Origin of the sequence: Rhizobium leucaenae USDA 9039 (genome assembly GCF_000426285.1) — a bacterium.
Lineage (GTDB): Bacteria > Pseudomonadota > Alphaproteobacteria > Rhizobiales > Rhizobiaceae > Rhizobium > Rhizobium leucaenae.
The window spans coordinates 1-56,359 of record NZ_AUFB01000025.1 but is presented as its reverse complement, the minus strand read 5'-3'; the positions used below and the strand labels follow the sequence as shown (position 1 = coordinate 56,359).

52 protein-coding genes (1 of these 52 cut by a window edge) are annotated in these 56,359 nt (G+C 60.4%); 16 read left to right on the top strand and 36 right to left on the bottom strand.

What is annotated here, in order from left to right; translation table 11 throughout:
* Nucleotides 1-1,085 carry the 3' portion of an L-fuconate dehydratase gene (locus K290_RS0126910; RefSeq protein ID WP_028754730.1) on the top strand. 193 nt of this gene lie to the left of the window's left edge, so only the last 1,085 of its 1,278 coding nucleotides appear in the window; the start codon falls outside the window, past its left edge; the stop codon is at nucleotides 1,083-1,085.
* 98 nt (nucleotides 1,086-1,183) lie between these two features.
* On the opposite strand, the gene K290_RS0126905 is transcribed toward K290_RS0126910, so the two are convergent.
* On the bottom strand, nucleotides 1,184-2,728 hold the full coding sequence (locus K290_RS0126905; protein WP_028754729.1) for a VOC family protein: 1,545 nt from the start codon (nucleotides 2,726-2,728) through the stop codon (nucleotides 1,184-1,186).
* 144 nt (nucleotides 2,729-2,872) lie between these two features.
* Nucleotides 2,873-3,100, bottom strand: coding sequence for a hypothetical protein (locus K290_RS35080; protein WP_037136360.1), 228 nt, complete (start codon nucleotides 3,098-3,100; stop codon nucleotides 2,873-2,875).
* Nucleotides 3,101-3,611: 511 nt separating this feature from the next.
* Between K290_RS35080 and K290_RS0126895 the strand changes: the two genes are divergently transcribed.
* Entirely contained in the window at nucleotides 3,612-3,821 is a 210-nt protein-coding gene (locus K290_RS0126895) for a cold-shock protein (RefSeq protein WP_028754727.1), read from the top strand.
* Nucleotides 3,822-3,928: 107 nt separating this feature from the next.
* On the opposite strand, the gene K290_RS0126890 is transcribed toward K290_RS0126895, so the two are convergent.
* A complete protein-coding gene (locus K290_RS0126890) occupies nucleotides 3,929-5,383 on the bottom strand; it encodes an MFS transporter (RefSeq protein ID WP_028754726.1) in 1,455 nt (484 codons plus the stop codon).
* A 192-nt stretch (nucleotides 5,384-5,575) separates the two neighbouring features.
* Between K290_RS0126890 and K290_RS37465 the strand changes: the two genes are divergently transcribed.
* Entirely contained in the window at nucleotides 5,576-5,728 is a 153-nt protein-coding gene (locus K290_RS37465) for a hypothetical protein (RefSeq protein ID WP_154668673.1), read from the top strand.
* A gap of 3 nt (nucleotides 5,729-5,731) precedes the next feature.
* Here K290_RS37465 and ggt read toward each other — a convergent pair whose 3' ends face one another.
* The gene (ggt, locus tag K290_RS0126880; RefSeq protein ID WP_028754725.1) at nucleotides 5,732-7,477 is read right to left on the bottom strand and encodes a gamma-glutamyltransferase; all 1,746 of its coding nucleotides are present in this window, start codon (nucleotides 7,475-7,477) and stop codon (nucleotides 5,732-5,734) included.
* A gap of 337 nt (nucleotides 7,478-7,814) precedes the next feature.
* Between ggt and K290_RS0126870 the strand changes: the two genes are divergently transcribed.
* On the top strand, nucleotides 7,815-8,009 hold the full coding sequence (locus K290_RS0126870) for a hypothetical protein (protein WP_245276685.1): 195 nt from the start codon (nucleotides 7,815-7,817) through the stop codon (nucleotides 8,007-8,009).
* Between the two features lie 19 nt (nucleotides 8,010-8,028).
* On the opposite strand, the gene K290_RS0126865 is transcribed toward K290_RS0126870, so the two are convergent.
* Nucleotides 8,029-9,294 (bottom strand): glycerate kinase type-2 family protein, encoded by a 1,266-nt coding sequence (locus K290_RS0126865; protein WP_028754722.1) that lies wholly within the window; start codon nucleotides 9,292-9,294, stop codon nucleotides 8,029-8,031.
* A gap of 153 nt (nucleotides 9,295-9,447) precedes the next feature.
* Here K290_RS0126865 and K290_RS0126860 point away from each other — a divergent pair, with 153 nt between their 5' ends.
* Nucleotides 9,448-9,876 carry an OsmC family protein gene (locus K290_RS0126860; RefSeq protein WP_028754721.1) on the top strand — a complete coding sequence of 143 codons (429 nt, stop codon included), beginning with the start codon at nucleotides 9,448-9,450 and terminating at the stop codon, nucleotides 9,874-9,876.
* Nucleotides 9,877-10,963: 1,087 nt separating this feature from the next.
* Here the strand turns inward: K290_RS0126860 and K290_RS0126850 are convergent.
* The 3 genes from K290_RS0126850 to K290_RS0126840 all read right to left on the bottom strand — a co-directional run bounded on the left by K290_RS0126850 (nucleotide 10,964) and on the right by K290_RS0126840 (nucleotide 13,917).
* Nucleotides 10,964-11,515: a carboxymuconolactone decarboxylase family protein gene (locus tag K290_RS0126850; protein WP_028754719.1), complete on the bottom strand. Its 552-nt coding sequence runs from the start codon at nucleotides 11,513-11,515 to the stop codon at nucleotides 10,964-10,966.
* A 13-nt stretch (nucleotides 11,516-11,528) separates the two neighbouring features.
* Entirely contained in the window at nucleotides 11,529-12,875 is a 1,347-nt protein-coding gene (locus K290_RS0126845) for an LLM class flavin-dependent oxidoreductase (RefSeq protein ID WP_028754718.1), read from the bottom strand.
* A 130-nt stretch (nucleotides 12,876-13,005) separates the two neighbouring features.
* Entirely contained in the window at nucleotides 13,006-13,917 is a 912-nt protein-coding gene (locus K290_RS0126840; protein WP_028754717.1) for a LysR family transcriptional regulator, read from the bottom strand.
* Between the two features lie 125 nt (nucleotides 13,918-14,042).
* On the opposite strand from K290_RS0126840, the gene K290_RS0126835 reads away from it, so the two are divergent.
* Nucleotides 14,043-14,783 (top strand): SDR family oxidoreductase, encoded by a 741-nt coding sequence (locus K290_RS0126835; protein WP_028754716.1) that lies wholly within the window; start codon nucleotides 14,043-14,045, stop codon nucleotides 14,781-14,783.
* 174 nt (nucleotides 14,784-14,957) lie between these two features.
* Nucleotides 14,958-16,169, top strand: a complete 1,212-nt coding sequence (locus tag K290_RS0126830) for an adenylate/guanylate cyclase domain-containing protein (RefSeq protein ID WP_028754715.1) — start codon at nucleotides 14,958-14,960, stop codon at nucleotides 16,167-16,169.
* A gap of 6 nt (nucleotides 16,170-16,175) precedes the next feature.
* On the opposite strand, the gene K290_RS0126825 is transcribed toward K290_RS0126830, so the two are convergent.
* The 8 genes from K290_RS0126825 to K290_RS0126790 are packed head-to-tail and all read right to left on the bottom strand — an operon-like array spanning nucleotide 16,176 to nucleotide 25,313.
* Nucleotides 16,176-18,143, bottom strand: a complete 1,968-nt coding sequence (locus tag K290_RS0126825) for a 3-hydroxyacyl-CoA dehydrogenase NAD-binding domain-containing protein (RefSeq protein WP_028754714.1) — start codon at nucleotides 18,141-18,143, stop codon at nucleotides 16,176-16,178.
* A 12-nt stretch (nucleotides 18,144-18,155) separates the two neighbouring features.
* Entirely contained in the window at nucleotides 18,156-18,551 is a 396-nt protein-coding gene (locus tag K290_RS0126820) for a RidA family protein (protein ID WP_028754713.1), read from the bottom strand.
* Entirely contained in the window at nucleotides 18,529-18,960 is a 432-nt protein-coding gene (locus tag K290_RS0126815) for an acyl-CoA thioesterase (protein WP_028754712.1), read from the bottom strand. Before K290_RS0126815 ends, K290_RS0126820 begins: the two co-directional genes overlap by 23 nt.
* Before the next feature lie 8 nt (nucleotides 18,961-18,968).
* Nucleotides 18,969-20,150, bottom strand: a complete 1,182-nt coding sequence (locus tag K290_RS0126810; protein ID WP_028754711.1) for an acyl-CoA dehydrogenase — start codon at nucleotides 20,148-20,150, stop codon at nucleotides 18,969-18,971.
* Between the two features lie 14 nt (nucleotides 20,151-20,164).
* Nucleotides 20,165-21,346, bottom strand: a complete 1,182-nt coding sequence (locus K290_RS0126805; RefSeq protein ID WP_028754710.1) for an acyl-CoA dehydrogenase family protein — start codon at nucleotides 21,344-21,346, stop codon at nucleotides 20,165-20,167.
* 4 nt (nucleotides 21,347-21,350) lie between these two features.
* Nucleotides 21,351-22,202: an enoyl-CoA hydratase family protein gene (locus K290_RS0126800; protein WP_028754709.1), complete on the bottom strand. Its 852-nt coding sequence runs from the start codon at nucleotides 22,200-22,202 to the stop codon at nucleotides 21,351-21,353.
* Entirely contained in the window at nucleotides 22,199-22,987 is a 789-nt protein-coding gene (locus tag K290_RS0126795) for an SDR family NAD(P)-dependent oxidoreductase (RefSeq protein WP_028754708.1), read from the bottom strand. Before K290_RS0126795 ends, K290_RS0126800 begins: the two co-directional genes overlap by 4 nt.
* A gap of 7 nt (nucleotides 22,988-22,994) precedes the next feature.
* Nucleotides 22,995-25,313, bottom strand: coding sequence for a bifunctional salicylyl-CoA 5-hydroxylase/oxidoreductase (locus tag K290_RS0126790; RefSeq protein WP_028754707.1), 2,319 nt, complete (start codon nucleotides 25,311-25,313; stop codon nucleotides 22,995-22,997).
* A gap of 302 nt (nucleotides 25,314-25,615) precedes the next feature.
* On the opposite strand from K290_RS0126790, the gene K290_RS0126785 reads away from it, so the two are divergent.
* Nucleotides 25,616-27,235 carry an AMP-binding protein gene (locus K290_RS0126785; RefSeq protein WP_028754706.1) on the top strand — a complete coding sequence of 540 codons (1,620 nt, stop codon included), beginning with the start codon at nucleotides 25,616-25,618 and terminating at the stop codon, nucleotides 27,233-27,235.
* Here the strand turns inward: K290_RS0126785 and K290_RS0126780 are convergent.
* The 5 genes from K290_RS0126780 to K290_RS0126760 form a co-directional block, all read right to left on the bottom strand.
* Nucleotides 27,232-28,080 (bottom strand): ATP-binding cassette domain-containing protein, encoded by an 849-nt coding sequence (locus K290_RS0126780; RefSeq protein WP_028754705.1) that lies wholly within the window; start codon nucleotides 28,078-28,080, stop codon nucleotides 27,232-27,234. The genes K290_RS0126785 and K290_RS0126780 overlap by 4 nt on opposite strands.
* Nucleotides 28,077-28,949 (bottom strand): ABC transporter ATP-binding protein, encoded by an 873-nt coding sequence (locus K290_RS0126775; RefSeq protein ID WP_028754704.1) that lies wholly within the window; start codon nucleotides 28,947-28,949, stop codon nucleotides 28,077-28,079. Before K290_RS0126775 ends, K290_RS0126780 begins: the two co-directional genes overlap by 4 nt.
* Nucleotides 28,946-29,836 (bottom strand): ABC transporter permease, encoded by an 891-nt coding sequence (locus tag K290_RS0126770; RefSeq protein WP_028754703.1) that lies wholly within the window; start codon nucleotides 29,834-29,836, stop codon nucleotides 28,946-28,948. The genes K290_RS0126775 and K290_RS0126770 overlap by 4 nt, the downstream gene beginning before the upstream one ends.
* Nucleotides 29,829-30,836, bottom strand: a complete 1,008-nt coding sequence (locus tag K290_RS0126765; RefSeq protein ID WP_028754702.1) for an ABC transporter permease — start codon at nucleotides 30,834-30,836, stop codon at nucleotides 29,829-29,831. The genes K290_RS0126770 and K290_RS0126765 overlap by 8 nt, the downstream gene beginning before the upstream one ends.
* A 179-nt stretch (nucleotides 30,837-31,015) precedes the next feature.
* On the bottom strand, nucleotides 31,016-32,551 hold the full coding sequence (locus K290_RS0126760) for an ABC transporter substrate-binding protein (protein WP_028754701.1): 1,536 nt from the start codon (nucleotides 32,549-32,551) through the stop codon (nucleotides 31,016-31,018).
* 380 nt (nucleotides 32,552-32,931) lie between these two features.
* On the opposite strand from K290_RS0126760, the gene K290_RS0126755 reads away from it, so the two are divergent.
* Nucleotides 32,932-35,085, top strand: a complete 2,154-nt coding sequence (locus K290_RS0126755; protein WP_028754700.1) for a thiamine pyrophosphate-dependent enzyme — start codon at nucleotides 32,932-32,934, stop codon at nucleotides 35,083-35,085.
* A 9-nt stretch (nucleotides 35,086-35,094) separates the two neighbouring features.
* Nucleotides 35,095-36,654, top strand: coding sequence for an indolepyruvate oxidoreductase subunit beta family protein (locus K290_RS0126750; protein WP_028754699.1), 1,560 nt, complete (start codon nucleotides 35,095-35,097; stop codon nucleotides 36,652-36,654).
* A gap of 190 nt (nucleotides 36,655-36,844) precedes the next feature.
* Here the strand turns inward: K290_RS0126750 and K290_RS0126745 are convergent, their stop codons facing one another.
* The 3 genes from K290_RS0126745 to K290_RS0126730 form a co-directional block, all read right to left on the bottom strand.
* Nucleotides 36,845-37,351: a MarR family winged helix-turn-helix transcriptional regulator gene (locus tag K290_RS0126745; protein ID WP_028754698.1), complete on the bottom strand. Its 507-nt coding sequence runs from the start codon at nucleotides 37,349-37,351 to the stop codon at nucleotides 36,845-36,847.
* A gap of 27 nt (nucleotides 37,352-37,378) precedes the next feature.
* A complete protein-coding gene (locus K290_RS0126740; RefSeq protein ID WP_028754697.1) occupies nucleotides 37,379-38,968 on the bottom strand; it encodes a phytoene desaturase family protein in 1,590 nt (529 codons plus the stop codon).
* A gap of 183 nt (nucleotides 38,969-39,151) precedes the next feature.
* Nucleotides 39,152-39,934 carry a cyclase family protein gene (locus K290_RS0126730; protein ID WP_028754696.1) on the bottom strand — a complete coding sequence of 261 codons (783 nt, stop codon included), beginning with the start codon at nucleotides 39,932-39,934 and terminating at the stop codon, nucleotides 39,152-39,154.
* 397 nt (nucleotides 39,935-40,331) lie between these two features.
* On the opposite strand from K290_RS0126730, the gene K290_RS0126725 reads away from it, so the two are divergent.
* Together K290_RS0126725 and K290_RS0126720 are read left to right on the top strand one after the other, a co-directional pair.
* The gene (locus K290_RS0126725) at nucleotides 40,332-41,900 is read left to right on the top strand and encodes a phytoene desaturase family protein (RefSeq protein WP_028754695.1); all 1,569 of its coding nucleotides are present in this window, start codon (nucleotides 40,332-40,334) and stop codon (nucleotides 41,898-41,900) included.
* A 98-nt stretch (nucleotides 41,901-41,998) separates the two neighbouring features.
* The gene (locus K290_RS0126720; RefSeq protein ID WP_028754694.1) at nucleotides 41,999-42,514 is read left to right on the top strand and encodes a MarR family winged helix-turn-helix transcriptional regulator; all 516 of its coding nucleotides are present in this window, start codon (nucleotides 41,999-42,001) and stop codon (nucleotides 42,512-42,514) included.
* 112 nt (nucleotides 42,515-42,626) lie between these two features.
* Here K290_RS0126720 and K290_RS0126715 read toward each other — a convergent pair whose 3' ends face one another.
* The 6 genes from K290_RS0126715 to K290_RS0126690 all read right to left on the bottom strand — a co-directional run bounded on the left by K290_RS0126715 (nucleotide 42,627) and on the right by K290_RS0126690 (nucleotide 47,785).
* A complete protein-coding gene (locus K290_RS0126715; RefSeq protein WP_028754693.1) occupies nucleotides 42,627-43,301 on the bottom strand; it encodes an amino acid ABC transporter permease in 675 nt (224 codons plus the stop codon).
* Nucleotides 43,302-43,495: 194 nt separating this feature from the next.
* Nucleotides 43,496-44,293 (bottom strand): ABC transporter substrate-binding protein, encoded by a 798-nt coding sequence (locus K290_RS0126710; protein ID WP_028754692.1) that lies wholly within the window; start codon nucleotides 44,291-44,293, stop codon nucleotides 43,496-43,498.
* 78 nt (nucleotides 44,294-44,371) lie between these two features.
* On the bottom strand, nucleotides 44,372-45,577 hold the full coding sequence (locus K290_RS0126705; protein WP_065091571.1) for a pyridoxal phosphate-dependent aminotransferase: 1,206 nt from the start codon (nucleotides 45,575-45,577) through the stop codon (nucleotides 44,372-44,374).
* 210 nt (nucleotides 45,578-45,787) lie between these two features.
* Nucleotides 45,788-46,264 carry a DoxX family protein gene (locus K290_RS35075; protein WP_051264226.1) on the bottom strand — a complete coding sequence of 159 codons (477 nt, stop codon included), beginning with the start codon at nucleotides 46,262-46,264 and terminating at the stop codon, nucleotides 45,788-45,790.
* A gap of 62 nt (nucleotides 46,265-46,326) precedes the next feature.
* On the bottom strand, nucleotides 46,327-46,788 hold the full coding sequence (locus K290_RS0126695; RefSeq protein ID WP_028754690.1) for a tetratricopeptide repeat protein: 462 nt from the start codon (nucleotides 46,786-46,788) through the stop codon (nucleotides 46,327-46,329).
* Between the two features lie 19 nt (nucleotides 46,789-46,807).
* Entirely contained in the window at nucleotides 46,808-47,785 is a 978-nt protein-coding gene (locus K290_RS0126690; protein WP_028754689.1) for an MBL fold metallo-hydrolase, read from the bottom strand.
* 428 nt (nucleotides 47,786-48,213) lie between these two features.
* Here K290_RS0126690 and K290_RS35070 point away from each other — a divergent pair, with 428 nt between their 5' ends.
* The gene (locus K290_RS35070) at nucleotides 48,214-48,909 is read left to right on the top strand and encodes a sigma-70 family RNA polymerase sigma factor (protein ID WP_081670444.1); all 696 of its coding nucleotides are present in this window, start codon (nucleotides 48,214-48,216) and stop codon (nucleotides 48,907-48,909) included.
* Nucleotides 48,909-49,712 carry an anti-sigma factor family protein gene (locus tag K290_RS0126680; protein ID WP_028754688.1) on the top strand — a complete coding sequence of 268 codons (804 nt, stop codon included), beginning with the start codon at nucleotides 48,909-48,911 and terminating at the stop codon, nucleotides 49,710-49,712. Before K290_RS35070 ends, K290_RS0126680 begins: the two co-directional genes overlap by 1 nt.
* On the opposite strand, the gene K290_RS0126675 is transcribed toward K290_RS0126680, so the two are convergent.
* The 4 genes from K290_RS0126675 to K290_RS0126660 all read right to left on the bottom strand — a co-directional run bounded on the left by K290_RS0126675 (nucleotide 49,709) and on the right by K290_RS0126660 (nucleotide 53,855).
* On the bottom strand, nucleotides 49,709-50,494 hold the full coding sequence (locus tag K290_RS0126675) for an HpcH/HpaI aldolase family protein (RefSeq protein ID WP_028754687.1): 786 nt from the start codon (nucleotides 50,492-50,494) through the stop codon (nucleotides 49,709-49,711). The two genes, K290_RS0126680 and K290_RS0126675, sit on opposite strands and share 4 nt — an antisense overlap.
* Before the next feature lie 179 nt (nucleotides 50,495-50,673).
* A complete protein-coding gene (locus K290_RS0126670) occupies nucleotides 50,674-51,954 on the bottom strand; it encodes a cysteine desulfurase-like protein (RefSeq protein ID WP_028754686.1) in 1,281 nt (426 codons plus the stop codon).
* Nucleotides 51,955-52,058: 104 nt separating this feature from the next.
* The gene (locus K290_RS35065) at nucleotides 52,059-52,787 is read right to left on the bottom strand and encodes a GntR family transcriptional regulator (protein ID WP_037136350.1); all 729 of its coding nucleotides are present in this window, start codon (nucleotides 52,785-52,787) and stop codon (nucleotides 52,059-52,061) included.
* Nucleotides 52,788-52,883: 96 nt separating this feature from the next.
* On the bottom strand, nucleotides 52,884-53,855 hold the full coding sequence (locus K290_RS0126660; RefSeq protein ID WP_028754685.1) for a DMT family transporter: 972 nt from the start codon (nucleotides 53,853-53,855) through the stop codon (nucleotides 52,884-52,886).
* Between the two features lie 120 nt (nucleotides 53,856-53,975).
* Here K290_RS0126660 and K290_RS0126655 point away from each other — a divergent pair, with 120 nt between their 5' ends.
* A complete protein-coding gene (locus K290_RS0126655) occupies nucleotides 53,976-54,737 on the top strand; it encodes an AraC family transcriptional regulator (protein ID WP_028754684.1) in 762 nt (253 codons plus the stop codon).
* A 5-nt stretch (nucleotides 54,738-54,742) separates the two neighbouring features.
* On the opposite strand, the gene K290_RS0126650 is transcribed toward K290_RS0126655, so the two are convergent.
* Nucleotides 54,743-55,627, bottom strand: a complete 885-nt coding sequence (locus K290_RS0126650) for a sigma-70 family RNA polymerase sigma factor (protein WP_028754683.1) — start codon at nucleotides 55,625-55,627, stop codon at nucleotides 54,743-54,745.
* A gap of 137 nt (nucleotides 55,628-55,764) precedes the next feature.
* On the opposite strand from K290_RS0126650, the gene K290_RS35060 reads away from it, so the two are divergent.
* Complete coding sequence (locus K290_RS35060) at nucleotides 55,765-56,034, top strand: carboxymuconolactone decarboxylase family protein (RefSeq protein WP_245276683.1); 270 nt, start codon at nucleotides 55,765-55,767, stop codon at nucleotides 56,032-56,034.
* A 40-nt stretch (nucleotides 56,035-56,074) separates the two neighbouring features.
* On the opposite strand, the gene K290_RS35055 is transcribed toward K290_RS35060, so the two are convergent.
* A partial coding sequence (locus tag K290_RS35055; RefSeq protein WP_037136340.1) for an IS256 family transposase occupies nucleotides 56,075-56,359 on the bottom strand: 285 nt, incomplete at its 5' end.

Here is a 56,359-nt window from a genome sequence, read left to right as displayed (position 1 = left end):
CGATCGAGGCGATGCGCCATCTGATCGTCGGCACCGAGCTTTCCAGCGTGCTTGAAAATCCGGGGAAACATTGGCGGCATCTGACCAGCGACAGCCAACTCCGCTGGATCGGCCCGGAGAAGGGCGCGATGCATCTCGCCACCGGTGCCGTCGTCAACGCTGTCTGGGACCTGCTCGCCAAGGAAGCCGGCAAACCGGTTTGGCGGCTTGTGGCGGAGATGGATGCGGAGCGCATCGCCGATATCGTCGATTACCGCTACATGACCGACGTTTTGACCCGCGACGAAGCCATTGCCATTCTGAAAAAGGCTGAAACCGGCAAGGCGGAGCGCATCGCCACACTCGAGCGCGAAGGCTATGCCTGCTACACGACCTCCGCCGGGTGGCTTGGCTATGATGATGCAAAGCTGCGTCGCCTGTGCCAGGAGGCGATCGATGCCGGCTTCGACCATGTGAAGATGAAGGTCGGCCGCGATCTGGAAGACGATATTCGCCGTCTTACCATCGCCCGCGAGGTAATTGGCCCCGATCGTTATCTGATGATCGATGCCAACCAGGTCTGGGAAGTCAGCCAGGCCATCGATTGGGTTCAGAAGCTTGCCTTCGCGAGACCATTCTTCATCGAGGAGCCGACCAGCCCGGATGATGTTGCCGGCCATCGCAAGATCCGCCAGGCGATCGGCCCGGTAAAGGTCGCAACCGGGGAGATGTGCCACAACCGTGTCATGTTCAAGCAGTTCATCGCCGAAGGTGCGATCGACATCGTGCAGATCGATTCCTGCCGCATGGGAGGGCTGAACGAAGTGTTGTCGGTACTGCTCGTTGCCGCGAAATACGGTCTGCCCGTCTGGCCGCATGCCGGCGGCGTCGGTCTTTGCGAATATGTGCAGCACCTGTCGATGATTGACTATATCGCCGTATCAGGCACCAAAGACGGCCGCGTGATCGAATATGTCGACCACCTGCACGAACATTTCGTCGATCCCTGCGTGATCCGCGACGCCGCCTATATGCCGCCGAACCTGCCGGGCTTTTCGATCGAGATGAAGCCGGAATCGATTGCGCAATATACGTTCAAGGGCTGATCCTTCGTCTCTTAAGAATGAGATACAAAGGTCCGCGCGTGTGATGATCGCGAAAAGCCCGTTGCAACAATACCTTCTCCCCGCTGGGAGAAGGTGTTTTACCTCAGCCACGTCTGAATGGCCGGCACGTCGGCATCGTCAAGCTCGTGACCGGCGGAAACAGTCTCAAGCTCGACCTTTGCGCCGCCGTTCCGCAGGCGTTCGGCAAGGGGCTGGGCGTATGGGCCGTACATATCTTTCTCACCTGCGATAACGAGCACATCAGCGTCCGACACGTCTGCTGGCGGCGGATCGGTGAGCGCGGCCATGGATCGCAGAAGGACAGCGCGGCGGATGAGATGCGGGTGCAGCGACAGCATGGCGTTCAGCAGATTGGCGCCGTTCGAATAGCCGATATAGACGATGCGATCCGGATCGAGCCCGTAGGCATGGATCGCGCCATTGATGAAGGCGGCAAAGGCCTCGGCCTCGCTTGCAATATCGGCCTGATCGAAGATCATGGGGCCATTGCGGCGAAACCAGCGCGGCGCGCCTTCCTCAAGCGCACGGCCGCGCACCGTGAGCAATGTCGCATTGGCGTCGATCTTATGGGCGATCGGCAGCATCGTCGTTTCGTTGGCGCCGGAGCCATGCAGCAGAATGAAGATACTGCCATTCGGCTGTTCGGGCGTAAAGAACCGATGGACGAAGGGCAGATCGCGATAGATGACGCGCGGTTCGCCGGGCATCGAGAACTGCGGCAGGATCACATTCAGTTCGGCCAAAAGCGCCGGACTGTCACCGGGGGCGAAGAGGCGCGTGCCGAGCGTTGCCTCGTCCTCGTCGACCAGCATGCCCGGCGCATCCGTCGCAAGTTCGAACAGGATGCGGCCGGGCTCGCGGACATAGAGCGAGCGGAAATATTTGCGGTCATGCATCGCCGTCGGCCACGAGTTGATCGCTTGCAGCGCGGTGCGAACCGATTGCAATTCGGAATCGTCAGTGGCGCGAAAGGCGACATGATCGACCGTACCGGTCCCAGGCACGCTTGCCCAGAAACCGCGTGCATCGCGGATGTCGAGGATATCGCCAGGCTCCGAGACGAGCCGGCTGATCGCTCCGCTGGTTGCCAGCGGCCGGTAGTCGAAGTGACCGACCAGGATTGCTTGCGTCTCCTCCGGCGTCTCGCTGAAAAGCGTTGCGCCGCGGATGCGGGCAATGGCGTGCTCCTGTGGGATGGAATCGCTCGCCCATGGAGTCGTCGCCTGCAGGGCATTGGTTCCGACCAATTTGACGATGATGCCATCCGGGTCCTTCAGCCGCAGAACCGGTTCGCCGAATTCCTCGGAAGGGCCTTCCGGCTTCAGTCCGGCGCTCAAGGCGCGCGTCAGCCAGAAACCGATGCTCATCGGGTCGATAGCAAGCGAGATTTCGCCGATCTGGCCGACGCCTGGACGACCGGGAGAACCGTCCTCCCAGACAAGAAAGGTCACCAGCGAGCCCGGGGATCCGGCTGCATCGCCATAGAAGAGATGCAACTGTGTGGCGTCTTCAAAGCCGCCGGTGCGTTTGACCAGCCGCAGGCCGAGAAAGCCGGCGTAGAAATCGACATTCGCCTGCACCTTGCGGGTGATGAGCGTGATGTGGTGAATGCCGGCGACCATGATGATGCTCCAGGATGAATTGCGCAGTCGGCCGCTATTTAGGGCCGGAGCCACCGCCAATTCAATGCGCTATCCATGGAGGCTGTGTTCACAGAACGCGCGACGTCAGGCTCTGAACTGCGCCACGGATGGAGCAAACCTTGTCTATTTGGACGCCTTGGCCGTCTTTCGTTTGGGCTTTGTCTTCGGCTCCGGTGGCGGCTGCAGAGCCTCTTTCTCAAGACGCAGCTCCCGCAAGCGCGCCGTTTTGCGTTCGCGGTTCATCTGTTCGCTGGCGAGAATTTCCTTAACGGTGGAGTCGGCCTCGCCGGACTTGACCGGTGATGCCTGTTTCTTGGGTCCGAACAGATTGTTTTTGTTAGGCGGCGCCATCTTGGCCTCCATGGTTGGGCTCGGCATTAGCGTTCTTGTGGATTTCGAGCGGGTAAGCATCCGCGCCCACAAGGAGGGAAGTTCCACCCTGCATCGGGTAGCATTCGTATTGCCAGAGGTAAATCTACCTCTTTCCAGGAAATAAGGCGGAGTTGGCGCAATGAAAGCGCAAACATAAAAAGAAAAGTGCCGCTGACTCCCACATCGGGCGGCGCAAAACACTCGGAAACAGCCACGAAAAGACTATTCGAAATTGATCGTCGGCAAATAATAGTTTTGGGTCGCGCGGGCCGATTTATGCGAAGCATCTAGTCATTTTCGGCATTTCTCATGTTTCTCCTTGTGGCGCGTTCAACCATCCGTTATAAGCCATTGCATCGATATTGGTGAATGAACTTTGCCTCGACGCACTCTGCGCGACATTGACGAACTTCCCTCTCAAAATCGGTCTACTGCACCCGGGCGGTTGCCTGGATGCGATCTTTATACGAGTGATTGAAAGGTCATTGTTATGAGCACAGGTACTGTAAAGTGGTTCAATGCTGCCAAGGGTTTTGGTTTCATTCAACCTGATGATGGCGCGACGGATGTCTTCGTGCATATTTCCGCGGTTGAACGCGCTGGAATGAGCACCCTTCGCGACGGCCAGAAGATTTCCTACGAGCTTGTCAAGGACAAGCGTTCGGGCAAGATGTCGGCTGACCAGCTCGCATCCATGTAAAGCATTTGCTTCCGGTCTTTGACCACGGATATACTGGCATAGGCCGTTGAGGCGATGAAGGAAGAGGTCGGGTTAGCCCGGCCTTTTTTGTGTTTTGCTCGAGGAATTCAGTGTTCCCCGAGTGCGTCCTCGGGCGATTTCTTGCGATGGCCGCTGATCTCCGAGCCGGCGGTGCGCGAAAAGCTGGCGTTCCAGATTACCGCAAGCAGCGCAATGGCCGTAACGACGATGAAGGCGACCGAGAAGTCGATCATTTCTGCCTTCGCATAGCCGCGGAACTGCATCGAGCCGTGCAGGGCAAGCGCGGCGACGCAGATGCCAAGCGAGAGCATCAACTGCTGGAAGGTCGAATAAAAGCTGGTCGCGATGCTCATCCGGTCACGTTCGATCTCGTCATAAGCGATCGTGTTGTAGGCCGTGAATTGGAACGACATGAAGAAGCCGCAGAAGAACAGGATCACGAAGATGACAGGCAACGGCCAATCCGGCTGGAAGATGGCGCACATTCCGTAACCGAGCGTGCCAATCAGACCGAAGATGATGAGGGCGGTACGGAAGCCGAGGGTCCGAAGGATACGGATCTGCAGGGGCTTCATGGCCATGGAGCCGAGCGCGGTCGCAATGGCGATCTGGCCGGCCGTAGCGGCCGAAAGTCCGAAGCCGAGCTGCAGCATCAGCGGGATAAGGAAGGGGTGGGCGCCCTGACTGATGCGCGTCAGTGAGCCGGCGATGACCGAGGTGCGGAAAGTCGGCACCTTCATCAGCGAGAAATCCATGATCGGCGAGGGATGCTTGCGGGCATGCCGCAGATAGGCGATGCCGAACAGCAGGCCGGTGGAAATCAGGAAGACGGCCATATAGCCCTCGCCTTCGCGGCTCGACATTTCGAAGCCGAAGAGCAGAGAGCCGAGCGAGATGCCGGATAGGACGAAGCCGGAAAGGTCGAAGCGGCCATTGCGTGGGCCTTTCACCTCTTCGATGAACATCGACACCAGCACGAAGCCGATAATGCCGATCGGCACGTTGATGTAGAAAATCCAGCGCCAGTCGAGATAGGTCACGAACATGCCGCCGACCGGCGGGCCGAGAATAGGGCCGACAAGCGCCGGGATCAGCAGCCAGGACATGGCGTTGACCATGTCCTTGCGGGCGACGCTGCGCATCAGCACCAAACGGCCGACGGGTAGCATCATCGCGCCGCCGAGGCCCTGAAGGAGACGCGCTACCACGAGGAAGAACAGGTTCGGTGCCTGTGCGCACAGAAGCGAGCCGACAACGAAAACCGCGATGGCGTATCGGAAGACCGTGCGCGATCCGAAGCGGTCCGCGATGGCGCCGCTTGCCGGAATGAAGATCGCGAGGCTGAGAAGGTATGACGTCAGCGAGATACTCATCGCCGGCGCGCTGACGCCGAAATCTCTTGCCATGGTCGGCAGCGCGGTGGCGAGCACGGTCGCGTCAAGCTGCTCCATGAACATGGCGCTTGCTACGATAAGCGCGACTACACGAAAATTAGGCGCGGCCCGCCGGGTTGGGGCGGCCTGGAAAATCTGGTCCGACATTGTCGGGGATCGCTCTCGATGGCGCGGTGGGGTCCAAAGACAGAACCGCAAGTCTGGTGACGGCGCAAAGGCCGATTGGAACGGCCCCCGATATACTCCCGCTCACGCGGGATGACTATATCCGAATTTGCAAATCTTATTGATCGAAATGGAAAAAACGACGCGGGCGGGCAGGAATGTCACAGCCGATGAATGCCAGATGAACAGAGGCCGGAACCGCGCACCGAGGTGATTGAAAGCGCCAGTTCCGGCCGGATCGACTTCGAACCGGCTGGCGTCAATGAGCACGTCATTGCCGCCGCGCCTTATGAGACCGTCCTCGCTGGACTCGCGAAGATTGCCTGAAGATCAGTATCCCTCGGCAAGACCGGAGCCGGCACGGCTGTCCATCGCGCCGTTGTAACGGGCTCCGCCACCTTTTGCGATGTCGCCGAGACTCTTGCCGCCGACGAGAATGCCGGCGGCCTGACCCCAGACCGGCCAATCGCCGCCCACCTGGACATTGTAGCCCATGCCGGACAGCAGTTTGATCGTGTCGGGAGACAGCGTGTAGGGCTCTGTGTAGACCTTATCTGGCAGCCATTGATGATGGACACGTGGTGCGTCGATCGCCTGCTGGATATCCATGCCGAAATCGATGACGTTGACGATCGCTTCGAGCGTGATGGTAATGATGCGCGCGCCGCCGGGGCTGCCGATCACCATGAAGGGTTTGCCGTCCTTGGCGACGATCGTAGGGCTCATCGAGGAAAGCGGCGTCTTCTTCGGCTGGATGGCATTGGCTTCGCCCTGCACTAGACCGTAGAGATTGGGTACGCCGGGCTTGGAGGTGAAATCGTCCATTTCGTTGTTGAGCAGGATGCCGGTGTCAGGCGCCACCACGCCGGCACCGAAGGAGCCATTCAGTGTGTAGGTGACGGCAACCGCATTGCCGTCATTGTCGATGATCGAATAATGCGTAGTCTCGGTGCTCTCGCCGAGGCCCTTCGGCATCAGATCCTTGGAGACGCCGGCGCGATAGGGATCGATGCTGTCGCGGATTTTCTTCGCATAGTCCTTGTCCAGCAGCTTGCTGACGGGATTGTTGACGAAATCGGGGTCGCCCAGCGCGGAGTTACGATCGACATAGGCGTGGCGCATGGCCTCGACCATGAGATGCACTGTCTCGGCCGAGCCGTACCCGGTATAGGGAAGCGGATAGCCTTCCAGCACATTGAGAATCTCGCAGATGATCACGCCGCCGGAAGAGGGCGGCGGCGAGGAGATGATCTCATAGCCGCGGTAATTGCATTTCACCGGGTCGAGTTCGCGGACCTTATATTGCTCGAAATCCTCCTTCGCCAGGATGCCGCTTTTGTCGTGGCTGGCCTTGACGATCGCATCGGCGGCCGGCCCCTTGTAGAAGCCGTCAGGACCTTGTTCCGAAATACTCGACAGGACTGCGGCGAGATCTGGCTGGATCAGCCTATCGCCGCTGGAGAAGGGGGCGCCGTTCGGCTTCGTGAAGATCGCCGCCGTCGCCGGATCGCGCGACAGCCATTTCTTGCCCTCATTCAATTCGGCCGCGTCGGCCTGGTTCAGCGTGAAGCCCTCCTTGGCATAGCGGATCGCCGGCGCCATCAGTTCCTGTCGGGTTTTGGTGCCGTATTTCTCGCGGGCGGTCTCGAAGCCCATGACGGAGCCCGGCACGCCGACGGCAAGATAGCCATCCGTGCTCGCGCCTTTGACGACATTGCCTTTGTCGTCGAGATACATGGTCTTGGTCGAGGCAAGCGGTGCGCGCTCGCGAAAATCGAGGAAGGCGGTCTTGCCGTCCTTCGTTCGGATGGTCATGAAACCACCGCCGCCGATATTGCCGGCGGTCGGATAGACCACAGCCAAGGCGTAGCCGACCGCAACCGCGGCATCCACGGCGTTGCCGCCGCTCTTCAGCACGTCGACGCCGACATCCGTCGCTAGATGCTGGGCAGTCACCACCATTCCATGCTCGGCTTCGACCGGCTGTGGTGCTGCGGCTTGAACGGTGGTGATGGAAAAGAGCCCAAAGGCGAAGATGGTCGCTGAGGATATTGCCCGCAGACGGAAATGACGCATGATGATCCCTCCCAAAATCAGGCCTTTAGGTAAGGCAGCCTAGCGTTGTGTCTAGTGCTGAAGAATGATTTCTGCTGCTGAATTTTGTCGGCGGTTGCTGGGAGCGGCGTGCCCGGAACCTGGATCAGAAAGAAAGACACCACCCTTTCAAGATCGACAAGGTCGTCGTCCCGGTCGAGTAGGATTAATTCCAGCGTATTAAATGGAATCGCCCAATCGATCTTTCGTATTAGCATCCATTAAAATGTCGGGGATAAATGTCTGCTCGCACTCGCAATATTTCTTTCATCAGAGCAGTCTACTTTAGGTAAGGGACTTGTTGAGGCGGGAGTATCGCATGGGGGTATTGATGGCCGTTACCAAGCTTGAGCAGTGGAAAAACGAGCGCAACAACAAACCTAAGGCGTTCGTCATTGCCCAAAAGACGCATGTTGTCGAAATCGAGTGCATGCATTGCCATCGCCACTTCTTCCGGTGGTCCTCGACAGCACCGGCCTATTGGCGCTGCGAGGATTGTTCCGTCTATCAGTGATATGTTCTGGTCTTGACGATCAAAGGATCAGGATCGCCCGAAAATCATTGACGTTGGTGCCGGTCGGACCGGGGACGAAGAGGTCACCGATCGCGTTGAATGCCGACCAGGCGTCGTTGTTTCTCAGCATCTCGGCGGGCACCAACCCGGTCTTGCGCAGCCGCGTCACTGTGCTTGCGTCGGCAAAGGCGCCGGCATTGTCTTCGCTGCCGTCGATGCCATCGGTATCGGCAGCCATGGCGCAAATGCCGGTGTGACCGTCGACATCGATCGCCAGCGATAGCAGGAATTCGGAGTTTCGTCCGCCCTTACCCTTGCCCGTCAGCGTCACGGTCGTCTCACCGCCTGACAGCAAGACAATCGGCTTGGAAAAGGGCCGGTCGCGATGAAGGATCTCGCGGGCGAGGGCGGCATGCATGTGGGCCGCCTCGCGCGCTTCGCCTTCGATCGCATCGGACAGGATCGCCGCCTCGATGCCGGCTTCGCGCGCGGCTTTGGCCGCAGCCTCGAGCGAGACGCCGGCCGATGCGATGACATGAACTTCATTGCGGGCAAAGCGCGCATCATCTGGCCTCGGCGCATCGGCTTCCTGCCTTTCGATATGCGCAAGTACGGCGGCGGGCAGCTCGATGCGGTAGAGACGGATGAGGTCGAGCGCTTCGGCGCGGGTGCCGGCGCCGGGCACGGTCGGCCCGGAGGCGACAAGCGCCGGATCGTCGCCCGGAATGTCGGAAACGACCAGCGACACGGCCTTTGCCGGATAGGCCGCAGCGGCGAGGCGGCCGCCCTTGATGGTCGAGAGATGTTTGCGAATGACGTTCATCGCCGAAATCGGCGCGCCGGAGGCAAGCAGCGCCTTGTTGACGGCGATCTCGTCGGCAAGGGTAAGGTTGCCCGCCGGTGAGGGCAGTAGCGCCGAGCCACCGCCGGAGATCAGCGCGATCACCAGGTCATCTTCGGTCAACCCCTCGACTAGCTTCAACAGCCGTCCGGAGGCGACGAGGCCTGCCTCGTCCGGGACAGGGTGGGCGGCTTCGATGATTTCGATATGCTGGCAGGGGGCGGCGAAGCCATAACGCGTCACCACCAGCCCTTCCAGCGGACCATCCCAGCATTGCTCCAGGGCGGCTGCCATCTGCGCCGATCCCTTGCCGGCGCCGATGACGACCGTCCGCCCTTTCGGCTTTGCCGGCAGATGGGCGCGAATGCCCGTCATAGGGTCGGCGGCGCGGACGGCTGCATTGAAGAGTGAGGTGAGGAAGGCGCGGGGATCGGAAACGGTCATGTCGAAATCTGCCTGTTTGCGATGAGCTTATAGGCATTTGGTGGCTCAACTGGCGCGAACACGCAAGGGCAAGTCACGCCGGATTGTGTCGCGTGAGGGGAATCCCTATGTTTTAACGAGCAGCTTCAATGATTTTTTCTGGGGGATTTCGAGATGGCCGAATTGAAGGTGAAGACGAGACAGACGGGCGCGACAGCGACGCTCGGCCGCACCGGCCTGCCGCATGTGACGTCGGTGACGGGCGGCGAGATCGATATCGTCACTTCCCCGTCGCATCCGGGCTTCAATCCGCTCGACCTGCTTTATTCCTCGCTGTCCGCCTGCCTCGTTCTCAGCGCCCGCATGGCGGCAAGCAGCCTTGGCGTGTTGGACAAACTGACGGAGGTGAGCGCGATGGTGACCGGCGAAAAGGCGGCGGAAGGGCTGTCGCGCGTCGAAAAGTTCAACATCGCCTTCACCATCAAGGGCGATTTCGGCGACGAGATCCGCAACGCCATCGCACATGCCGCCGAGGACGAGATCTGTACCGTCAGCAACACGATCCGGGGGAACCCGAAGTTCGAGACGGTGATTTCGGGGTGAGATTGGATTGAGCAGCGAAAGCCCCTCATCCGCCCTGTCGGGCAGATCGATGATACAGTTTATCGCTCTCTTAGCAACGAAAACGGGAATTTTCGCAGGAACTCAACGAAAGTGGTCAATCCCAAAGAGCGTTTTTTACTATTTAACTGTAATTTTAACGAGATCAGACGCCTTTTGAACCTCAACTAGTTTGTTTTACGGCTCTAAGAAATAGTAATATCGTTCTGTGGCGAGCAACGAAAGCCATTTGTCTGAACTATATTTCGTCTCATTAAATTGATATACTATTGGATGAGCCAGATCAGCGTCAGAAATCTTGTTATCCATGGCGAAGCGCGCTGCATAATAAGCAGTCTGCGTCCAACTTACTCCAGCGATAATGAGCGCGACCGAGAGGAAGCTTAACCGAAACGGGACGACATAGGTAGTAACGAGAAGGAAGATGGGGATTGTCATCGCGAACCCGAATCCGCTGACTATTTGAAACATATAAGGAAAGGTGAGAATTGGTAGTCCCGACATATATCGGATGATAGTAAGGGCGCTACTTACCAATATCGAAAGTAGAAGGAGGGCCGCCGTTAGATACAACGAGAATTTTTTCGTTCGATCAACTTTATCCGAAATGACATTATAAAAGTTAAACATAAATTGGCCGACCACAAATACAAGAAACGGGGATGCTCCGTAGCTAATGTAGTCAGATACCGTGAAGTGGTCGACGACACGGATATCTTCCATCCATAGGATTGTTCTTATCCATATGTATCCACTTACGAGGGTTACAATGGAGAGCCACCCGCAAAACTCAATAATATGAGATAGTCGAACCTCTGGTATATTATTATCGGTCCTGGTAATGTCCGACATGCTCTCTCTCGTGTTGGTTCTTCGTTACTCTGCGGCTCTTTATAAGAAATACTAATTGTATCTGCTGATTGCAAAATAAATGATGCAAGATATTTTGCGGGCCGTGCAGGCGTATCTCGGCCTAAGGGTTAGCATTCGCTGGTGGCTAACGCGCGATAGTGGAGGCGGCGTTGGCCAATCTTATTGGCATTTCTCCAGTCAAGCCTTTTGCAACGCGTTATTCTGATTTCTTCCCTAAAAACTCAAATCCCTCCAGATAAGGCGCAAGCTCGGGATCGATATCCACTTTGACCACATTGTTGTAGACCGCCGTCGCAATCATGATGCCGGCGAGAGCGACGAGATTGGCGAGCGTTGGTTCGTCATAGCGTGCCTTCAACCGGTCCCACAGTTCCTCCGGCACGGCGTTGGAATCCCGGACGATGGCCTTGCCGAACTCGATCAACAATGCCTCGTCTTCCGCGGGTACCAGGGTTTCCGGCGTCAGGCCGGCATTGATCAGCGCCCGGCGGAAGAAGCCGATCGGGATGATCGAGCGGCTTTCCAGCGAAATGGCGTGACAGAAAAGCCAGACGGCGCGGTCATCCAGCGCCGGGCGCAGTTCTTCGCGCGGCGTGAACCATTCGGCATAGATGCGGTGTGCTACCGGTGAATGCAGCAGAGTCCGCTTCATGTTGGTCATGCGGCCGCGCAGTTGCACTTCGCGATCGTGTTCGGCGCGGACGGCTTCGGAGGCGGTGTCGTAGTCGATCGGCGTGATATGGCTCATCGGCTGTCGCCTCTCATTGCGCCGCTTCGGAAGTCGGGGTGAAGAAGCGGTTTGCCGGGCGCGGCAGGCCGAGATGGTCGCGCAATGTCGTGCCCTCGTATTCGCGGCGGAAGATGCCGCGGCGCTGCAGTTCCGGAACAACGCGCGTGGTCACGTCCAGCAAGCCCTGCGGCAGGAAGGGGAAGACGACGTTGAAGCCGTCGGAGCCTTCCTCGCGCAGCCATTGCTCCATCTCATCGGCGATCGTCTGCGGTGTGCCGACGAAGGCGAGGCCGGCATAGCCGCCAAGGCGTTGAGCAAGCTGGCGGACGGTCAGCTTCTCTTCCACCGCCAATGCGATAACGCGCTCCCTGCCGCTCTTGCTGGCATTGGTTTCCGGAATCTCAGGCAACGGGCCGTCCGGGTCGAAGCCCGAGGCATCGTGGCCCAAGGCGATCGACAGGGAAGCGATGGCGCTTTCGTAATGGACGAGGCTATCGAGCTTGGCCCGCTTGGCCTTCGCCTCCTCGACGGTATCGCCGACGACGATGAAGGCGGCGGGAAGGATCTTCAAATGATCGGGGTTGCGGCCGATCGCCTTCATCCGTGCCTTGATGTCGGCGAAGATCGCCTTGCCGTCGGCGAGATTGCGAGGGGCGGCGAAGACCGCTTCGGCGGTTTCAGCGGCGAGCTGGCGTCCGGCATCCGACTGCCCGGCCTGGACGATCACCGGCCAACCCTGCGGCGGGCGGGCGATGTTGAGCGGCCCGCGAACGCTCAGCTCCTCGCCCTTGTGGGCAAGCACATGCATCTTTTCCGGATCGAAGAAGATGCCGCTTTCGGCGTCGCGGAGGAAAGCGTCGTCGGCGAAGCTATCCCAGAGGCCGGTGACGACATCGTAGAATTCGCGGGCGCGATGATAGCGTTCGCCGTGCTCCATATGCTCTTCCTGGCCGAAATTCAGTGCTGCGTCCGGATTGGATGTCGTGACGATATTCCAACCGGCGCGGCCGCCACTGATATGGTCGAGAGAAGCGAAACGGCGGGCGATGTGATAGGGCTGGTCGAAGGTGGTGGATGCCGTGGCGACGAGGCCGATCCTTTCAGTGACGGCGGCAAGTGCCGACAGCAGCGTGAAGGGCTCGAAGGACGTCACGGTATGGCTGCGCTTCAGCGCTTCGACGGGCATGTTCAGCACGGCGAGATGATCGGCCATGAAGAAGGCATCGAATTTTGCCTGTTCCAGCGCCTGCGCAAAACTCTTGATGTGCGCGAAGTTGAAATTCGCGTCCGGATAGGCGCCGGGATAGCGCCACGCGCCGGTATGCAGGCTGACGGGGCGCATAAAAGCCCCAAGCTTCAGTTGCTTCTGTTCAGTCATGGGTCCATCCCTCTCGAACATCACGGGTTCATGGCGGCATGTGCCGGCGAGAATATCCTCTTCGACGTAGGAGCCTTATCTGCGCATTCAAAGAGCCGATTTCATTTATTTGATCGGTTCGATGGAATATTCATCCAGCGCCGCTATCCACCTCGGTCTGCCGCGCAAAAACCTTGACGAGCCAGTCGATGAAGACGCGCACGCGCGGGGAAAGCTGGCGGCTGCGAGGGTATAGCATCGAGACGGGTGTCTTGGTCGGTGGAAAGTCCTTGAGGACGTGAACCAGCTCGCCGGATCTCAGAGCGTATTCGGCGTGATAGCGCGGCACCTGGATCAGGCCGAGGCCAAGCTTGGCCGCTGAAAAATAGCTTTCGGCGGCGTTGACCGAGATTGTCGTGTGAAGCGTGATATTGCGCGCTGCGCCATCGACGATGAATTCCAGCGGCAGCAATCCGCCCGTCGCCGACGAGCGGAAGCCGACCATGCGGTGATTGTCGAGGGCTTCCGGATGCAGGGGCATGCCGAAGCGTTCGATATAGGCAGGCGCCGCCAGCGTAATCTCTTCCAGCATGGCGACGCGGCGGGCGATCATGTCGCTGTCCTGTGGTGTGCCGACCCGCAGCACGCAATCGATGCCTTCGCGAATGAGGTCAACGAGGCGGTCGCCCTCCGTCATGTAAAGCTCGATCTCCGGATAGGTCTCGAGGAAAGACGGCAGGTTCGGGAGAACGAAATGCCGGGCCAATGTTCCATGCACATCGACGCGCAGCAGGCCTCTCGGCTTGGCGCCGGCAAAGGCACCCTCGGCGTCCTCTATGTCTGATAGAATGCGCAGGCAACGCTGGTAGTAGGCCTCGCCATCCAAGGTCGGGCTGACATGCCGCGTCGTTCGCTGCAGCAGGCGAACGCCGAGGCGCGCCTCCAATTGTTTGACGGCATCCGTCACCGTGGAGCGCGGCAGGCCGGCATCTTCGGCTGCCAGCGTGAAGCTGCGCCGCTCCACGACGCGGGAAAATACCCGCATGGCATCGAATCTGTCCATTTTTCTTTGTTCGGTATTTTCGGATAGTGATGCCAAATAATGGATGGTTATCCGCCATTTGAAAAGAGGCATCTTTCTCTCATCGAAACGAAGCCACGGCGCAATCACAGGGAAGGATGAAGACAATGGCCAATAATTCCAACAGGGTAGCGATCGTTACCGGCGCGTCCCGCGGTATCGGCGCGGCGATTGCGGAGCGTCTCGCAAAGGACGGTTTCACCGTCCTCGTCAACTACTCCGGCAGCGAAGCCGCTGCCGAGGAGCTTGCCCGCAAGATCGAAGACAAGGGCGGCAAGGCGCTGACTGCGAAGGCGGATGTTTCCGATGCCGAAGCCGTGCGCCGGATGTTCGACGCGGCCGAAGCCGCCTTTGGCGGTGTCGACGTGCTGGTCAACAATGCCGGCATTATGCAGCTCGCCAAGATCGCCGATGCCGATGGCGCCCATTTCGACCGGCACATCGCCGTCAATCTGAAGGGTACGTTCAATGCACTGCGCGAAGCCGGCAAGCGCCTGCGCGACGGCGGCCGGATCATCAACTTCTCGACCAGCGTCGTCGGGCTCAAGCTCGAGACCTACGGTGTGTACGCTGCAACCAAGGCCGCCGTCGAAACGCTGACCGGCATTATGGCCAAGGAAATGCGCGGCCGTTCGATCACGGTCAACGCTGTCGCACCCGGCCCGACGGCGACTGACCTCTTCCTCAACGGCAAGAGTGACGAGTTGATCGATCGCATGGCCAAGATGAACCCGCTCGAGCGCTTGGGCACGCCGGAGGACATCGCCGCTGCCGTCTCCTTCCTCGCCGGCCCGGACGGCGGCTGGATCAACGGCCAGACACTGCGCGCCAACGGCGGCATGATCTGAGCCTTCCGAAGTGGCGGCGGGGCGAGCCCCGTCGCTACCTGCGCGTCAAATCGCCGCTTCTGTCCCGTAGGAACGGAGATCATTTGTTTTTGGGTGGACTATTTTGCGTTGTGCGCCATTCCAAGCCTGCCTATTTGGTATTAAAGCGAATTCTTTCTGGGTCGGGAGATATCCATGAACGACAAGGACATTGGCGAAATCGCCTCCTGGCTCATGCAGGGCGGCCTCAAAGGCATGGGGGAAGCCGACATCCTGGCAGGGTTCTGCGAGGCATGCCGAGTGCGCGGGTTGAACGTCGATCGCGCCATGGCGCTCATGGATACGCTGCATCCGGTCTATGAGGGGCGTGCCTTCCGCTGGGACGGCAACCAAGTCGTCGAACGCGAGTTCGAATACGGTCCGACGCAGCAGGGGATCGCCGCCGAGAACTGGCTGCGTTCCTCCTTCTATCATTTGCTGACGACAGGCGGGGACGAGGTGCGTCGTCGCATCGGCTTCGGCGATCCGATCGATTTCTTCGGGCTCGATACGTTGAAGGCCGATGGTCACACCGATTACCTCGCCATGGTGCATCGCTTCGAGGAAGGGGGCACCATCGGCGAGATGGATTGTTTCTATTCTCATTTCGCGACCACCGGCGGAGCGGGTTTTCCCGACGAGGACCTGCGCGTGCTGCGGAAGCTTACTCCGGCATTGGCATTGGCAATCAAATGCACCGCCATGGGACGCATCGCCCGCACCATCGCCGAGGTCTATCTGGGCGAGGATGCCGCCCGGCATGTTCTCGAAGGCAAGATCACGCGCGGTAAGGCCGAGCGCATTTCGGCGGCGCTATGGTTCTCTGACCTGGCCAATTACACCCGCATTTCGGACACGGCGGAGCCCGATGAAATCATTCCGATGCTGAATGCTTATGCCGACGCAGTGATTTCCTCGATCCACGAGGCCGGCGGCAATGTGCTGAAGCTGATTGGTGACGGTACGCTGGCGATCTTCAAGGCTCGGAATTCCGCCGATGCATGCGCCGCAGCGCTGATGGCGGAATCGTTGTTGCGTCAAAGGCTGCGCGACCTCAACTCCCAGCGGCAGATCGAGGGCAGGCCGGTGACGGACGTCTATCTCGGCCTGCATATCGGCGATGTCTTCTATGGCAATATTGGCAGCATGGACCGGCTGGATTTCACGGTCATCGGCCCGGCCGTCAACGAGGTCAGCCGCATTGCCTCAATGTGCCGTTCGGCCGACCGCAATATCCTGATGTCATCGAATTTCGTCGAAGCCCTTTCGAGCCACAAAAGCAACGACCTTGTCTCCGTCGGCCGCTACGCGCTGCGCGGCGTCAACCGGCCGCAGGAACTGTTCACGCTGCTGTCCTCGGCTGCTTGACGGCTTTCACCGGCGCGCAGCCGCGAACATTGGGCCGCCCTTGTGCGATGGAAAACCGTAGCCGTTGATCATCACCAGATCGATATCGCCGGCGCGGGCGGCTATGCCCTCGGCCAAGAGCGCCTCGCCCTCGTCGGCCATGGCCTTCAGCAGCCGGGTGACGATCTCGTCTGCGGTAAAGCTGTTCGGCACAATGCTCTTTTCGGCGCGGGCGGCTTCGATCAGCGCCGTGACTTCGGGGTCCACCGTGCGCTTGCCATCCGGATAGCTGTACCAGCCCCGCCCAGCCTTTTGACCGAAGCGGCCGGCTTCGCAGAGGCGATCGGCGATGGTGACATAGCGGGCGGCGGGATCGCGCGTTGCCGCCTGGCGTTTGCGCCGCGCCCAGGCGATTTCGAGGCCGGCCATATCGTAAACGGCGAAGAGTCCCATCGGGAAACCATAGGCCTCTAGCGCGGCATCGATCTCATGCGGTAGCGCGCCGTCCTCGATCATGAATTCGGCTTCGCGGCGATAGGCGGAGAAAATGCGATTGCCGATGAAACCCTCGGTGACGCCGCAGACGATAGGGAGTTTGCCGAGGCGTTTGGAGAAGGCGAGGGCGCTTGCCAGCACATCCGGCGCCGTCTTTTCGCAGTTTACCACTTCCAGCAGCCGCATGATGTTGGCGGGCGAGAAGAAGTGCAGACCGACGATCCGCTCGGGATGGGCGGTGGCGGCGGCGATGGCATTTGGATCGAGGTAGCTGGTGTTGGTCGCAAGGATGGCATCAGCGCGAACAATGCGGTCGAGGCGCTGGAACAGTTCGGTCTTGACGGTCAGGTCATCGAAGACGGCTTCGATGACGAGATCGGCTTGCGCAAGCTCCTGCGCATCGGCGGCGACAACCAATCGGCCCAGGCGATCGTCCCGGCCTGCCATATCGAGGCGGCCGGATTGAACGGCTTTGTCGAGGATGCCGGTAATGCGATCTCGGCCCTTGTCGGCGGCTTCGTGGGTTTGCTCGATGCCGACGACGCGGTAGCCGGCGTTCAGCGCAGCCGCTGCAATGCCGGAGCCCATAAGGCCGGTTCCGACGATGCCGACGGTTTCGATCTTGCGCGGTGCAACTTTTTCGAGGCCGTCGACCTTGCCGGCGGTCCGTTCCGCAAAGAAGACGTGGCGCAGTGCTGCGGCCTCTTCGCTGTCGCGGAGTTTGACGAAGATGCGACGTTCCTCGGCAAGGCCTTCGCCCAGCGATGACGTCGCGGCAAGGCGAACAAGGCGAACGGCTTCGGCGGGCGCGTGCTGACCACGCGCCTTGCGAAGAGCGTCCGCGTCCGCTTTGTCGATGGGTTCCTTAGAGTCTTCTGGGACAGGCAATTTGCCGGTGCGACGCAGGGGAAGATCGACTGCGCTCTTGGCCGCGGCAATGGCCGCATCGATCAGCGAGTTTTCGATCAGGCTATCGATAATACCGAGTTTGTGTGCGTGACCGGCCGAAACGATACGCCCATTGGCGATCAAATCGATGGCGGCGGCAGCGCCGATCAGGCGCGGCAGGCGCTGCGTGCCGCCGGCCCCGGGTACGATGCCGAGCTTGACTTCCGGCAGGCCGATTTTCGCAGAGGGAGCGGCATAGCGCTTGTGGCAGGCAAGCGCCACTTCCAGGCCGCCGCCGAGCGCGGCACCATTTATGGCAGCAGTGACCGGTTTGGAGAAATCTTCGATGCGGGCAATGACTTGCGGCAGTAGCGGCTCGACGGGCGGTTTGCCGAATTCTTTGATATCGGCGCCGCCGATGAAAATGTTGCCAGGCCCTGTCAATATGACCGCAACGATCGCACCGTCCTTCTCGGCATGATCGAGCGCCGCCATCAGGCCGGCGCGGACATCGGCCGAGAGGGCATTGACGGGCGGATTGTCGATGGTGACGACCAGAACGCCATCGGTCAGCGTCGCCGAAATGGTGTCCGAAAAACGCAATGCCGACATGGCGGGGCCGTCCTATTCCGGAATGACTGCGGTCGCTTGGATTTCGATCTTGGCGCGATCCTCGACGAGGGCGACGACCTGCACGGCGGCCATTGCCGGGAAATGACGGCCGATGATCTCGCGGTAGACCTGGCCGATACCCTTGAGATTGGCGAGATATTCGCTTTTATCGGTGAAATACCAGGTCATCGAGGTGATGTGCTGCGGCTTGGCGCCGCCCTCGGCGAGGATGTCGACGACATTCTTCAAAGTCTGGCGCACCTGCTCGACGAAATCGTCGCTTTCGAATTGGCAGGCTGCGTTCCAGCCGACCTGACCGCCGACGAACACCATGCGACCGGTCGCCGCCATGCCGTTGGCATATCCGATCGGCTTGGCCCAGCCTTCAGGTTGCAGGATGGTGTGCATCGGTCATCTCCAGATGAGGGGTCAGCGCGGCACGGATATCATCCGGCCACGCAATGGATTTATGGGTGTCGATCGAGGTGGCGACGACGCGATGCTTGGCCGACCACAGCACCTGGCCGTTCGCCGAGACCTGATGTTCCAGATCCAGCGAGGAGCGGCCGATGCCGCGCACTGCCAGCATGAATTCGAGATTGTCGCCCTGTAGGCCCGGCTTCACAAAGGTCAGATCCAGCCGCACCGTGGGCACGCCGAGGCGGCGGTCGTTGATCAGCACCTTCCAGGGAAAGCCGAGAGAGCCGAAATAATCCTCCAGCACCCCGACGAGGATGTTCAGATACGACGGAAAATAGGCGATCCCCGAGGGATCGCAGTCTCCGAAGCGCAGAGGTCTGGTGGTTTTGAACGCCAAGGCCGGCCTCAGTTCGAAAAGGCGGCGATGCCGGTGATGGCGCGGCCGAGGATGAGGGCGTGGATGTCGTGAGTGCCTTCGTAAGTGTTGACGACTTCGAGGTTGACGAGATGGCGAGCGATGCCGAACTCGTCCGAGATGCCGTTGCCGCCAAGCATGTCGCGGGCCGCACGGGCGATGTCGAGCGCCTTGCCGCAGCTATTTCGCTTCAGGATCGAGGTGAGCTCCACCGGCGGATATCCGTCTTCCTTCAAGCGGCCAAGCCGCAGGCAACCCTGCAGGCCGAGCGTAATCTCGGTGACCATGTCGGCGAGCTTCTTCTGGATGAGCTGGTTGGCGGCGAGCGGCCGGCCGAACTGCTTGCGGTCGAGCACATATTGCCGCGCCTTGGCATAGCAATCTTCGGCCGCCCCGAGCGCACCCCAAGCGATCCCGAAGCGGGCGGAGTTCAGGCAGGTGAAGGGACCCTTGAGCCCGGAAACGTTGGGCATCAGGTTTTCTTCCGGCACGAAGACATTGTCCATGACGACTTCGCCGGTGATGGAGGCGCGCAATCCCACCTTGCCGTGGATGGCGGGGGCGGACAGGCCTTTCCAATCCTTTTCCAGGATGAAGCCCCTGATAACGCCGTCGTCGGTCTTGGCCCAGACGACGAAGACGTCGGCGATCGGGGCATTGGAGATCCAGGTCTTGGCGCCGGTCAGGCTGTAGCCGCCGTCGACCTTCTTGGCACGCGTCACCATCGAGCCGGGATCGGAGCCGTGGTTCGGTTCGGTGAGGCCGAAGCAGCCGATCCATTCGCCGGTCGCAAGCTTCGGCAGATATTTCTGTTTCTGCGCCTCGGAGCCGAAGGCATTGATCGGCACCATGACGAGCGAAGACTGCACACTCATCATCGAGCGGTAGCCGCTGTCGACACGTTCTACTTCGCGAGCGATCAGACCATAGGCGACATAGCCGAGGCCGGCGCCGCCGTATTCCGGCGCGATCGTCGGACCGAGCAGGCCGAGTTCGCCCATTTCGCGGAAGATCGACGGATCGGTCTTCTCATGGCGGAAGGCTTCGAGCACACGGGGCGCCAATTTCTCCTGCGCATAGGCATGGGCAGTGTCCAGCACCATGCGTTCGTCATCGCTCAACTGCTCCGTCAGTCGGAACGGATCTGCCCAGTCGAAAATCTCGCGGCTCATCGTCTTGTCTCCCGTCATTTGATTTTCAGAAGTTCGCGCGCGACGATCAGTTTCTGAACCTCCGTCGCACCTTCGTAAATACGAAGCGCGCGTATCTCCCGATAGAGTTTTTCCGTTATTTCTCCCGCCTTGACGCCTCGCCCGCCGAAAAGCTGGACGGCACGGTCGATGACGGCTTGCGCGGTTTCCGTGGCCGTCATCTTGGCCATGGCCGCCTCGCGCGTCGTCGCCAGGTGCTGCACGTCGCGACGCCAGGCTGCCCGATAGGTGAGCAAGGCCGCTGCGTCGATGCCGGTCGCCATATCGCCGAGGGCGGCTTGCGTCAACTGAAGGTCACCGAGTGTTGCGCCGAACATCGGCCGCGTACGGACATGCGTCAGCGACTCGTCCAGTGCCCGCCGGGCAAAGCCAAGGCCTGCGGCGGCAACGGAAGCACGGAAGATATCGAGCGTGCGCATGGCGATCTTGAAGCCTTCACCCGGTGCGCCGAGCCGGCGCGACGCGGGAATGCGGCAGTTTTCGAAGCGGACCGTCGCCAGCGGATGCGGCGCGATCACTTCGATGCGTTCGGCGATCGAGAAGCCGGGATCGTCGGCAAAGACGACGAATGCAGAAATGCCGCGCGTGCCCGGCGCCTCGCCGGTACGGGCAAAGACGGTGTAGACATCGGCGATGCCGCCATTGGAAATCCAGGTCTTTTCGCCATCGAGAACATAGTGATCGCCATCGGCGCGGGCCGCGCAGGTCATCGCGGCGACATCCGAGCCAGCATCCTTTTCCGACAGCGCAAAGGCCGCGAGCCAGTCGCCGGCGCGAACTTTCGGCAGCACGGCGGCGCGCAGTTCGGCAGAGCCGGTAAGACCGATCGCACCGGTGCCGAGGCCCTGCATGGCAAAGGCGAAATCGGCAAGGCCATCGTGCCAGGCGAGCGTTTCGCGCGCGAGGCAAACGAGGCGGGAATCGATCAGCGGGTCGCTATCCGAAGTGCCGGTGGCGGCTGCGAGGAGGCGGGCGTCGCCGAGCGCCTTGACCAGTTTGCGGCAGGTGCCGTCGACATCGCGATGGTCGATATCCGCCATGGCGGAGGATTTGGCGAAAGCGTCGACTTCAGCCACGAATTCCCGGTGGCGCTCATCGAAGAACGGCCAATCCAGATGATCCCGGCTCGGACCGGAGAGGCTTGAGACAGCGGACATAGCCTCAATTCCCTTGGAATTCAGGCTTGCGCTTGGCGGCGAAGGCCTCGAAGGCGCGGCGGAAATCCTGGGTGGCCATGCAGACGGCTTGGGCCTGTGCCTCGGACTCGATCATCTCGTCGATGCCCATCGCCCATTCCTGGTTCAGCATGGTCTTGGTCATTCCATGCGCGAACCAAGGCCCATCGGCCAGCGAGCGAGCGAGCTTTATGGCTTCCTGCTCCAGATCGGCGCTGACATGCAGGCTGTTGTAGAAACCCCAGGCGTGGCCTTCGGCCGAAGTCATCGAACGGCCGGTGAACAGCAGTTCGGCGGCACGGCCCTGGCCGATGATGCGGGGAAGGATTCCGCATGCGCCCATGTCGGCGCCGGCAAGACCGACACGCGTGAAGAGAAAGGCGGTCTTGGCTTCGAACGTCGCCAGGCGCAGATCGGAGGCCATGGCGAGAATGGCGCCGGCGCCGGCGCAGATGCCGTCGACGGCGGAGATGATCGGCTGCGGGCACTTGCGCATGGCTTTGACCAGATCCCCGGTCATGCGCGTGAAGGCGAGAAGCTCGGGCATCGCCATGCGGGTCAGTGGTTCGATGATCTCGAAGACATCGCCGCCGGATGAGAAGTTGCCGCCGGCTCCGGTCAATACGACCGCGCGGACATCGGAGGCGTAAACGAGGTCACGGAAGAGATCGCGCAGTTCGGCATAGCTGTCGAACGTCAGCGGGTTCTTGCGCTCAGGGCGGTTCAGCCGGATCGTGGCGACACGGCCGTCATCGCTGACCTCCCAGAGGAAATGTTGCGGCTTGTAGTCTTTGAAGGGCTTGAGATGGCCCTGCATCGTCATATCCCGATCGCTCATCCGGCTAAAACCTCCCCACCGGCAACCGCGATTGCCTGACCATTGATCGATGCCGCCGCCGGCGATGCCAGCCACAGAACGGTGTCGGCAACCTCCTGGGGTTTGACGAGCCGCCCCTGCGGATTGGATTTGGTGAATTCCGAAAGCGCCTGTTCCGCCGTGCGTCCCGTCTTGGCGACGATCGTTGCGATCGAACGTTCGATGATCGGCGTATCGGTGAAACCCGGGCAGACGGCGTTGACCGTGATGCCGGTCTTTGCCAACTCCAGTGCCAGCGAGCGCGTCAAGCCGACGACGCCATGCTTGGCGGCAACATAGGCGGACACGTAGCCATAGCCGGTCAGGCCTGCCGTGGAAGCAATGTTGATGATGCGCGCGCCGGCGCCGTATGCTTTGAGATCGGGCAGGACGGCCTGCGTCACCAGGAAAACGCCGGTGAGATCGACCGTCAGGACGCGGTTCCACATCTCCAGGCTGGTTTTTTCGAAAGGCGCAGTCGGTGCCTCGCCGGCATTGTTGACGAGAATATCGACAGGACCGAATTTTTCGCGGGCAATGTTCAGCCCACCGCCAATCGCTTCGACGCTCGCAACATCGAATCCGTCGACGACGAGAGCATTCGCGCCGATTTCGGCAGCGACGGCCTCGAGCGGTTCTGTTTTTCGCCCAGCAAGCGTCACGCGTGCACCCTCGGCCGCAAGCGCCCGCGCGATCGCGGCGCCGATGCCGCTACCGGCGCCGGTGACGAGGGCATGGCGGCCTGTGAGTTTACCTGACGTCGTCATCGGTTGCTCACTTCGCCGGCGCAGCGGCGGCCGCGCGGGCAAGGTTGGTTTCGTATTGCACCTTGCCGGAGAGATATTGCTTCGGCCAGGCGATCGAGGTCAGGCCGATCTTGGCGGCTTCGTGCAGCGACCAGGCAGGATCTGCCAGATGCGGACGGGCGACGGCGCAGAGATCGGCGCGTCCGGCAGCGATGATCGAGTTGGCATGGTCGGCCTCGGAGATCGCGCCGACGGCGATGGTCGGAATGCCGATCTCATTGCGGATCTTGTCCGAGAACGGCGTCTGGAAGAGGCGGCCATAGACAGGCTTTTCCTCCTTCGACACCTGACCGGATGAACAATCGATCAGGTCAGCGCCGGCATCCTTGAACATACCAGCGAAAATCGCCGCATCTTCCGGCGTGTTGCCGCCATCGGTCCAGTCATGACAGGAAAGACGGACGGACATGGGCTTGTCCTCGGGCCAGATTGCGCGCATGGCCCGGAAGATTTCCAGGGGATAACGGGCGCGATTTTCATGGCTGCCGCCATATTCATCTTCGCGCAGATTGGTGAGCGGCGACAGGAAGCTCGACAGGAGATAGCCGTGAGCGCAGTGCAGTTCCAGCCAATCAGCGCCCGTGGTGATCGCCAGTTTCGTCGCATGGATAAAATCGGCCTTGACGCGATCCATGTCGGCGCGGTCCATGGCCTTCGGGACCTGACTGTTCTTGAGATAGGGGACCGCAGAGGCTGAGATCAGCGGCCATTCGCCTTTGGCTACCGGCTGATCGATCCCCTCCCACGCCACTTTCGTCGCACCCTTGCGGCCGGCATGGCCGAGCTGGATGCCGACTTTGGCGGCGCTGTTTGTATGAACGAATTCGACAAGCCGCCTCCACTGTGCCGCCTGTTCCTCGTTCCAGAGGCCAAGGCAGCCGGGGGTAATGCGGGCATCGGGCGTGACGCAGGTCATTTCCGCAAAGACGAGACCGGCTCCGCCAAGGGCACGTGAGCCGAGATGAATGATATGGAAATCGTTCATGACGCCGTTTTCTGCCGAATACATTGCCATCGGCGAGACGACGATGCGGTTGACGAGCGTTACATCGCGTAGCTGATAGGGCGTGAACATCGGCGGCAGGCAGCGGTCGTTGCCGACTGCAAGACCGGATTTCCTCGCGAACCAGCGCTCATAGCCTTCCAGCCAAGTCTTATCGCGCAGCCGCAGGTTCTCGTGGCTGATGCGCTGCGAGCGGGTCAGCATCGAATACATGAACTGCTCGGGTTCCAACGTGTCGGCGTAGCGGCGACCGACCACTTCGAACCATTCCATGGCGTTGCGCGCCGCATTCTGGATGCGGGCGACGTCGACGCGGCGGATCTCTTCATAGGCTTCTAGAACCGCCGGGATATTGTCCTTGCTGTGCCCGTGGATCTGGAATTGCCGAGTGAGTTCGATCGCGTCATCAATGGCGAGTTTTGTACCGGAGCCGATGGCGAAATGGGCGGTGTGGGCGGCGTCGCCCATCAGCACGACATGCGAGTTGCCGTTGAAATGGCTCCACTTACCGCAGATCAACCGGTTGAAATTCAGCCAGGCCGAGCCGCGGATATGACGCGCATTGGTCATCAGCGCAGCGCCGTCGAGCACTTCCGAGAACAAGTTTTCACAAAAGGCGATCGAGCCGTCCTGGTCCATCTTGTCGAGACCGTGGGCAAGATAGGCTTCCTCGGTGGTTTCGACGATGAAGGTCGAGGTCTTGTCATCGAACTTGTAGATATGCGCCTGGAACCAGCCGTGTTCGCTCTTGCGGAAATCGAAGGTGAAGGCGTCGAAGAGCTTGTTGGTGCCGAGCCAGATGTAGCGGTTCGGCCGGGTGATCATGTCCGGTTGGAAGACTTCGGGATAGTGGTTGCGGATCCGTGAGTTCAGACCATCCGAACCGATGATCAGATCGGCGTCCGGAAAGTCGAGATCGGACGTGACGTCGGTTTCGAAGATCAGCTCGACGCCGAGAGCTTCGCAGCGCTTCTGCAGGATATTCAACAGCTTCTTGCGGCCGATGCCGACGAAGCCGTGGCCGGAGGTACGCTGACGCGTGCCCTTGAACCAGATCTCGATATCGTCCCAATGATTGAAGGCATCTTCGATTTCGGCAGCACTTTCCGGATCCCATTCGCGCATCGACACCATGGTAGCATCGGAGAAGACGACACCCCAGCCGAAGGTGTCATAGGGGCGGTTGCGTTCGACGACCTTGATCGAATGCTCGGGATGCAACTTCTTCATCAGAAGCCCAAAATAGAGGCCCGCGGGTCCGCCGCCGATACAGACGATTTGCATCGCTTATCCCTCCTGTGACACCGAAGCCGGGCCACTCGAATTTATTTAAGTTTAAAATATCTTGTCGCCACCATTCGTCAAGAGTTGTCTCGCCGGATTCTCAGGGTGAAATGCGATCCTCGGGGTAAATTAAGATCAAAATATGCTTCTGAATCAATGAATTTCGAAAATTATTTTAGGCTTAAAATTTCTTCCTTGAACATTTGCGTCTTCGGTGCAATCATTTTCCGCGATGCTGCACACGCTGCCGGGAGATCGGCGTTGAGCGGCGAATTGGGTCGAGAGGAATGCGGGAGCGAACCATGCTTGGACCGACGGGTCATGCCGATACATTCACGCGGGACAACCTGCCGCCGGCAGGGGAATGGCCGGAGCTGCTGCTCGATGGTTTCGACTATCCCGAATGGCTGAATGCCGGTGTCGAACTCAGCGACCGCATGGTCGAGCGCGGCTTCGGCGATCACGTCGCGCTGATCGGCAATGGCCGCCGGCGTACCTACAAGGAGCTGGCGGACTGGACCAATCGCATTGCGCATGCGCTTGTCGAGAATTTCGGTATCAAGCCCGGTAATCGTGTTCTTATCCGCTCGGGCAACAATCCGGCGATGATTGCCTGCTGGCTGGCGGTGACCAAGGTCGGCGCCGTCGCGGTCAACACCATGCCGATGCTGCGATCGGGCGAGCTGTCGAAGATCATCGACAAGGCGGAAATCACTTTTGCGCTCTGCGACACGAGGCTGCTGGAAGATCTCGTTGCGGCGGCGAAGGAAAGCCGGTTTCTGAAGCAGGTCGTCGGCTTCGACGGCACCGCCAATCACGATGCTGAGCTTGATAGGATCGCGCTCAACATGCCGGTGCGTTTCGAGGCAGCAAAGACGGGGCGGGACGATGTGGCGCTACTTGGCTTCACCTCGGGATCGACGGGAGTTCCCAAGGCCACCATGCATTTCCACCGGGATATCCTCATCATTGCCGACACCTATGCCAAGGAAGTCCTGCAGGTGACGCCCGAGGATGTTTTCATCGGCTCGCCGCCGATCGCCTTTACCTTCGGGCTTGGCGGTCTCGTCGTGTTCCCGCTGCGGTTCGGAGCGTCGACGGCGCTGCTCGAAAATGCTTCGCCGAAGAATATGATCGAGATCATTCAGGAATATGGCGCGACGATCAGCTTTACTGCGCCGACTGCCTATCGCGCCATGCTGACGGCCATGGAGGAAGGAGCTGACCTTTCTTCCCTCCGCATTGCCGTTTCCGCCGGCGAGACGCTGCCGGGGCCGATCTTCGAAGAGTGGACGCGGAAGACCGGCAAGCCGATCCTCGATGGCATCGGCTCGACGGAATTGCTGCATATCTTCATTTCCAACCGGCTTCACGATGCCAAGCCCAACTGCACTGGCAAGCCGCTCGCCGGCTATGAGGCGTGCGTTGTCGATGACGACATGAAAGAGGTCCCGCGCGGCACGATCGGCAAGCTCCTGGTTCGCGGCCCCATCGGTTGCCGCTACCTCGCCGACCACCGGCAGGCCGACTATGTCAGGGATGGCTGGAATGTGACGGGGGACAGCTTCATTCAGGATGGAGACGGCTATTTCCATTTCGCCGCCCGCTCCGACGATATTATTCTTTCGGCCGGCTACAATATCGCCGGACCGGAAGTGGAGGCGGCGCTGCTATCTCATGCCGACGTGCTGGAATGCGCCGTTGTCGGCAAGCCTGACGACGATCGTGGTCATATCGTTCAGGCGCATGTGGTGCTGATGCCCGGCATCACCGGCTCGGATCTGCTGGTGAAGGCGCTGCAGGATCACGTCAAAGCAATGATCGCGCCCTATAAATATCCCCGGTCCATCGTCTTCGTGGACGCTTTGCCGAAGACTGAATCAGGCAAGATCCAGCGCTTCCGGCTGAAACAGCCGGGTTAAGCCGCATCCTCCTGCGCGGTTTCGCGGCCGAGCCAGGTAGGATCGATCTCCGGCAACGGGATGGCGTCAAGCAGCATGCGGGTATAGCCGGAGGCAGGCGCCGCGAAGACGTGCTCGCAGTCGCCTTCTTCCACCACCCGTCCATGGCGCATCACATAGACGCGGTTGCAAATGGCGCGAATGACGGAGAGATCGTGGCTGATGAATGCCATCGACAGGCCGAGGTCGCGGGAAAGCTCCTTCAGCAAATTCAGCACCTGCGCCTGCGTCGAGACATCGAGGCCGGAGACGATTTCGTCGGCAAGCACGAAATCCGGCTCGAGAAGGGCGGCGCGGGCGATGCCGATGCGCTGGCGCTGACCGCCGGAAAGCTCATGCGGATTGCGGTCGAGACAGGCATGCGGCAGCGTCACGCGGTCGAGGATCGCAGCGACGCGGCGTTCGGCGGCCTCCCGGTCGGTCACAAGCCCATGCAGCAGTAGCGGCTCGACCAGGATGCGGCGGATCGTATGGCGCGGATTGAGCGAAGCCATGGGGTCCTGGAAGATCATCTGCATGCGCCGGCGCAGCGGTCGCATTTGGGTGTCCGGCAGACGGGTGATATCCCTACCGTCGAAATGGATCGTGCCGGCGGAGAGGCCGACCAGCCGCAGCAGTGCCCGCCCCAGCGTTGTCTTGCCGGAGCCGCTTTCGCCGACGATGCCGACGGTCTCGCCGCGGCGGATGTCGATATCGACGCTGTGCAGCACCCTGTTACCGCCATCGGCCGGGCCAAAAAGATGGCGCTTGGCGCCGTAGGTGACGTCGAGGCCTTTTGCCGAGAGGAGGATGTCGGACGCACTCATCTTCCGCCCTCCCGAATGCCGATTTCACTGCGCAATTGTTCGAAGACCGCTTGCGGCACCGGCGTCAGCCCGGCATCGGGCCGGTCATAGCGCGGTCCGGCGGCGATAAGGGATTTGGTATAGATGTGTTGGGGATTGCCGAGCACGTCGGCCGTGCGGCCATCCTCGATGACCTTGCCGGCGTAAAGCAGGGTGACTGTATCGCAGATCTGCGCGACGACGCCGAGATCGTGGGTGACGAAGATGACGGCGGTGCCGTGTGCCTCCTGCAGGCCGCGGATCAGCCGCAGGATTTGCTTCTGTACCGTGACATCAAGGGCCGTGGTCGGCTCGTCGGCGACCACCAGCTTCGGCTCCAGCGCGAAGGCGGCGGCGATCAATATGCGCTGGCGCATGCCGCCGGAAAGTTCGTGCGGATAGGCGCGCAATACCCGTTCAGGATCGCGGATATGCACTTCCGCCAGCAATTTCAGGGCCCGTAGCCTGGCATCGCGCGAAGACAGGCCACGCTTCAGTCGCAAACCATCGGTCAATTGCGCCTCGATGCGTCGGCCAGGATTGAGAGCGGTCTGCGGGTCCTGCGGGATCAGTGAAATCTCGTTGCCCATGATGTCGCGAAGCTGCTTCGCGGGCAGTTTCAGCAGATCGTGGCTTTCGAACAGAATTGAGCCGTTGGTAACGCGTACCGTACGCGGCAAAATTCCGAGCAGGGCTTTGGCGATAGTGGATTTGCCGGCGCCGCTTTCGCCGACGAGGCCGCGGACTTCGCCGCGTTGCAACGTCAGCGAGACATCGCGCAGGATCGGCGCGCCGCCATCGCGGTCGGAGACGGCGTTCAAGCCGGTGATGGAGAGAAGCGGTTCGGTCATCGGCGCATCACCGGGTCGAGTGCGCGGCGCAGGCCGTCGCCGAGTTGGTTGAAGGCGAGCACCGTGGCAAAGAGCGCGATGAGCGGCACGAGAAGTACCCACCAGCCGTCATAGATGATCTGTCGCCCTTGGGCGATCATGCCGCCCCAGGTCGGCGTGTCCGAAGAGACCGACAGGCCGACAAAGGAAAGGATGGCCTCGACGATGACGGCGATACCCATCTCCAGGCTGACGAGGGCGATCAGGACAGGCGCGACATTTGGCAGAATTTCACTAAACAGGATTTTTGCACGCGAGAAGCCGATCGTGCGGGCGGCGGTGACATAATCCATTTGTGCCTGCGCCTGGGTTTCGGAGCGTACGACGCGGCAGAAGCGCGTCCAGTCGATGATGACGATGGCGGCGATGACCGAATGCACGCCGGAGCCGAAAACGGCCACCAGCAGGATCGATAGTAGCACCGGCGGAAAGGCCATCCAGATGTCGACGAGGCGCGAGATCACTCTGTCGATCCAGCCGCCATACCAGCCGGCGAAAAGGCCGAGCAGCGTGCCGATCAGGGCCGCCAAGCCTGCCGCGACGAAGGCGACGATGAGGGCGACGCGTGAGCCGAATATGGCGCGAGACAGCACATCGCGGCCAAGGTCGTCCGTGCCAAGGAGAAAGCCCGGGTCAGAACCGTTGAGCCAGATGGGCGGCAGGGTGCCCGACATCAGGTCCTGCTCCAGAGGGTCTTTCGGTGCGATATAGGGTGCGAAGATCGCAAGGATGATCAGGATGAGGATGAAGCCGCCGCCGAAGATCACCTTCGGTTCCGACAGCAGCGCACGCAGGCGCCTGGCGGCACGCGACGGTTTGGGCGAGGCAGTCGCGGCGATATCAGCCATGGGCGAGCCTCGGATTGAAGGCGGCCACCAGCAGGTCGACGGCCAGATTGATGAGAATGAAGAGGGCGCCGAAGACCAGCACAAGACCCTGGATCAGCGGCAGGTCGCGATTGATGACGGCGTCGATCGCCATATTGCCGATGCCGGGATAGGCAAAGATGCGCTCGACGATCACGGTGCCGCCGATCAGGAAGGTGAACTGCACGCCGGTGAGCGCGATCGTTGGGCCGACAGCGTTGCGGAGTGCTTCCTGCAACACCAAGCGCAGGTTCGACATGCCTTTAAGCTTGGCGAGCAGAATATAGTCCTGCACCATGGCTTCCGAGAGCGTCGCCTTCAGCACGCGGGCGATAATGGCGGCGAGTGGCAGACCGAGCGCCAGCACCGGCATGACCATATGGGAAACGATATCGGCGAAGATCGAGAAACGGAAGGTGACCAGGCTTTCGATGAGATAGAAGGGTGTCGCGAATTGCGCGTCGATGCTCGGATCGATGCGGCCGGATAGCGGGAAGAGCGGAAAGAGAACGCCGAGGACCAGCACGAGAGCGAGTGCCCAGACGAAATCAGGTACGGCGAGAAAGAGGCCGTTGAGGCTGTCGATGATGGGTTCCAGCGGCGTGCGCCGGACAAGCGTGCCGACGATGGCGACTGCGCCGCCGAGAACAACTGCCAGCACCAGGGCGGTAAAGGCAAGCTCCAGCGTTGCCGGCAGGCGCTCTCCCAGCAAGGAAAGAACGTCGCGCTTCAAGGAAATCGAGGTGCCAAAATCGCCTGACAGAACCGATTTGAGCCAGATGCCGAACTGGGTGGCGAGACTGGCATCGAGGCCGTAATGAGCCCGGAGGGCAGCGATATCGGCGGGACTGGCGCCCGGCGAGATCATCATCGCAATCGGATCACCCGGCACGACGCGCAGCAGCACGAAGACGATCAACGCCACACCGAAAAGCGTGATGGCGGCCATGATCAGGCGATTGAGTGTGGAAACTGCTAGCATTCGTTATGAGTTCCGATCGCATTCGCTGGTGGCCATACCTTCTCCCGTCGGGGAGAAGGACGCGCGCAGCGCAGGTTGAGGGGGCGTTGCACCGTCAGGTTTTACGGAACATGCCGCGCCACCCCCTCATCCGACCCTTCGGGCCACCTTCTCCCCAAGGGGAGAAGGTAACTTACCCATCAAGCCTTCGACACCAGCGTCGGCTGCAGCGCGCCTGAAACATTCGGCGTCACCTTCAGGCTCGACTTATAGACGATCGGTTGGACATATTGCAGCAGCGGGATCACGTAGCCCTGCTCGGCGATATACTTGATCGCAGCCTTCCAGCCGGCAATGCGCTTTGCCTCGTCCTTTTCCACCCAGAGCGGCCCCAGCATGTCATCGACATCCTTGGTCTTCCAGGCCGAGTGCGGCGAAGGGCCGAACATGGCAAAGCCGGTCGAGGTCGTCGGGTCGCCGATGGCGTTGCCCCAGTTGTAGAAGGCGGCCGGGCCGAGCTTGTGGGCGGCGCGCAGCTCGTAATGCTTGGCGATTTCGTAGACCTCGATATCAGCTTCGATGCCGACCTTGCGCCACATGCCGACAATCGCCTGGATCATCTCATAATCCTTCGGCTTGAAGCCGCGGGTAGTCTTGATGCCGAACTTCACCGGCTTTTGCGGCGAATAGCCGCTGACCGCCAAAAGCTTCTTGGCCTGCTCCGGATCATAGGGGATCTTGATCGAGGCGTCGTAGGCCTCGTATTCCGGCGCTTCCAGCGTCGACAGAGGCTTGCCGTAACCGCGCAGCAGGCGCTTGATGATCGCTTCCTTGTCGATCGCCATATTGGCGGCGAGGCGGACGTTCTTGTCCAGCATCGGGTCGACATTGCTGATGAAGATCATGCCGATATCGGAGATCGGCGTGGCGACGCCGGCAAGTCCCGATTTCTTCTTCAGGCGGTCGAAATCCTCATAGGGGATTTCAAGTGTCACATCGGAGGAGCCGGATTCGATCTCAGCGACGCGGCTGGTCGTATCCGGTACGAATTTGAAGATGACGGTATCGAAGGCCGGCTTGCCGCCGAAATAGTTGGGGTTCGCCTTCAGCCGCAGGTAGGAATTGCCCTCATAGGCGTCGACCATGTAGGGGCCGGTGCCGACGGGCTTCTTTTCGAAGCCTTCCGCGCCGACCTTACTGTAATAGTCTTTCGGCAGGACATAGCCGGTCAGGAAGGCCATCCATTTGAAATAGGTCGGCTCGAAGCGAACGACATCGCCGGTGATGCGATTGCCTTCCACCTTATAATTGTTGGCTGTCGACCAGATGAACTGGATCGGATTGCCGGTCTCCTGTTTGGCGGCGCGCTCCAGCGACCAGACGACGTCGTCAGGCGTGAATTTGGAGCCGTCATGCCAGGCGACGCCCTCGCGGACATCCATCCAGACCTTGGTCTTATCGTCGTTCCAGCCCCAAGCGGTCAGCAAGCCCGGCTGGAATTTCAGATCCGGGCCTTGGCCGATATATTGGTCGAAGACGGAGCGATAGATTGCCTGGATCGTCGGATTGACCGCCGAGGGGCCGGTGGTGGGATCGAAAGAGGGCAAATTGACGTTGAAGGCAATGGTCAGCGTGCCGGCCTCGGCGGCTTCCACGCTCGTCCTGCCTGCGAGAATTCCCGTAATGAAAGCGGCCGCGCCGAGGCTCAATGCCTCGCGCCGAGTAAGTGTTGTCATGATCACTCCGTTCCCCTGTTAAGCGGCAGAAAAGCGCGACGCCCACCTGCCACTGGCGATTTATTTTCGGAATGTTTTAATCTTAAAATAAGGCTCCGAAACCGGCAAGCGCTTTCTCTGGCATTTTGCAGATTCGGATGCTGCTCTCTGGTTGAGGGCTTCAGCGCGCGAAAGCACATAATTTATGCATATGCATATATTGCCATTTGTCCTTACACACTAAAAATAGCATTTGATCTGTACCTTAATTTGAATCTGGCTCCGGCGAGCATATCGGATTGCCGAGTTTCCGATTTGTTCATTGACAGCCAGACGAGGTTCAAAATATGATTTTGCAAATGATTTAGAAGCAAGCCCGATAGGGCAAAGGGGTAACTTCGATGGCCGAACGGTCGTTTGCGCGCGAAGTCGAGGATCTGAAGCTCGGAGAAGGCGATATCTTCCGTGGCGAAGGTATCCTCGCGATCACCAAGGCACTGTTGCAATCCGGTGTGTCCTACGTCGGCGGCTACCAGGGATCGCCGATCTCCCATCTCATGGACGTATTGGCCGATGCCAAGGACGTGATGGAGGACCTGGGCGTCCATTTCGAGACCTCGGCTTCGGAAGCCGCCGCCGCTGCCATGCTTTCGGCCTCGGTCATGTATCCGGTGCGCGGCGCCGTCACATGGAAGTCGACGGCGGGCACCAATGTTGCCTCCGATGCGCTCTCCAACCTTTCATCCGGCGGCGTCACCGGCGGCGCGCTGATCATCATCGGCGAAGACTATGGCGAAGGCTCCTCGATCATGCAGGAGCGCAGTCATGCCTATGCGATGAAGTCGCAGATGTGGCTGCTCAATCCGCGTCCGAACCTGCCGTCGATCGTACAGGCGGTCGAGGAGGGGTTCGAATTGTCGGAAGCCTCGAATACGCCCGTCATGCTGCAGGTGGGTATTCGTAGCTGCCATGTTCATGGCCAGTTCGAAGCCAAGGACAACAAGCGGCCGAACTATACGCTCAAGCAGGCGTTGGAAAATCCAGTGCGCGACGTCAACCGCATCGTACTGCCGCCGGCCTCCTTCCTGCATGAGAAGGAGAAGCTGGAGAAGCGCTGGCCGGCGGCTGTCGATTTCATCAAGAAGCGTCAGCTCAACGAGTATTTCGGACCATCCGAAGGCGATGTCGGCATCATCCTGTTGGGCGGCATGTATAATGGCGTCATGCGCGCGCTGCAGCAGCTCGGCCTTGCCGATGTCTACGGCAACTCCGCTGTCCCGCTTTATGTTCTCAATGTTGCCTATCCGTTGGTCGACGATCAGATGGCCGAATTTTGTGCGAACAAGAAAGCGGTGTTGATGGTGGAGGAGGGGGCGCCGGAATATATCGAACAATCGCTCAACACCATCCTGCGCCGCCGCGACATCCAGACCAAGGTTTCCGGCAAGGACGTCCTGCCGATGGGTGGCGAATATACCCCGCCGGTGCTGGTGAAGGGCATCAAGAATTTCCTCGAAACGCATCAGCGCGTATTGCTCGGCAACCAGCCGCCTTTGCCTGACCCAACGCCTGTTCTCAACGACCCGAAGGTTAAGGCGCTAGCCGAAGTCGTGCCGCCGCGCCCGCCGGGATTTTGCGTCGGCTGTCCCGAAAGGCCGATCTTCGCGGCAATGAAGCTGGTCGAGAATGAACTCGGCCAACATCACATCTCTGGCGATATTGGCTGTCACCTGTTCTCAATCCTGCCGCCGTTCAACATTGGCAGCACGACGATGGGCTATGGCCTTGGCCCGGCCGCGGCTTCCGCCTTCAACGTCGCTGCCGACAAGCGCGCCATTTCCGTGATGGGCGATGGCGGCTTCTGGCACAACGGCCTGGCGACCTCGGTCGGCAATGCCATCTTCAACAAGCAGGACGGCGTCATTCTCGTCGTCGACAACTATTATTCGGCGGCAACGGGCGGCCAGGACATCCCGTCGTCACGCGCACTGAACCCGCGGCGCAAAACCAACAATTCCATCGTCAACGCCGTCAAGGGCATCGGCGCCACCTGGGTTCGCCAGATCGACCGGACCTATGATGTCGGCAAGATGCGCGACACGTTGCGCGAGGCGCTGACTTCGAAGGAGCCTGGCCCGAAGATCATCGTCGCCTCGTCGGAATGTATGCTCAACAAGCAGCGGCGCGTGAAGCCGCAATTCGCCCAGGCGGTGAAGGACGGCAAGCGCATGGTCAAGGAGCGCTTCGGGGTCGATGAGGATGTGTGCACGGGCGATCATGCTTGCATCCGCCTTTCCGGCTGTCCGTCGCTGTCGGTCAAGTACACCGATGATCCGCTGAAGGACGATCCGGTGGCGGCGGTCGACAACAATTGCGTCGGCTGCGGCAATTGCGGCGAAGTGGCGGAGGCCGCCGTCCTTTGTCCCTCCTTCTACCGTGCCGATATCATCCACAATCCAACCGGCTGGGATCGCTTCCTCGCCCGCATGCGCGCCGCCGTCATCGGCTGGCTGCAGGCTCGCCGTAAGGCCGGCCGCATCGTCTTTGCGGATTGAGAGATCGATATGAACGAGCATGTCAGCATGAGCAATATCGGCACTCAACGTCTGTCGACCGACAAACCGCTATCGCTGGCCGTCCTCGCCATGGGCGGCCAGGGCGGCGGCGTCTTGGCCGACTGGATCGTCGGGCTTGCCGAAGCCGAAGGCTGGATGGCGCAGACCACCTCTGTTCCTGGCGTGGCGCAGCGCACGGGTGCCACGATCTACTATATCGAGATGCTCCCGGCCCGTGACGGCCATGCGCCGATCTTCTCGCTGATGCCGACGCCGGGAGATGTCGATGTCGTCTTGGCTGCCGAGCTGATGGAGGCCGGTCGCTCCGTGCTGCGCGGTCTGGTGACGCCCGACAAGACCGTGCTGATCGCCTCGACGCATCGTTCCTTCGCGGTCGGCGAAAAGGAGAAACCGGGCAATGGCATCGGCAATCCGGAAATGGTGGTGGACGCCACGGATTTTGCCGCAAAACGGACGATCGCCTTCGACATGGAGACGCTGGCCGTCAAGAATGGCAGCGTGATCTCCGCGTCGATGTTCGGTGCGCTCGCCGCCTCGGGGGCGCTGCCTTTCGCCAAAGAGGCCTTCGAAGCCATGATCCGTGCCGGCGGCAGAGGCATTGAGCCTAGCCTAAAGGCTTTCAACGCCGCCTTCGATCGCGCCAAGGACAAGCCGCGCGATGCCGTTTCAGCGACGCCATCGAAACATTTCGATCCACTGCCGGAAACGACTGGTCACCCGGCGCTCGATGGTCTCGTGCATCGCATCCGCGCCGAGTTTCCGGAGCAGGCGCAGCCGCTGCTATTTGCCGGTGTCAAGAAACTCACCGACTATCAGGACCCGGCCTATGCCGATGAATATCTGACCCGCGTTGCAGCGCTCTACGCGCTGGATCGCAAAGCCGGCGGTGCGGCGAAGGATTTTGCATTTACCGCGCAAGCGGCGAAATATGTGGCCGTCGCCATGGCCTACGATGATGTCATCCGCGTCGCCGATCTGAAGGTGCGCGCGTCGCGCTTCGATCGCGTACGAAAGGAAGTCGGCGCCAAGGACGACCAGATCGTCTATATGACCGAATATATGCATCCCCGGATGGAAGAGGTGTGCGGCACCTTGCCGAAAGGCCTCGGCCTCTGGATCGAGAGCCGACCCAAGCTCTTCAATTGCCTCGATCGCATCGTCAACAAGGGGCGCCGTGTGCAGACGGGCACGCTCTTCTGGTTCCTCGGGCTTTATATCGTCTCAGCGCTGCGCCGAACCCGCCGGGGTACGCTGCGCCATATGCGCGAAGTCGAGCATCGGGAAATCTGGCTAGCAGCCGCGACCGACTTGCTTGACGTGAACTACGATCTCGCTGTCGAAGTCCTCAACAACCGCCGCCTGGTAAAAGGCTATTCCGACACGCATGCGCGCGGCCTTTCCAAGTTCGATCGCGTGATGTCGGCGCTTTCGATGCTGCGTGATCGCGACGACGGCGCGGCGTGGATGAAGAGGTTGAGGCAGGCGGCGCTGCTGGATGAGAAGGGGATTGCGCTCGACGGGGCGCTGAAGACGGTGGCGACGGTGTGACGGGCGTGTTTCAGCCACCCGCCCTCGTGGTTCGAGGCTCCGGCCTCATGGCCTGCGCACCTCACCATGAGGGCTAACCCTTTGCGATAATAGCGAAATTTTCTCCGCCTCATCCTGAGGTGCATCTTGAAGCGCAGCGGAAAGATGCCTCGAAGGACGGGGCGGCCACTGGCGCCACCCCGATCTCACCTCAAATCTCATGCTTGCGGATATTGTGCAGCACCTTGTGCAGCGTCGAGATGAACGCCCGATATTCCGTTTCTTCCACGCCGTCGAACATCTGCAGAAACAGATCGTACATGGTCGGCCAGACCTTTTCGAAAGCGGCGCGGCCTTCTTCGGTGATGGAGACGTCGCGGATGCGCATGTCCTCGGTGCGAGGCTGGCGGCGGATGAAGCCTTGCTGCTCTAGGGAATCCAGCGTGCGGCTCATCGTCGATTGTTCGGTGACGGCAAAGACGGAGAGTTCGTTGATGGTGACCGAGGAGGAGACGCTAAGGACGGCGAGAGCCCGCATCTTTGCGGTCGTCATGTCGTATTCGCGCAGCTCTTCCGACATGTTGATGTTCCAGCGGGCCATCAGCCGGTTCATCAGGTAGGGGGCAAAGTGGTTGAGCCCTATCTCGCCCATGGTCGGACGTTTTTCCGTGCCCTCCTTGCGACGCCGCAAAACGGTACCTGAAAACCGTTCCTCCATAAGACGATATCTCCCCGTGGATTCCTGTTATTTTAATGATGATGCAAGCAGGAAACCCGAACCTCCTCCGAGACCCGGCCCAGGATGTGCCGAAGCCCCAATGTGGTACAGGCCTGCTACATGGGTGCGGTGGTTAACAGAGGACTTGAAGGGGCGCCAGAGGAAAAACTGGTCTATGCCGCAGTAGCCGCCATAGGGGTCGCCGCCGACGAGATTCATGTTCATGGCTTCGAGATCGGCGGGCGAATAGACGCGTCGGGCGAGCTTTATGCCGGAGAAGTTCTCGATATGGCTTTCGAGCAGCGCCTCGACGCGGTCGGCATAGCGTTCGCGCACCTCGTCCGTCCAGCGGCCGTCCGCCGGTATTGCAATCTCGCCCGCAGCATCGCCTTTAATATGCCGCGGCGCCTCGGGAAGCTGCAGCCAGAGGATCGATTTGCCCGCCGGCGCTCGGCTGGGGTCGAAGGAGGTGGGCTGGCCGACGCAGATGGTCGGTTCGGCCGGCAGCAGCCCCCGTTCGCATTCATTGGCGGCGCGCGAAACGCCGTCGAGACCGGGCGTCAAATGAAGAAGCGCGACCTTGCCAAGTTCCGCATCTGCCTTCCAGCGTGGCGGCTCGGACAGAGCGTAGTGAATCTGCATATTGCCCTTGCCATAACGATAACGGGCAACGCTCGTTTTGACGTCCGGGGGTGGCGGCGTCGGCCAGTCTTTCAGCAGCCGGTCGTAGAGCTGGTTCGGCGTTACAGAGCAGATGATGCCGGCATTGGCGTTCAGGGTTTCGCCGCCCGCAAGCTTGACGCCGCCGGCGCGCCCGCTGGGACCGCAGATGAGGCTTTCGACATCGGCGCCGGTGCGGATCTCGCCGCCATTGTCCGTGATCAGCCGTTCGAAGGCTGCGAGCAGCGCACCCGCGCCGCCTTTGACAATGGGAGCACCCGCGAGCTCCAGGGCAAAGCCGATGACCTTCAGCATCTCGGCCGAATAGGCGCTCTCCGGCCCGAGGCCGCAATGCAGCACCCAAGGCGCCCAGAGCGCATGAATATCTTCAGAACGATAGGTGGTTTCAAGATAGCCGCGCGCCGGCGTCAGGGCGTCGCCGAACCAGGCGGCGAGCTTGCGCAGGCCGCGGCCCCAACCTTGCTTGGCGACAGCCTTTAAGGTCGCGCCCGACCATAGCGCGCCGCCGAGCAGTGAAAACAGGAAGGGGGCGTCGGTCGCGAGCGCATCCATCTCGCGCAGGAATGTTTGGCCGTCGCCCAGCGACAGTTCGTCGAAGGTGGCGATGTTGCGCCGCCTGTCCTTCGAGAAGATCACGTGCGAACCATCCGGTCTCAGCACGCCGGTCGGCAGATCGGCGTGGGCGAATTCGAGGCCGCAAGCTTCCAGATCCTTGCCGATGGTACGATAGGCTGGCGACGTCAGGAACAGCACCATCGTCGTTGCCATGATGTCATGGACGAAGCCCGGTTCGGTGATCTCCTCGCTGCGCAGACAGCCGCCGATGCGGTCGTTCCGCTCGAGGACGAGCACCTTGCGGCCCTTCTTGCCCAGCATGGCGGCCGCGACCAGCGCGTTGATGCCACTGCCGACGATGATGTAATCGGGGGAGGTCATAGACTAACTCCCCCTTCTCCCCAGCGGGGAGAAGGTGCCCGAAGGGCGGATGAGGGGGCCGAGGAGCAACGCGACGAGGGCCTTGAGCGGCAAGCGAAAGGCAGCCTTACGGTGCAACGCCCCCTCAACCCGTGCGTGCCGCACGACCTTCTCCCCGTCGGGGCGAAGGTATGGCCTGCCATATCATGCCACCAGCGCCAGCGCGCGCACCGGAGAGCCCGTGCCCTTGACGAACTTCAGCGGTGCGGCGATCAGCACGGCGCCCTTGGCTGGAAGCTGATCGAGATTGGAAAGGCTGGCGAGGCCGTAGCGATTGTTCTTGTGCATCAGATTGTGGGCCGGGAAGGGCGGGTTCATCCCGCCGGCGGAACCAGCGTCGGTGCCGATCGTTTCCGAACCCCAGCCGATGATGCCCTTCGTCAGCAGATATTCGATCGCTTCAGCGGTCGGGCCTGGCGAATGCGGGCCGTTTTCGTCGGCATTGAGGAAGCTTTCGGTTGAGCCATTGCGCTTGTACCAGTCGGTGCGCAGGACCACCCAGGTGCCGGCTTCGATCGCGCCGTGCTCGGCTTCCCATTCCTTGATGCTATCGACCGTCAACAGATAGTCCGGATTGGCGGCAGCTTCCTTCGATCGGTCGATAACATTGACCGGGGCGACGAAGTTCTGCGGCGGGATGGTGTCGGTCGTATTGTTTGGGTTGTCCTTGCCGGTGATCCAGTGACAGGGCGCGTCGAAATGCGTGCCGGTGTGCTCGCCGAGTTCGAGCCAGTTCCACGCCCAGAACGGCCCGTCCTGATTATATTCCGAAATCTTGTGTACCTTGACCGACGGCGTGTTCTTGCCGAACTGCGGCGGCAGGTAGAGCACCGGCGTTTCGGGACCAAGCGGCGCGGTCAGATCGACGACCTTGATGGAGCCCGAAACGAGGGCAGTAGCTAAGCTGGCAAGAGCATTGGTGGTCATGTTGGGTTCCCCTTTTTGTGGCCTGGCCTTGTCTGAAAACCCTGGAGGGATCCTCGCTAAGGGCCAAGCCCGAATGCCATTATCGCCGGGTGTGCGGACGCGATTCCTCAAATCGCAAAGCCATACAGCGGCGGCCGGATGAGGCGAGCCTATGTTACAATATATGATATTGCAAGCATTCTGCCTGTGCCAAAAGGACCAAAAATGGCATCGGTTATGCAAGCTTTACAACCCAAGCAGTTGCCTGAAAATAAAGGCCATTTATACGCTATTTTCTTGCGCGGACGACATTCGGTCGTGTTCGCTCACGGCGATTTTCGGCGGGAGGTACTTGAAGCCTAAAGTTCAAAATGTATGCATGTGACAATAATAATCACGGTATAAGAGGGATCGATCCATGGGCTATGATGCGATCATTGTGGGTGCAGGTCATAATGGCCTGGCGGCGGCGGTGCATCTAGCGGCGAAGGGCTGGAAAGTCGCCGTCATCGAGGGCAATGCCGAGCCCGGCGGTGCGGTGAAAACCCGCGAAGTGACGCTGCCAGGTTTTCGGCACGACCTTTGCGCCATGAACCTCTCGATGTTCGCCGGCTCCGCCTTTTTCGCTGAGTACAAGAATGAGTTGACGGCCGCGGGTCTCGGCTTCGTGCCGGCAGCCGATTGCTTTGCGAGCGTGTTCCGCGACGACACTCATCTCGGTGTGAGCACCGATCTGGAAAAGACCACAGGCGCGATCGCCGATATTTCGCCGCAGGATGCGGCAGCCTGGCGGGCCATGCTGTCGGAATTCGCATCGGATGCGCCGCATATTTTCGGCTTGCTCGGTTCGCCAATGCCGTCGGCGGCTGCCGCGCGCGTCGTCTGGAAGGCTTGGCGGGAAAAAGGGACCGGCTGGCTCTATGAGACCGCACGGATGCTGTTTGCCTCGCCGCGCGATTTTCTCGACGCGCGGTTCCAGAATGCCAAGCTCAAGACGATGATGGCCGCCTGGGGATTGCATCTCGATTTCGCACCGGATGTCGCCGGTGGCGCACTGTTTCCCTATCTCGAATCGATGGCCAACCAAGCCTTTGGCATGGTGATCGGCAAAGGAGGCGCCGACACGATCGTCAAGGCGATGATCGGTGTGCTCAAAGCCAAAGGCGGCGAGCTGATGCTCGGCACGCGCGTCGACAAAATCGTCACCACCGGCGGCAAGGCGACCGGTGTCGTGCTCGCCGATGGACGCCGTTACGAAGCCAAACGCGCCGTCATCGCCAATATCCACCCGCAGATCCTATTCGGAAAGCTTCTCGATCCGGATGCCTCGCGTCAGGAGTTCGACCGCAGGGTTGCTCGTTTCCGTGCCGGACCCGGCACGATGATAATCCACCTGGCGCTTTCCGGCCTGCCGGATTGGACTGGTGGAAAGGAGCTCAGGACATTCGCTTATGTCCACATCGCACCGGATATGGAGATGATGTCGCGTGTTTATGCCGAAGCGATGGGCGGGCTTTTGCCGGCCGAGCCGGCATTGGTTGTGGGCCAGCCAACGGCGATCGATCCGTCGCGGGCGCCAGATGGCCGGCATGTGCTCTGGATACAGGTGCGCGTCTTGCCGGCTGAGTTCAGTCGCGACGCAGCGGGCGAGATCAGTGGGCAGAATTGGGACGAGGTGAAGGATGCCTATGCCGAGCGTGTGCTCGACATAGTCGAGCGTTATGCGCCCGGACTGCGCGGCAAGATCTTGGGCCGGTCGGTGTTTTCGCCCCTCGATCTCGAGCGTGAAAATCCCAATCTGATCGGCGGCGACAATCTTTCCGGTAGCCACCATCTCGACCAGAATTTTCTGTTTCGCCCGCTCGCCGGTTATTCGCGCTACAAAACGCCGGTCGGTTCGCTTTATATGTGCGGCGCGTCTACCTGGCCGGGTGCGGGCACGGGGGCCGGCTCAGGCTTCATGCTGGGGAAAATGCTGGCGAAGTGACCGTCTTCGAGCTTGGTGCGTAAACCTTTGACATTTGAAATATTGCTCCGTAGACCGTTCATATATGAAATTGCAACGCGATGATTTGAGCTGACATCATGGCAGAGTCCGAAAGTGGAACCGTCGATCTGGAGATCATCGTCCAGGGCGCGCAGGAAGGCAAAAAGCAGGAACTGCGGCTTTGGCTGCGCATGCTGTCGACCACGAAGCTGATATCGCAGGAAATCCGCCGCCGGCTTCGCAACGAATTCGGCGCAACGCTGCCGCAATTCGACCTGATGGCGCAGCTCTATCGTGAGCGCGACGGTCTGCGGCTTGGAGAACTTTCCAAACGTACGATGGTCACCAACGGCAATGTGACGGGATTGGTCGAGCGGCTGGAAACGGACGGCCTGGTGCTGCGCGAGACGCCGGACGGCGACAGGCGCGTGACAGTCGCCAAGCTGACGAATAAGGGCGAGGAGCTGTTCACCGCCATGGCCGCTGCCCATGAGGGCTGGCTGCGAGACATGATGGCCGACGTCGATCCCGCCATCGTCGCCGAACTCTGGAAGGATATTGGCGGGGTAAAATCGTCCGTGAACAATCACCTTTCGGGCGCCGCCTTCGACTGATGGCTGCGCTGGGAGCGGTTACCGCTTTTCACGGACTCTCAGCACCGCTCTTTCTGTTTGTTCTTTCGCAATTCCGGACGGAAAACCGCTGCGCACTTTTCCTGGACTTGGTTTAGTGCGCCTTCTCGCTCTTGAACCTCTTTTCGAGAACGCTCACGAGCCGCACCATCGGCCAGAGTAGGATGATATAGATCAGCGCGGCCATGATCAGCGGCGAGGGATTGGCATAGAAGCCCTGCGCGTTCTGTCCCTCTTTTAGAAGCTCCGGCAGAGCCACGGTCGAGGCGAGCGACGTATCCTTGAACATGGAGACGCAGTTGCTGGTGGTCGGCGGAATGACGATGCGGATTGCCTGCGGCAGCACGACCTTGTAAAGCGTTACCAGAAATGGAATGCCGAGTGCCGCGGCCGCCTCGAACTGACCGCGCGGCACGCTTTCGATGCCCGAGCGGAAGACTTCCGCCGAATAGGCGGCAAGCACGATGGAGAAGCCCAAAATCGCAGACCACCAGGCGGAGAAGCTGATGCCGACAAAGGGCAGGGCATAATAGATCAGGATCAGCACCACCAGCATCGGCATGGCGCGCATGATGTCGATATAGGCGACCGTTAGCAGCCGGAACGGCTTGGGTGCATAGAGGCGGATCAGGCTGACGATGAGCCCGCCGGAAACACCGATTAGGATACTGACGATGCCGAGCGCCAGCGTCATCCAGAGACCGCGCAGCAATTGGGGAAAGGCCGAAATCATGACGTCGGAATTGAAGAAAGTATCGACGAGCGACATTGGCACTCCCATCAGGCGGAACAGAATGAAGATCTAATGCATGTCGCGCAAAAGTGTGCGGCGGTTTTGCGAAAACGACATGCACAAACAAGGAGCTAAAGCGTGGGAGCGAATCTGAAAGATCGCGACGAGCTTTAGCATAATTACGCCGGCCGAAGGGGCCGGCGTAGAGATTCCGGAAAGTGATCTTTTGATCACGCCTTGGGGATAGGCATTTCGGTGACGGTGGAGGAGCCGGCGGGTGCCTTGCTGCCGAACCACTTTTCGTGGATCTTTTCCAGCGTGCCGTCTTTCTTCATTGCCGTGATGGCATCATTTATCTTGGCGACCAGCGGCGAATCCTTGGTCATCATCAGGCCGTATTGTTCGCCGGTCTTGATGCGGTCCTTGATGGCGAAGCCCTTCGTTTTGACGAAGAGATACTGCATGCCCGGGATGTCGCTGACGACTGCGTCGATGCGGCCGGCGCCGAGATCGAGGAACATATCCTGCTGGGCGTTGTAGCCCTTGACGTCGGCGAAGCCATTGGCGGCCTTATTCTCGTTAACCCACTTCTCGCCGGTCGAGCCGGAAAGGACGCCGACGGTCTTGCCCTTGAGGTCGGCAAGGCCCTTGATCGCGCTGCCGTCCTTGGTGGCGATGCCCATGTCGGAATCGTAATAGGGCTGGGTGAAGGATTGCGATTTCAGCCGTTCCGGCGTGATGGTGATCGAGGAGATCGCGACGTCAATGCGCTTGGAGCTGGTGGCTGCAAACAGGGCCTGGAAGCCGTAGTCGGCGATGTTGGTCGTCATGCCGGCGCGCTTGGCGGCTTCGTTGACGATATCAACCTCGAAGCCTTCGAAGGTACCGCTGTCGGTCTTATATTCGAAGGGCGGGTTGTTCGGATAGGAGCCGACATTCAGCACGTCGGCGGCATAGGCGAAGTGGCTTCCGCCGGCCATGCCGACGACGGTCGCTAGGACCAGTAGATTACGACGGGTAAAATTCATTGGATTTGTCTCCCTCTGGTTATGGCCGCGGGCGCCTTCTGCCCGCGGGTATTGCCGGTCCGCCATGTGGGCGGGCCGTCATTTCATCGCGTCGACCATGCGATCGAGTGCGGTCCGCATCTGCCCGGTATCGCGGAATGTGCACATGCGCAGGAACGCGCGCGACGATTCCCCGAAATGATAGCCAGGTGCCAGGCCAACACGCGCTGATTCCAGAATACGCTCGCAAACTGCGGTCGCATCGGCTTCGCCCTTTAGCGCGAAGAAAGCATACATGCCGCCGCGCGGTTTTTCCGGAAGGATGATCCCAGGTATCTGCGGCAGCTTTTCATAGGCGAGATCGAGGCCGGCTTTGATCCTGGCCCGGATCTCGGCAACCAGCGGCTCGCCTTCGCGGATTGCCACGGCAGCACCCGCCTGGGTCATCGCCGATGTGCCGCTATTTACGTATTGCGTCATGGCGCCAAGTTGGTCGGCAATATCAGAAGGATGCGTCAGCCAGCCGACGCGCCAGCCGGTCATTGCCCAGGCCTTGGAGAAACTGTTGACGGCGATCACCCGATCGCCATCTTCGGCGACCTGAAGGATCGACGGTGCGATCTCGCCGTCGAAAAAGAGGCGCGCATAGACTTCATCGGAGATGATCCAGATGCCGGTGCGGCGGCTGAAATCGAGCAGCGCCTGCATCTCCTCGCGCGTCGCGGTCCATCCGGTCGGGTTCGCCGGTGTTGACAGGAAGATGGCGCGGGTGCGGGCATCGCAGCGGGCGAAGAGCTTGTCGAGGTCGAGCCGCCAACCGGTGTCAAAATCGAGGGACACGGGACGCGGCTCACCGCCGATCAAATGGATGGCATTGTGGATGTTCGGCCATTGCGGCGCGACGTAGACGACATTGGTGCCGACATCGACCAGCAGTTCCAGCGCCATGTGGAGCGCCTGCATGCCGCCGGGGGCGACAGTGGTGCGCTCGATCGGGATGAGGCGGCCGTGCCATTGAGTCTGATAGCCGGAGAGGGCTTCGTTCAGCGCCGGCAGGCCGCGCATGTTCGGCACGTAGAAGGTCTGGCCGTCGTCGAGGGCCTTCTTGGCGGCGTCGCGGATGAAGGCCGGCGTTGTCATGTCGCCTTCCCCGAACCATAGCGGGATGACGCCGCCGAGCTCACGGGCGCGCTTGGCAAGCACAGCGATATTGTCGGTGCGCAGATCACGGATCTGCGCGCGAATGCCCTCGAAGGCATTTCGGCTGCATGTCGTCTCGGACAAGCTCTGTGATGGAAGAGACAAGGAACTTTTCCTGAAATCCTGGCGTCAAAGGGTCGTTCCGTCGCGAATGACGGTGCTCGGATTGCCCTTCATTCTGGGATGGTTATCCAAAATCACACGTATTTCAAGGAAAAAGTTTTAAGCTTAAAAAATCGGTGGAAGCGCCGAAAACAGCCCATGAAGAGGCTGTTTTCGGCAGGGATTTCCCGCAGATGGATATGTCTGAGGCATTCAGAGGATTCCTCTCTCGACCGCGCGGCGCAGCGGCTTGCGGGATTCATCGGCCGTGGCCATGATGCGGCGTTCCAAGAAGCGGTCTACCGACAGCGTGCCAGCACCTGTCGTCACCAGGACGAACATGCCGCCGGCGATCGCCAGGTCCTTTTCGAAATGCAGGATTTCGTTGTGGTTGGCGAAATCGTTATGGAACATCAACGCCGTCGACAGGCAGAACAGCCCGAGGGATAGGGCGCCGAGGCGGGTCAACAAACCGAGGGCTATCGAAAGACCCGCCGCGAGCTGCAATGCAATCACGGCAACTACCAGCAGCTCGAAAACACCAAGCTTCGCCATGGCGATGACAGCCGCGTCGAAATTGAGCGCGAGCGCCATGCCCTCATGCAGGAATATCCAGGCGAGCAACAGCCGTCCGGCCAGAAGTGTTATGTCCATCGGATGCACGACATTTGCATTTTCCAAATAGTCCATCTCACCACCTCCAAATGTGCCTGCGAGGCATCGTTCGGCTTCGCAGGCACTGCTTTCTCAGCTTAGTTGACAGTTTTGGTATCGATCGCCTTTTGCAAGTCTTCCAATTCCTCGCAGCCGCTTGGGCAAAGCTGCTTCAGCGTCGCCAGTTGTTCCTTTGCTTTGTCCATGTTGCCGGTCACGACATAGAGTTCGCCGAGATATTCGCGGGCGCCCCTGTGATCGGGCTGCAGTTCCAGCGCCTTGGTGTAGTAGGTCAGCGAGGTCTGGAAATCGCCGGTCTTTCTGAGCGTGAAGCCCAGAAGATTATAGACATCCGCCTGCTGGTGATCCTCTGCCAGGCCGCGGAGTTCGGCCAATGCTCCGGCATAGTCCTTCGCGTCGATCTTGGCGCGAACGGAGGTCAGGTCCGGCGCATCCGCTGTTTCCATGTTGTCGACGGCCAAAGCCGGGAGCGCGATGGCTGCGGGAAGGATGATGACGGCGCAAAGGCTGACGGCGCCGAAGATTGCGTGTCTGATCATGATAGGTCTCCTTGAGCTTTCAGGCTTGTGTTGTCGGGGTGAAACCATAGGCATTGCCGTCCTTCACGAAGGTGCCGGAGCCCGGGAAGGGGAAATGCGAACCGCAGATCTTGATATTGTCGGCGATGATGCGATCGACCAGTTTGCGGCGCGTTGCGACGGCCGCCGGTCCGTCCTGATCGTAGCTACCTTCCCATTCCGGATGGGGAGCGAGTAGTGCCGGCACGTACATGATGTCGGCGGAAACGAGTAGCTGTTCCTTGCCCGAAGCGACAAGGAAGGTGGAATGGCCGGGCGTATGGCCGGGTGCGGCGACGAGGTGAACGCCGGGAGCCACCTCCGCGCCATCGCCGACCAGTTTCCAGTTATTCCATTTTGGAAAGACGGCGCCGATGCGTTTTCCGGCCTCCTTGCGGCCTGCGGCGAGCTTGTCGACGCGGTCGGGCGCCGTCCACCAATTGAATTCGTCGGCGTTGGTGATGAGCTCGGCATGGTCAAAAACCGGTTCGTTCGTGCCTTTTTCCATCAGGCCCCAGACGTGATCGGGATGGAAATGCGAGATGACCACCGTGTCGATGTTCTTGTAGTCGATACCGGCGGCGGCCATGTTGGCGGGCAAATGGGTCGCATTGGCCTGCCATTGGCCAACGCCGGAGCCCGCATCCATCATGACCAATCGGTCGCCGATCTTCAGGACGACGACGGTGAGCGGAATGGGCATGAATTCGGTGGTCTGGCCGGCGGCGGCCAGCGCCTGCTTGGTATCCTCGATGGAGGCGTTCTTGATGAAGGCGGGATCATGCGGCTTGCGCCATATGCCGTCATAGATGGCGGTGACTTCGATATCTCCGACCTTATAGCGATAGAAACCGACCTCCGGTTCAAGCGGTGTTGCGGCTTTGGCCAGCGACGGGAGGAATTCCAGCTTCGCCGACAGGCCGAAAGCGGCTGCTGCCGCGGCCGAGCTGAGAACAGTGCGGCGCGTCATGGTGAACATTGTCTTGTCTCCTCTTTGAGTGGCATCGCCACGCGAAGCGGAGGACAGGGGTCAATCAATGCCTCCGCTGTCGAAGGAGATCGCAGGTGCCGGCGCATTATTCCCGGTTCACCGCATCTTTCTGATAAGTTTCTGATAAGCTTAGCCTAATTCTACTGGCGCGGTTATGTGAGCGGGTGCACAGTGGGCACGTGGGAGACGTGCTGCTGTGCGGCGCGTCGCTGACGAAAAATATTTGCGGGCGGTGAGAATAAAATGCCGCCTGAAACGATCTGGAGAATGAAGAGCAATATTTGCATCAGAACCTAAGCCGACGATGCCGGAGCAATGCAGGGATCATGACGACCGATATCCATTTCGCCTTCTTCGCATTCGACGACCGGCCTCCGCGGACTTTCGTTTCCGCGTTGAGCCGGCCTTTGATCTGCATGCGGGCTGCTATCGCCTTTGTCCGCCAATTCCTAATGCCAATCGCAAAACTGCGCTCGGCCGTCGCCATCGATGCCGTGGGTCCGATGCTGCAATCGATGCACCGCGAAAACGTCGGGAGTCTTTCGCCGGCGTCACGCGATCTGATGTTGCGGTTTCAGAACACGATCGTTCCGCATCTGGATGCGGCCTATAATTTCGCGCGGTTTCTCAGCCGGGATGCCGATGCGGCGCAGGACATCGTGCAGGAAGCGTTCTTGCGTGCCTATCGCAATTTCGAGGGCTATCGAGGTGGCGAGCCCCGCGCCTGGATGTTTGCCATCGTCCGGAACTGTTACTACGTCTGGCTGAGCGAGGGCCGGCGCAAGGCGCGTTTCGAGGCGCCCATGACGGCAAACGATGCGAAGGACGAAGATCAGCCATACAGCGGCGCGCACGACGTTGCCTCCGAAGAGGACACGCCCGAGGCAGCCTTGATCCGCAAGTCGGAGTCGCAGCGGGTTCGGCAAGTCATCAACTCTCTGGCGGACCTGTCGCGGGAAGTGCTGGTGCTGCGGGAGCTGGAAAGTCTGTCTTATCGCCAGATCGCCGATATCACCGATGTGCCGATCGGAACCGTGATGTCGCGGCTTGCGAGGGCAAGGCGTGAATTCTGCGAGGCATGGCAAGCGGGCGAGAAAGGCGGGGCCGCATGATGAGCGAGAAGACCCCGGAAAGCTGCCCGGAATGGGAAACCATCCTTCATTGCTATGTGGATGACGAACTCGATGCGGTTCACACGATACAATTCGAGCAGCATCTTGCGACATGCCCGCAATGCACTGCCGCCTTGGAAGGTCTCAAAGACATGAAGCGGGTCGTCGGCCGGGACGGTGTCAAATGGAAAGCGCCGGACGAGGTTCGGGCGCGTATCATGACGGCCATTTCTCTTGAGGAAGCCCGGCGCCAAGCGCAGTCTCCGGAGACACGGCGCCGCGAAAATGCATGGTGGCGCGGCCTGCAAGTGTTTGGGCAATGGAGCTTCATACCGTCGATGGCTGCCCTAGCCGCCACCCTCATGCTTGTGCTCGGTAATCCGCAGACGAACGCGCCGATCCAGAACGAATTGCTCGCGAGCCATGTGCGCTCGATGCTCGCCAACCATCTGGTCGATGTGCAGACATCCGACCAGCATGCGGTCAAGCCGTGGTTCAACGGCAAGATCGATTTCTCGCCGCCGGTGGTCGATCTTGCGGCGGACGGCTTTCCGCTGATCGGCGGCCGGGTGGACTATATCAATGGACGGGTCGTTGCGGCGCTCGTCTATCGCCGTCATGGCCATGTCATCAATCTCTTTGTCTGGCCGGGTGCAAAGGTCGAGCGGAGCGAGACGATGCATGATGGCTATAATCTCGTCGAATGGTCCGGCGGTGGGCTCGTCTTCTGGGCGGTGTCGGATGTCAGTCCGCCCGACCTTGCCGCTTTCCGCGATCATTTTTCACAGGCGGCGGGTCTTTAAGCGCCACGGTCCTGTTGTTCGGGCGTGCCTTGGCGACGCGCTTGGGCAACTCCGTCAGCGAGGCCAGCGCCTAAAAACATGGTGTCGCTGGCCAGCAGGAAGAAACTGATGCCGGCTGTAGACCAGGCACCGATATCATCCGGTGACGGCCGGAAAATGCCAACGGTGCGGCCAGCGGCGAGCGCGGTTCGGGTGATGGTTTCGATGGCTGCGTCGAGTTTGTCTTTGCCCGCTGGCCCCATGGCGTCGATCGAGACGGAGAGGTCGCCCGGGCCGATGAAGATGACGTCGATGTCATCGACCGCGGCGATCTCAGCGATATTGGCGAGCCCTTCCGCCGTCTCGACCTGGATAGCAAGCACGAGTTCGGCATTGGCCTTGGCCAAATAATCCGGAATGCGATAGCCGTAGGCCGCTGCCCGTCCAGGGCCGACGCCTCGCTCGCCGATCGGCGGATAGCGCGTTGCCAGCATGGCAGCTTTTGCCTGCGCCGCCGTCGACACGCGCGGCACCAGCACGCCGGCAGCGCCCGCATCCAGCACCGAGGCGATGAACTCCGGCGCATGACCCGGAACACGGACCATGGCGGGAACACGATGGACGTCGGCGGCACGGATCAGGTCCTCGATGCGTTCGCGGCCGATCTGCGAATGCTCCCAATCGATGCAAAGGAAATCGACACCGGACGACGCGGTAACTTCGATGGCGACGGGATGCGGAATGGCGGCGAAGGTGCCGATAAGCAGATTTTTCTCGACGCAGTTTTTGCGGAAATGGCTCATGGTTTTCTTCGCTCTCCAACGATTTCTGCGAAGAGGGATAGCCTCAAATCAAAGGTCTGCGAAGCGGCAATCCATTTTAGACTTGAAGTATTTTTTTGCCGCCTCGTCGGCCAAGTCTGACGGGGAGGGGCCAATGCGGTGGCGGAATTGTTCGGGCGCCGCCACCGCTCATACGCGGCTTATTTGTGCCGCGCGATGACCTCGGTCAGCACTTTTTCGAAGCGGGCGATTTCTTCGACCTTATTGTAATGCACCAGAGATACGCGGATCGCGCCGGTTTCCATGGAGAGGCCAAGGCGTTTCATCAGGCGCGGCGCGAACATGTGGCCATCGCGCAGTCCGATCCCGGCTTCGCCCATCTCAGCGGCGAATTGCTGCGGCGTGATGCCCGGAATGTTGAAGCAGATGGTCGGCACGCGCTGTTGGAGGCGGGCGTCATCGGAAATGCCGTAGATGACGGCGCCGTGACGCTTCAGAACGGCGATCATCTCGCGTGAGAGCATCAGTTCGTATTCACGGATAGCGCTCATAGCGGCGGCGAGCGCCTCGCGGCGGGTGTGTTGGCCGGCCGGCAGGAAACGGAGGCCGAGGGTTTCGAGATATTTGACGGCAGCGTTCATGCCGGCGACGTTTTCATAGGTGAAAGTGCCGACTTCGATCTTGTAGGGAGGCACGTCCGGGATGAAGTCTTCCTTGAAGGTCGGCAGCTTAACCAATGCGTCGAAGCGGCCCCAGAGAAAGCCCATATGCGGCGAAAAATTCTTGTAGCCCGAGCAGACGAGATAGTCGCAATTCCAGGCTTGCACGTCCATCAAGCCGTGTGGGCCGTAATGGACGCAATCGAGGAAGACTTCGGCGCCGGCCGCATGCGCGAGCTTCCCCACGGTAGCGACATCGACGATCGTGCCGATGGAATGGGCGGTCACAGTGCAGGCGACGAGGCGGGTCTTGTCGTTCAGCAGCGGCTTCAAGTCCTCGGTATGCAGTGTGCCGTCTTCGCGCATCCGCCACCAGACAATCTTGGCGCCGTCTGCCTCCAGCGCCAGCCAGGTGGCGATGTTGGCGTCATGATCCATGTCGGTAATGACGATCTCGTAGCGCTCGCCAAGCAGCTTGGCGATGCCGAGGCTTACCAGGCGGATGAAGGATGTGGCGTTCTGGCCGAAGGAGATTTCCTCAGGACGATAAGCGTTGACTAGCATCGCCACGCTCTCCCGCGCTTCGGCCAGATTTCGGTCGACGCCCTGGCTGTGCTGATACTTCGCCATGCGCTGGACATTGTAGTCGATCAGATGGTTGGCGACCGCATCGACCACCGCCTGCGGCACCTGCGAACCGCCGGCATTGTCAAGAAACACGAAATCACCGGCCTTCTGAATAGCCGGAAACATGGCGCGGACTTCATCGACCGGAAAACTGTTATGGCCGAAAAATTTCGATGGGGAGAGAGAAGCGCTCATAAGAATCTCGCTGCAAGGAATGAGTTTGAAAAATCACGTTATGATCATTTGATCACAAAATATTTGACGGTTCAACTAAATTCCTTGCCCGCGCTGGGGGTGGTTTACCGTCTCAGGGCTGAAGCGGATCCCTTGGCACGGGGTTCGTCTTCGGTTGCGGGGCAATAGTCGCGCAGAATCTCATGTGTGCGGCGGATATCGGCGACGACGCCGTCGCGAGCGCGGGCGAAATCGCTGGCTTTCAGCGCTTCGATGATCGGGAAATGCGGGCCGGCAGGATCGATCTCGCCGCTGCGCATCAGCGGTTCGACGGAGGCCGACAACATGCGCATGTAGGGGCCGAAACGCAGCCACAGGGTTTCGATCAGTTGCAACAACACCTCCGAGCCGGAGGCGCGGTAGATGGTGAAATGGAACTGCTGGTTCCGCGCCATCAGTTCATAGACATTGCTGCTGCGGCCGATGGCATGCTGTTCGGCGGCGATGCGTTCCAACGTCGCGATGTCGGTGGCGGTCAGCCTGGGAATGCCAAGCTCGGCGGCCAATCCTTCGACGGCGATGCGGGCGCGGCAGAGATCGTCGAGCCGGGCAAGCGTCACGATCGGGATGCGGGCCGAGCCATTCGCCGCCACCTCCAGCGCATTTTCCGCTGCCAGCCTACGTAAAGCTTCGCGCACGGGCATGTTGCTGGTGCCAAATGTTTCGGCGAGCGAGGCGATGGTCAATGTCTGGCCCGGATCGAAATTGCCGGCCATCAGTGCGTTGCGCAACTGCTGATAGACGCCCTCCTGGATGGTCGTTCTCGAAGATACCGGTTCCAAGGCTATGCGCACGCTCGTTTCCTTCTTGCTCGGGCGACTCTCGTCGCCGCTGTCATGGTAGAACGAAGGCGGGCCGGATGAAAAGACTTTCGACGCCAAGACCGACGGTCAGACCTCCTCCGTCTCCCAAGCCGCCCGATCCGCGCCCGGCTCCGTCTTCCCCTTGGCGATTTTCGCCTGCCGAAGGCCGAGCCCGACACCGATCAGAGCAAGCGCGCCGCCGATGGCATGATAGGCGTGCAACTGTTCGTGCAGGATCGCCCAGGCGAGGACCGCAACGATGATCGGCAGGAGATTGATGAGCAGGGAGGTGCGAGCGGCTCCAAGATTCCGGATGCCGATCATCCAGCAGAGCGGCGCGACCAGCGATGTCGGAATGGCTGCATAAAGGATCAGCGGCAGATTGGCCGAGGTGATCGGCGCAATATCGCCCATCAGGAAAACCGGAATCAATAAAATGGTCGAAAAGCCGATCTGCCAGAACAGTTGCTGCCACATGGAAAGCGGCATAGCCCAACGCTTCAACATCACGCCGTAGAGCGAATTGGACAATACGGCGATGATCATCAGGCCGTCGCCGATATGGAAGCCGCCGCCCAGTAGGGCCGCCGGGTGGCCCTGGGATGTCAGATAAATCAGGCCGATCAACGAGATGGTTCCACCAGCGAGGTTGGCGGTCGTCAACTTTTCCCCGGCCAATGCACTGGCGAGCAGCGTCGACAGCAGCGGCATCAGCGCCACAATGACCCCCATGTTGACCGCCGAGGTCGTCTTGGCGGCTTCGTAGGCGAGGCTTTGATAGATCACCATCCCGAGTGCGCCAAGGGTCGCGAGCTTCAGCCAGTATTGCTTGAGGAGGGCGCGGTTCTGCCATGCCGCCCGGCCAACGAAGGGCAGGAGAACGAGAAAAGCCAGCAGCCAGCGATAGAAGGAGATGGAGCCGGGCGAAATGACGCCGGCGGCTGCCTTGGTGACAACGGTGTTGCCGGACCAGATGAGTACGGTGCAAAGCGGTGCGAGCGCAGCACTCGTCATCATCGAGGCTGGGCTGTCGGGCGGAGGAGTATTTTTGCTGCTCATGGCGTCCTCCTGTCGGATGGTCGGCCTAGCTGGATTGGTGGAGATTATGTGCGTTGCTTTTACCCTCTGTCTGATTATTGGTATATAACGAATTTCAGACATCGGTGCCGGATTACGGACATGAGGCCGCGAGAACCACGTATCCAAGGAGACCCGCCGCAGCCGGTTTCCTTCCGGACGGAGAATTACAAGGGCGGCACGGTCTTTCCAGCCAAGCGCCAGAGCTGGGGCGAGCTGAACTATGCGCTCGCCGGGGTCGTCGATTTCGACATTCAGGGCGTGCGCTATCTGTCGCCGCCCCACTATGCCATCTGGATCCCGCCCGATATACTGCACGAGGCATGGAACCAGCACGACGTCCGCTATGTCACCGTCTATGTCGAGCGGTCGCTCTGCGTCAATCTTCCGGCGACACCTGCAACGCTTGGGCTCAGCCCGCTTCTGAAGGCGATCCTTGCCGACTTCGCCGCTCGCGAGATCACCTTGCCGAAGACCGAGGAGGATCTTCGGTTGGCCCAGGTTTTGGTCGATCAGATCGGTTTGGCGCCGCGCAGCGAGAGCTATTTGCCGCTCTCTGATGATGTTTTACTCGGGCCGGTTCTCAAGGCGCTGCAGGCGGACCCCGGCAATCGCCATTCCCTGGCGGAATGGGCGCGCCAGATGAAAACGACCGAGCGGACGCTTTCCCGACGCTGCCAGGACGATCTCGGCATCTCCTTCAACGAGTGGCGCCAGCGGCTGAAACTGGTCGCGGCGCTGGCGCTCATCGAAGCCGGTCAGCCGGTGCAACGGATCGCAGAGCAGCTAGGCTATAGCAACGCCTCCGCTTTCATCGCGATGTTCCGCCGGCTGACGGGTACGAGCCCGACGCAGATGCGCTGACATCGTCACCGATCGATCACCAACACCTCGAGCTTGCGCAATTGCACAGGATCAGCCATCGCGTCGATGCCGATAATCCGGCCATCGTCGGCGACGGCAAAACGGAGCGCGATGCGCAATTGTCCGCCGAAAACCACGATGGCGCCGACTGCGCCGTTGATGACGGCCGGCAGGGCTCCCTGGGCACGGCCGCGGAAGGTTTCGGCCACAGCCGTGCTTCCACGGATTTCCGCCAGCGAGCCCATTCGCGTTGCCACGGCATCGGCGCGGAAGACGACATCCGGATCGAGAGCGGCAAGAAGCGCATGCAGGTCGCCGCCGCGCGACGCCGTCAGAAAAGCATCGATCACATGCCGCTGGCGGGTCAGATCGGCTTCCGCCGCGACCGGGGCTCCCTGCACCCGGCGTCGCGCCCGGCTGGCGAGTTGGCGTGTGGCGGTCGTCGTGCGCCCGACGATCGGAGCAATGTCGTCGAAGGGCATATCGAACATATCGTGCAGCACAAAGGCCAGCCGCTCGGCCGGGGTCAATTTTTCCAGCACCACCAACAGCGCCAGGCCGACCGAATCGGCGAGCAGCGCGTCCTGCTCAGGGTCGGTCCCTGTGCCGGCTTCATGGCTGACGGCCGGTTCGGGGACGTGGATCGTCAGCGGCTCTTCGCGCCGGGATTTGCGGGAGCGCAGCCAGTCGAGACAGATGCGGGCCGTCACCGTGGTCAGCCAGCCGCTGAGGTTTTCGACGTCCGAGATATCCGAGCGACTGAGCCGCAGCCAAGCCTCCTGGACCACGTCCTCCGCCTCCGTGCGCGAGCCGAGCATGCGGTAGGCGACCGCGCGCAAATGCGGCCGGTTGGCCTCGAATTTTTCTGCCTGCCACTTTTTTTCGTCCATCGGTCACATTCCTTGTTCGTGCTCCGTCATGCCTATGACGAACGAAACCCAGCCGATGTGACAAAGGATCGACAAGGGACCGCGTCGTCAAGATCGGCCCTGTTGGGCTCACCTGAAAACACTTCAAGGAGAGAATGATGCAAGCCCGCATGAAGAACCCCGCCGTCATCCTGCCGGAGAGCCTACAAGCCTTCTTGGCAGTCAGTGCCTCTATCAAGGATCGCGGCGTGTCCGAGAACACCATGGATCTCGTGCATCTGCGCGTCAGCCAGATCAATGGCTGCAGCGTTTGCACCGACATGGGCTTCCGCAAGCTGCAGAAAGAGGGCGAAAAGATCGAGCGGATCGTCGGCGTCTCGGCCTGGCGCGAAATGCCCTATTTGATCATGTCCCAGGACGTGGTGTAGCTTAGACGACCACGGCTCATCCCAGAGGGTCGGATGAGTATCAGCTTGCTGCTGGCAGGCTGATGAGCGGATCATCGCTCATTGTGGCGATTGTCTCAAGTGTCATGTAGCGGGATCGCTGGACGGCCCATTCATCGTTCTGTTCGAGCAGCAGCGCACCGACCAGGCGCACGATGGCGTCGTCGTTGGGGAAAATGCCGACGACCTCTGTGCGCCGCTTGATCTCACCGTTCAATCGCTCAATGGGGTTGGTCGAGTGAAGTTTGGCCCAATGCTGCTTGGGAAAGGTCATGTAGGCGAGCACGTCTTGCTCGGCACTGTCCAT

Bases quoted from the DNA above. Each gene is read 5' to 3' on its own strand.
- K290_RS0126755 (WP_028754700.1), top strand. From the start codon at position 32,932: ATGGCCGAACGGTCGTTTGCGCGCGAAGTCGAGGATCTGAAGCTCGGA.
- K290_RS0126675 (WP_028754687.1), bottom strand. From the start codon at position 50,494: ATGAGCCATTTCCGCAAAAACTGCGTCGAGAAAAATCTGCTTATCGGC.
- K290_RS37465 (WP_154668673.1), top strand. From the start codon at position 5,576: ATGCCAGATGAACAGAGGCCGGAACCGCGCACCGAGGTGATTGAAAGC.
- K290_RS0126770 (WP_028754703.1), bottom strand. From the start codon at position 29,836: ATGGCTGATATCGCCGCGACTGCCTCGCCCAAACCGTCGCGTGCCGCC.
- K290_RS0126845 (WP_028754718.1), bottom strand. From the start codon at position 12,875: ATGACTGAACAGAAGCAACTGAAGCTTGGGGCTTTTATGCGCCCCGTC.
- K290_RS0126780 (WP_028754705.1), bottom strand. From the start codon at position 28,080: ATGAGTGCGTCCGACATCCTCCTCTCGGCAAAAGGCCTCGACGTCACC.
- K290_RS0126905 (WP_028754729.1), bottom strand. From the start codon at position 2,728: ATGGTCGCCGGCATTCACCACATCACGCTCATCACCCGCAAGGTGCAG.
- K290_RS0126670 (WP_028754686.1), bottom strand. From the start codon at position 51,954: ATGAGCGCTTCTCTCTCCCCATCGAAATTTTTCGGCCATAACAGTTTT.
- K290_RS0126695 (WP_028754690.1), bottom strand. From the start codon at position 46,788: ATGATCAGACACGCAATCTTCGGCGCCGTCAGCCTTTGCGCCGTCATC.
- K290_RS35060 (WP_245276683.1), top strand. From the start codon at position 55,765: ATGCAAGCCCGCATGAAGAACCCCGCCGTCATCCTGCCGGAGAGCCTA.
- K290_RS0126710 (WP_028754692.1), bottom strand. From the start codon at position 44,293: ATGAATTTTACCCGTCGTAATCTACTGGTCCTAGCGACCGTCGTCGGC.
- K290_RS0126850 (WP_028754719.1), bottom strand. From the start codon at position 11,515: ATGAGCCATATCACGCCGATCGACTACGACACCGCCTCCGAAGCCGTC.
- K290_RS0126820 (WP_028754713.1), bottom strand. From the start codon at position 18,551: ATGCACACCATCCTGCAACCTGAAGGCTGGGCCAAGCCGATCGGATAT.
- K290_RS0126740 (WP_028754697.1), bottom strand. From the start codon at position 38,968: ATGACCTCCCCCGATTACATCATCGTCGGCAGTGGCATCAACGCGCTG.
- K290_RS0126730 (WP_028754696.1), bottom strand. From the start codon at position 39,934: ATGACCACCAATGCTCTTGCCAGCTTAGCTACTGCCCTCGTTTCGGGC.
- K290_RS0126805 (WP_028754710.1), bottom strand. From the start codon at position 21,346: ATGTCCGCTGTCTCAAGCCTCTCCGGTCCGAGCCGGGATCATCTGGAT.
- K290_RS0126785 (WP_028754706.1), top strand. From the start codon at position 25,616: ATGCTTGGACCGACGGGTCATGCCGATACATTCACGCGGGACAACCTG.
- K290_RS0126895 (WP_028754727.1), top strand. From the start codon at position 3,612: ATGAGCACAGGTACTGTAAAGTGGTTCAATGCTGCCAAGGGTTTTGGT.
- K290_RS0126790 (WP_028754707.1), bottom strand. From the start codon at position 25,313: ATGCAAATCGTCTGTATCGGCGGCGGACCCGCGGGCCTCTATTTTGGG.
- K290_RS0126795 (WP_028754708.1), bottom strand. From the start codon at position 22,987: ATGACGACGTCAGGTAAACTCACAGGCCGCCATGCCCTCGTCACCGGC.
- K290_RS0126660 (WP_028754685.1), bottom strand. From the start codon at position 53,855: ATGAGCAGCAAAAATACTCCTCCGCCCGACAGCCCAGCCTCGATGATG.
- K290_RS0126870 (WP_245276685.1), top strand. From the start codon at position 7,815: ATGGGGGTATTGATGGCCGTTACCAAGCTTGAGCAGTGGAAAAACGAG.
- K290_RS0126650 (WP_028754683.1), bottom strand. From the start codon at position 55,627: ATGGACGAAAAAAAGTGGCAGGCAGAAAAATTCGAGGCCAACCGGCCG.
- K290_RS0126690 (WP_028754689.1), bottom strand. From the start codon at position 47,785: ATGTTCACCATGACGCGCCGCACTGTTCTCAGCTCGGCCGCGGCAGCA.
- K290_RS0126800 (WP_028754709.1), bottom strand. From the start codon at position 22,202: ATGAGCGATCGGGATATGACGATGCAGGGCCATCTCAAGCCCTTCAAA.
- K290_RS0126865 (WP_028754722.1), bottom strand. From the start codon at position 9,294: ATGACCGTTTCCGATCCCCGCGCCTTCCTCACCTCACTCTTCAATGCA.
- K290_RS0126765 (WP_028754702.1), bottom strand. From the start codon at position 30,836: ATGCTAGCAGTTTCCACACTCAATCGCCTGATCATGGCCGCCATCACG.
- K290_RS0126720 (WP_028754694.1), top strand. From the start codon at position 41,999: ATGGCAGAGTCCGAAAGTGGAACCGTCGATCTGGAGATCATCGTCCAG.
- K290_RS0126835 (WP_028754716.1), top strand. From the start codon at position 14,043: ATGGCCAATAATTCCAACAGGGTAGCGATCGTTACCGGCGCGTCCCGC.
- K290_RS0126680 (WP_028754688.1), top strand. From the start codon at position 48,909: ATGAGCGAGAAGACCCCGGAAAGCTGCCCGGAATGGGAAACCATCCTT.
- K290_RS0126715 (WP_028754693.1), bottom strand. From the start codon at position 43,301: ATGTCGCTCGTCGATACTTTCTTCAATTCCGACGTCATGATTTCGGCC.
- K290_RS0126890 (WP_028754726.1), bottom strand. From the start codon at position 5,383: ATGTCGGACCAGATTTTCCAGGCCGCCCCAACCCGGCGGGCCGCGCCT.
- K290_RS0126810 (WP_028754711.1), bottom strand. From the start codon at position 20,150: ATGAGCCGCGAGATTTTCGACTGGGCAGATCCGTTCCGACTGACGGAG.
- K290_RS0126655 (WP_028754684.1), top strand. From the start codon at position 53,976: ATGAGGCCGCGAGAACCACGTATCCAAGGAGACCCGCCGCAGCCGGTT.
- K290_RS0126860 (WP_028754721.1), top strand. From the start codon at position 9,448: ATGGCCGAATTGAAGGTGAAGACGAGACAGACGGGCGCGACAGCGACG.
- K290_RS0126725 (WP_028754695.1), top strand. From the start codon at position 40,332: ATGGGCTATGATGCGATCATTGTGGGTGCAGGTCATAATGGCCTGGCG.
- K290_RS0126745 (WP_028754698.1), bottom strand. From the start codon at position 37,351: ATGGAGGAACGGTTTTCAGGTACCGTTTTGCGGCGTCGCAAGGAGGGC.
- K290_RS35070 (WP_081670444.1), top strand. From the start codon at position 48,214: ATGCGGGCTGCTATCGCCTTTGTCCGCCAATTCCTAATGCCAATCGCA.
- K290_RS0126830 (WP_028754715.1), top strand. From the start codon at position 14,958: ATGAACGACAAGGACATTGGCGAAATCGCCTCCTGGCTCATGCAGGGC.
- K290_RS0126750 (WP_028754699.1), top strand. From the start codon at position 35,095: ATGAACGAGCATGTCAGCATGAGCAATATCGGCACTCAACGTCTGTCG.
- K290_RS35080 (WP_037136360.1), bottom strand. From the start codon at position 3,100: ATGGCGCCGCCTAACAAAAACAATCTGTTCGGACCCAAGAAACAGGCA.
- ggt (WP_028754725.1), bottom strand. From the start codon at position 7,477: ATGCGTCATTTCCGTCTGCGGGCAATATCCTCAGCGACCATCTTCGCC.
- K290_RS0126825 (WP_028754714.1), bottom strand. From the start codon at position 18,143: ATGTCGGCATTGCGTTTTTCGGACACCATTTCGGCGACGCTGACCGAT.
- K290_RS0126760 (WP_028754701.1), bottom strand. From the start codon at position 32,551: ATGACAACACTTACTCGGCGCGAGGCATTGAGCCTCGGCGCGGCCGCT.
- K290_RS0126840 (WP_028754717.1), bottom strand. From the start codon at position 13,917: ATGGACAGATTCGATGCCATGCGGGTATTTTCCCGCGTCGTGGAGCGG.
- K290_RS0126775 (WP_028754704.1), bottom strand. From the start codon at position 28,949: ATGACCGAACCGCTTCTCTCCATCACCGGCTTGAACGCCGTCTCCGAC.
- K290_RS35075 (WP_051264226.1), bottom strand. From the start codon at position 46,264: ATGGACTATTTGGAAAATGCAAATGTCGTGCATCCGATGGACATAACA.